The organism is Streptomyces sp. CBMA123 (assembly GCF_014596465.1).
In the GTDB taxonomy this organism is placed as follows: Bacteria; Actinomycetota; Actinomycetes; order Streptomycetales; family Streptomycetaceae; genus Kitasatospora.
The window spans coordinates 1-43,811 of sequence record NZ_MECK01000523.1; the positions used below are offsets into that span (position 1 = coordinate 1).

Below are 43,811 nucleotides of genomic sequence, written 5' to 3' on the forward strand. Positions count from 1 at the left end.
GCGCCTTCAGGAGCGAGCCCCTCGAGTGGCACGACCCCGACACCCGCCTCACCGCCCTGGTCGGGCACCGGCGGCGCCGCGGACAATGTGACCCATGAGCAGCAGCACCCCTCCCCCGCCCGGCCCCCCCCACCCCCACCCCCCCCACCCCCCCCCCCCCCCCCACGCCCCCCGGGGGCTGCTCGCGGGCGGGGGCGCGCTGGAGCGGCTGCACGCGCGGCTGCGCCGGATCGAGCAGGCCGCGGGGCGGGTGCGGGACGAGCGGGCCGCGCTCAAACGCGTCTATCTGGCGACCCTGGCCCTGGAGTCACCGGCCGGGGCCCGGCGGCCGTGGGCGGGGGACTGGCCGGCCGTCCGGGAGGAACTGCGCCGGGGCTCCGGGCACTGAGGCCGATGTCGAACGTCAAGTTCCGCTACTGATGCGGGAGTTGTTCCACTGACTCCGGGGGGCCGTTCGACCGTCGAGTCGATGGGTTCCGGCCACCGGGACACGGTTTCAGCCAGGGGACGGGGCTTCCGCATGCCCGTCCTCCCACCACTGATCTGACAGAACCAGGTGCTCATTGCATCAGATCTGCCCGTTTTTGACACAGTCTGTTCACGCTTCCGGTTCCCGCATTGCGTGATCCCGATAACGGCCAGAGCTTCCACGCCAGTTTGAGCCTCGGCAGGATTCATTCACAGCGAGGAGCGCACACACCGCCCGCCTCAGGAAGAGGAATTCGCCATGACGAATCTTGCCGCTCGCATTCACAAGATGCTGGGGATTCTCACCGTTCTGCTGGTCGCCGTCATCGGCCTCCAGACCCATGCCGCAGCCTACCCGTCCACGGTCGTCGCCGGGCCCTCCGCGATGCACGGCGACGACTCCGGCTGGGGTCCGTGACCGTACTGCGCCCGAAGTCGCCGAACCGTATGTCGACGTAGTCCGTTCACCGCGCGGCGACGAAATTCCCCCCTCCTCGTAATTCTCCCAACAGAGAGGAAACCGACGATGGCGAACCCGTTCGAGGACCCCGAGGCCGACTACCTCGTCCTGGTCAACGACGAGGGCCAGCACTCGCTGTGGCCGGTCTTCAGCCCGGTGCCCGACGGCTGGCAGCAGGTCTTCGGCGCGGCCGGACGCCAGGACTGCGTCGACTACGTCGAGCAGCACTGGCAGGACCTGCGGCCGAAGAGCCTGATCGCCCACCTGGCCGGCCGCTGACCGCGGCAGCACGCTCCACCGCGCCACACCGCACCACCGCACGCTCCACCGGTCACGCAGCAACGAGGGAGACAGTCACATGTCCGGGGACCAGCAGACGCACAGAACCGACCCACGGCCGGGACCGGCCGAGGTGCTGTGTCGACTGTTCGCGGAGGTGCTCGGCCAGGAGTCCGTCGACCCCGCGGCGGGCTTCTTCGAACTCGGCGGTGACCGGCCCGCCGCCGTCCGGCTGCTGGCCCGGGTGCGCGCCGAACTCGGCTTCCGGGTACCGCTGCCGCTGCTGCTGGACGCCCCCACCCCGGCCGGCCTGGCCACCCGGCTCGCCACCCCCGGTGACGACGCCCCGCGCCCCACCCTCAGCGCGCTGGTCGACGCCCAGGTGGCTCGCACTCCGCAGGCCCCCGCGCTGTACGCCCAGGACGCCACCCTCAGCTACGCCGAACTGGACGCCCGCGCCAACCGGCTGGCCCGGGTGCTCGCCGCCCGCGGCCTGGGCACCGAGGACGTCGTCGCGCTCGCCCTGCCGAAGTCCCCCGACGCCGTCGCCGCGATCCTCGCCGTGGCCAAGACCGGGGCCGCCTGGCTGCCCGCCGACCCGGCCTACCCGGCCGAACGGCTGCGCCACATGCTCACCGACTCCCGCGCCGCCCTGGTGCTCACCACCACCGGCACCGCCGAGCGGCTGCCCGACACCGGCGCCCCCCGGCTGCTGCTCGACTCCCCCGCGCACCTCGCCGACCTCGCCGAGCGGCCCGGCACCCCGTTCACCGCCGACGAGCGGGTCCGGCCGCTGAGCGCCGACCACACCGCGTACGTCATCTACACCTCCGGCTCCACCGGCCTGCCCAAGGGCGTGGCCGTCACCCACACCGGGCTGCCCAGCATGGTCGCCACCCAGGTCGCCGCCACCGGGGTCGGCCCCGGCAGCCGGGTGCTCCAGGCCGCCTCGCTCAGCTTCGACGTCTCCGTCTCCGACCTGGCCGTGGCGCTCACCACCGGCGCCGCGCTCGTCCTCCCCCGCGAGCAGAGCGAGCTGGTCGGCGACGCGCTGGCCGCGCTGATCGACCGGTACGGCGTCACCCACGCCGACGTCGCCACCGCGATGGCCGCCACCCTGCCGGACGTCCCGCTGCCGACCCTGCGCACCCTGATCGGCGGCGGCGAGGCCATCCCGCGCGAACTGGCCGCCCGGCTCGGCCGCGACCGGCTGATGCTCAACAGCTACGGGCCGACCGAGACCACCGTCATCGTCACCATGAGCGAGCCGCTCACCGGAGCCGAGCAGCCCCCGATCGGCCACCCCTGCCGGGACGTGCGGATCCACGTGCTGGACGAGCGGCTGCGCCCGGTGGAGCCGGGCACGGTCGGCGAACTGTACGTCTCCGGCCCGCACCTGGCCCGCGGCTACCTGGGCCGCCCCGGCCTGACCGCCGACCGCTTCGTGGCCTGCCCCTTCGGCGAGCCCGGGAGCCGGATGTACCGCACCGGCGACCTCGGCCGCCACCGCCCCGACGGCCAGCTGGACTTCCTCGGCCGGGCCGACGACCAGGTGAAGATCCGCGGCTTCCGCATCGAACCCGGCGAGATCGAGCAGACCCTCTCCGCCCACCCCGGGGTCCGCCAGGCCGTGGTGCTGGTCCGCGAGGACCGCCCGGGCGAGCGCCGGCTGGTCGGCTACACCGTCGGCGCCGCCGACCCGGACGAGCTGCGCGCCCACTGCGCCGAGCGGCTGCCCGAGCACATGGTGCCCACCGTCGTCGTCCTCGACCGGCTGCCGCTCACGCCCAACGGCAAGGTGGACAAGCGTGCCCTGCCCGCGCCGGCCTTCGGCGCCGCCGAGGCGGGCGGCCGGGCCCCCGCCGGGGAGCTGGAGCACACCCTGGCCCGGCTGTTCGCCGAGGTGCTCGGACTGCCCCGGGTCGGGGTCGGCGAGTCCTTCTTCGAGCTCGGCGGCGACTCCATCGTGGCCATCCAGCTCGTCTCCCGGGCCCGGCAGGCCGGGCTGCAGCTCACCCCCCGCGCGGTCTTCGAGGCCCCGAGCGTCGAGGCGCTGGCGCTGGTCGCCCGCCCGCTGGAGGGGCCGGTCGCCGTCGAGCCGCCCGGCGCCGGCCTCGGCGAGGTGCCGGCGACGCCGATCGTGCACTGGCTGTCCGAGCAGCGCGGCGCCGTGGCGAGCTTCTACCAGTCCACCCTGCTCACCCTCCCCGCCGGGACCGGGCCGGCGCAGCTGGTCACGGCCCTGCAGGCGGTGCTGGACCACCACGACGTCCTCCGGGCCCGCCTCGACGGCGCCGCTCGCCCCTGGACGCTGCACGTCCCCGCGCCCGGCGCCGTCCCCGCAGCCACCGTGCTGCGCGGCCTCCCGGGCCCGGCCACCGAGTCCACCCTGCGCGCCGCCACCGAAGCCGCCCGCGAACAGCTCTCGCCCGAGGACGGCCGGATGCTCCAGGCCGTCCGCTTCGACGCCGGCCCGGACCTACCCGCCCAGCTGCTGCTGGTGATCCACCACCTGGTGGTGGACGGCGTCACCTGGCGCATCGTCGAGGAGGACCTGCTCGCCGCGCTGGCCGCCGCCCGCGAGGGCCGCGAACCCGCGCTGCCGCCGGTGCCCACCTCCTTCCGCCGCTGGGCCCAGCGGCTCACCGCCGAGGCCCGCACCGACCGCCGGGCCGCCGAACTCCCGCTCTGGCAAGCCGCCCTGGCCACCCCCGACCCGCTGCTCGGCGAACGGGCCCTGGACCCGGCCAAGGACACCTACGCCACCGGCGGCACCCTGCGCGTGGTGCTGCCCGCCGACACCACCCGGGCGCTGCTGACCGGCGTCACCGCCGCGTACCACGCCCAGGTCAACGACGTGCTGCTGACCGCGCTGGCCCTCGCCCTGACCCACTGGCGCGGCTCCCCGGCCGGACCGGACGGCGCGGTGCTGCTGAACGTCGAGGGCCACGGCCGCGAGGAGGTGGTCGAGGGCGTCGACCTGCACCGCACCGCCGGCTGGTTCACCTCCGTCTACCCCGTCCGGCTCGCCCCCGGGGCGCTGTCCTGGGCCGAGGTCACCGCCGCCGGCCCCGCACTCGGCCGCGCCCTCGGCCGGGTGAAGGAGCAACTGCGCGCCGTCCCGGACAACGGCATCGGCTACGGCCTGCTGCGGTACCTCAACCCGGCCACCGCCCCGCTCCTGGCCGCATTCACCGACCCCCAGGTCGAGTTCAACTACCTGGGCCGCTTCCAGCCCGAGGGCGTCACCGCCGAGGACGTGCACGCCGGAGCCGAGGCGATGACCGAGGGCGCCGCCCCCGACCTCGCGCTCGGCCGGGTGCTGGGCCTGGACGCCACCACCGTCGACACCCCGCAGGGCCCGCTGCTGGTCGCCCAGTGGTCCTGGGCCGCCGAACTGCTCGACGAGGAGCGGATCCGGGCGCTCGCCGAGGCCTGGTTCACCGCCCTGCGCGCGCTCGCCGAGCACGCCGACCGGCCGGGCGCCGGCGGGCACACACCCTCCGACTTCCCGCTGGTCACCCTCGGCCAGGACGACGTCGACCGGCTCGCCGAACTCCACGCCCCCGCCGCCCTGGTGGACGTCTGGCCCACCTCCCCGCTCCAGCAGGGCATGGCCTTCCACGCCGCGTACGACACCGACGGCGCCGACGTCTACACCTCCGTCTGCACCTTCGACCTCACCGGCCCGGTCGACGCCGACCGGCTGCGCGCCGCCGCCGAGGCCCTGCTGCTGCGCCAGCCCAACCTCAAGGCCGGCTTCCACCAGCGCCCCGACGGGCCGCCCGTCCAGGCCGTGCCGGACCACGTCGAACTGCCCTTCACCGTGCGAGACCTGACGGTGCACGCCGACCCGGAGGCCGAGGCCGAGCGGATCGCCGCCGCCGAGTACGGCCGCCGCTTCGACCTCGCCCGGCCGCCGCTGCTGCGCTACACCCTGCTCACCCTCGCCCCCGGCCGGCACCGGCTGATCACCGCCGCCCACCACATCCTGCTGGACGGCTGGTCCACCCCGCTGTTCGCCGAGGAACTGTGGGCCCTGTACTTCCGGCAGCCGCTGCCCCCGGCCGCGCCCTACCGCGAGTACCTGCGCTGGATCACCCGGCGCGACGGCGCCGCCGCCCGCACCGCCTGGGCCCGCGCCCTCGCGGGCACCGACGAGCCCACCCTGCTCGCGCCCGCCCGCACCACCGCCACCCCGCGGTTGCCGCTGCGCCTGCACACCGGCCTCACCCCGGAGGCCACCGAGGCGCTGGGCCGCACCGCCCGCCGCTACGGCGTCACCCTCAACACCCTCGTCCAGGCCGCCTGGGGCGTGCTGCTGGCCCGGCTCACCGGGCGTACCGATGTGCTCTTCGGCACCACCGTGTCCGGTCGGCCGCACGACCTGCCGGGTGTGGAGCGGATGATGGGCTTGCTCATCAACACCGTGCCGGTGCGGGTCGCCCTCGACCCGGCCGAAAGCTGGGGGCAGCTGCTGCTGCGACTTCAGCACGAGCAGTCCGCACTGCTGGACCACCAGCACCTCAGCCTCACCGAGATCCAGCAACTCGCCGAGCTGGGAAGCCTGTTCGACACCGTCACGGTGTACAGCAACTACCCGGACCCGTCCGCCCTGGACGCGGCCGACCCGAGCGGCGCCACCCACGTCACCCTGGTCGAGGACGTCGACAGCGCCCACTACCCGCTGCTGCTCGCTCTCACTCCGGGCGACGGCCTCCAGCTGCGCCTGGACCACCAGCCGGACGCCTTCACCGCCGCCGAGGCACGCACCGTCCTGGACCGCTTCCTCGCGCTGCTGGACCGGATCGTCGCCGACCCGGCCGAACTCATCGGCACCGTCGACGTGTTGACCGAGGAGGAGCGGGCCCAACTGCTCTCCGGCCGGCACGGCCCGGTCACCGCGCTGCCGGCGGGGACGGTGCCCTCGCTGTTCGAGGCCCGGGCCGCCGCCACGCCGGACGCGATCGCGCTGGTGGCGGGCGATGACGCCCTGACGTACGCCGAACTCAACGCCCGCGCCAACGGGTTGGCACGGCGGCTGACCAAGGCCGGCGTCGGCGCCGAGACTCCGGTGGCGGTGCTCCTGGAGCGCTCCCCCGCACTGGTGGTCACCCTGCTGGGCATCCTCAAGGCCGGTGGCACGTACGTCCCGCTGGACGACGCCCAGCCCCAGGACCGCCTGCTCGCCGTCCTCGCGGACGCGGGCGCCACCCTCGCCGTCACCGACACCGACCACCCCGCCCTGGCCGGGCTCACCACCCTCGCGATCGGCGAGGAGACCGCCGACAACCCCGAACTCGACATCGACGCAGCCCAATTGGCGTACGTGATGCACACCTCCGGATCCACCGGGAGACCCAAGGGCATCGGCATCACCCACCGCGCCATCGTCGACCTCGCCCTCGGCGGCACCTTCACCACCGACAGTCACGCACGCGTCCTGGTCCACTCCCCCACCGCCTTCGACGCCTCCACCTACGAACTCTGGGCCCCCCTGCTCTCCGGCGGCAGCCTCGTCCTCGCCCCACCCGGCCGCCTCGGCGTCACCGAACTCACGGCCACCATCAACCAGGGTTCGGTGACCTCCCTCTGGATGACGGTCGGCCTGTTCAACGTGCTGGCCGCCGAGGCCCCGCAGACCTTCGCCGGACTGCACCAGGTATGGACCGGCGGAGACATCGTCTCGCCGGCCGCCATGCGACGCGTCCTGGAGGCCTGCCCCGGCCTGCGCGTGGTGAACGGCTACGGCCCCACCGAGACCACCACCTTCGCCACCCACCACCCCATGAGCGCCCCCGCCGAGGTGCCGGACACCGTCCCGATCGGACGGCCCCTGCCCAACACCCGGGCGTACGTCCTGGACGCCGGGCTGCGCCCGGTGCCCGTGGGCGTCGCCGGTGAGCTGTACCTCGCGGGCAACGGTCTGGCCCGGGGCTACACCGACCGCCCAGCCCTGACCGCCGAACGCTTCGTCGCCTGCCCGTACGGCGGCAAGGGCGAACGCATGTACCGCACCGGCGACCTCGCCCGCTGGACCACCATGGGCGAACTGGAGTTCGTCGGTCGAGCGGATGACCAGGTGAAGCTGCGCGGCTTCCGGATCGAACTCGGCGAGGTGGAGGGCGCGTTCGCCGCCCACCCGGCCGTCGGCCAGATCACCGCCCTGGTCCGCGAGGACCGGCCCGGCGACAAGCGCCTGGTCGCCTACGTCACGGGCGACGCCACCCCCGAGGAACTGCGCGCCTTCGCCGCCGACCGCCTGCCCGGCTACATGGTCCCGGCTGCCGTCGTCGTCCTGGACGCCCTGCCAGTCACCCCCAACGGCAAGGTCGACCGCCGCGCCCTGCCCGCCCCCGACTTCAGCGGCACCGAGGGCCGCGCCCCGCGCACCGGCACCGAGCGCGCCCTGAGCGAACTCTTCGCCGAGGTCCTCCAGGTGGCCGAACCGAGCATCGACGACAGCTTCTTCGACCTCGGCGGGCACTCGCTGCTCGCCACCAAGCTGGTCAGCCGGATCCGCACCGCCCTCGGCGCCGAGCTGCCGATCCGCACCCTCTTCGACCACCCGACCGTGGCCGCGCTGGCCGCCGCCCTGCCCGCCTCCGGCGCCGCCCGCCCGGCCCTGCGACCGGCCGACCGGCCCGCCCTCGTCCCGCTCTCCCCCGCCCAGCAACGCCTGTGGTTCATCGAGCAGTTCGAGGGCCCGAGCGCGCTCTACAACACGCCCGTCGCGCTCCGGCTGACCGGCGTGGTCGACCGCCCCGCCCTGGAGCGGGCGCTGCGGGACGTGGTGGCCCGGCACGAGGTGCTGCGCACCCTCGTCCCCACCACCGACGGCCAGCCCCGCCAACTGGTCACCGAGGCCCCCGAACTCCCGCTGCACACCCTGCCGGTGGCCACCGAGGCGGAGCTGCGGGCCGCGCTCGCCGAGGCCGGGGGGCGGGTCTTCGACCTCGCCCGCGACCTGCCCGTCCGCGCCACCCTGCTCTCGCTGCCGCACGACGAGCACGTGCTGCTGGTGCTGATGCACCACATCGCCAGCGACGGCTGGTCCGTCGCCCCGCTCTTCCGCGACCTCGCCACCGCCTACCGGGCCCGCACCACCGGCTCCGCCCCCGACTGGCAGCCGCTGCCCGTCCAGTACGCCGACTACACCCTCTGGCAGCACGAGGTCCTCGGTGACCAGGAACAGCCCAGCGCCCTGCTGACCGAGCAACTCGCGCACTGGCAGCAGACCCTGGCGGACGCCCCGGAGGAGCTGGCACTGCCCTACGACCGCCCGCGACCGGCGGCGCCCAGCCACCTGGGCGGCCTGACGGAGGCCGTCGTCGACGCCGAACTCCACGCCGTTCTTAGCGAGTTGGCCACCGCCCAGCAAGCCAGCCTGTTCATGGTGCTCCAGGCCGCCGTCGCCACCCTCTACACCCGCCTCGGCGCCGGCACCGACCTCCCGCTCGGCACCCCCACCGCCGGACGCACCGACGAAGCGCTCCAGGACCTGGTCGGCTTCTTCGTCAACACCCTCGTCCTGCGCACCGACACCACCGGCAACCCCAGCTTCCGCGAACTGCTCAACCGCGTCCGCCGCACCGACCTGGACGCCTTCGACCACCAGGACATCCCCTTCGAGCGCCTGGTCGAACAGCTCAACCCCACCCGCACCCCCGCCCGCCACCCGCTCTTCCAGACCCTCGTCGCCCTGGAGAGCCGCGCGGCGGTGCCCGCCGCCTTCGGCGACCTGGCCTGCGCGGAGCACCCCTTCGAACTGGACGTCGCCAAGTTCGACCTGTCCTTCCGCTTCACCGAGCAGGGCGCCCGGGCGGGCCTGACGGTCGCACTCGAATACGCGACCGACCTCTTCGACCACACCACCGCCACCACCCTCGCCGAACGGCTGCTGCGGGTGCTGCGCGCCGTCGCGGCCGACCCGGACACCCCGATCGGCGCCATCGACCTCCTCGACCCGGCCGAGCGCGAGCAACTGCTCACCGGCTGGAACGACACCGCCGTACCCGTCCCGGACGCCACCCTGCCCGAGCTGTTCGAGGCCCGAGCCGCCGCCACCCCGGAGGCGCCCGCCGTGGTCGCCGACACCGGGACCCTGAGCTACGCCGAACTCGACTCCCGGGCCGAGCACGTGGCCGCCCACCTGGCCGAGGCCGGCGTCGGCGCCGACACCCCGGTGGTCCTGCTGATGGACCGCTCCGCCGAGCTGGTGGTCGCCCTGCTGGCCGTCCTCAAGGCCGGCGGCAGCTACGTCCCGCTGGACGACCGGCACCCGGCCGAGCGGCTGCGGCAGATCACCGCCGAGACCGGGGCGGCGCTCGTCCTGGTCGACCAGGCCCACCGCGGCCACCCGCTGGCCACCGACGCCCCCTGCCCCGTCCTGCCGCTCACCCCGGACTCCTTCGACTTCGCCGGTCCGCGCCGACGCCGCGCCCACCGCCCGCCGCTGCACCCGGAACAGCTCGCGTACGTGATGTTCACCTCCGGCTCCACCGGCCTGCCCAAGGGCATCGCCATCACCCACCGGGACGTCGTCCAGCTCGCCTCCGACCCGTGCTGGCAGCACCCCGACGGGCTGCGGGTGCTCTTCCACGCCCCGCACGCCTTCGACGCCTCCACCTACGAACTGTGGGCGCCGCTGCTCTCCGGCGGCCGGATCGTCGTCGCCCCGCAGGGCGACCTGGACGCCGCCGCGATCGGCGCGCTGGTCCGGGCCCACCGGCTCACCCATGTGCACGCCACCGCCGGGCTGTTCCGCGTCATCGCGGAGGAGGAGCCCGGTGTCTTCGCCGGCGTGCGCGAGGTGCTGACCGGCGGGGACGTGGTCTCGGCGCCCGCCGTCCGGAAGGTGCTGGCGGCCGTCCCCGGGATCGGGGTCCGGGTGCTCTACGGCCCGACCGAGATCACCCTCTGCGCCACCCAACTACCCCTGCCCACGGCGGAGTCCGTGCCGGACGTGGTGCCGATCGGGCGCCCGATGGCCAACACCCGGGCGTACGTCCTGGACGACGGATTGCAGCCCGTCCCCGTGGGCGTCGCCGGTGAGCTGTACATCGCCGGGGCGGGCCTGGCCCGCGGCTACGCCGGCCGCCCCGCCCTGACCGCCGAACGCTTCGTCGCCTGCCCGTACGGCGGCAAGGGCGAACGCATGTACCGCACCGGCGACATCGTCCGCTGGAACCCGGACGGCGTACTGGAGTTCCTCGGCCGCGCCGACGACCAGGTCAAGATCCGCGGCTTCCGCATCGAACTCGGCGAAGTCGAAGCCGCCCTCACCGCCCACCAAGGCGTCGGCCAGGCCCTCGCCCTCGTCCGCGAGGACCAACCCGGCGACAAACGCCTCGTCGCCTACACCACCGGTGACGCCACCCCCGGCGAACTGCGCACCCACCTCACCGACCGCCTCCCCGCCTACATGCTCCCCGCCGCCATCGTCACCCTCGACACCCTGCCCGTCACCCCCAACGGCAAAGTCGACCGCCGCGCCCTCCCCGCCCCCGACTACACCGGCACCCCCCAAGGACGCGCCCCCCGCACGGCCCGGGAAGAGAGCCTGTGCGAGCTGTTCGCCCAGGTGCTCGGCCTGCCCACGGTCAGCATCGACGACGGCTTCTTCGACCTCGGCGGCCACTCCCTGCTCGCCACCAAACTGGTCAGCCGCATCCGCACCGCCCTCGGCGTCGAACTGTCGATCCGCACCCTGTGGGACCACCCCACGGTCGGGGAACTCTCCACCGCGCTGCCCGCGGCCCGCAAGGCCCGCCCCGCCCTCCGGCCGATGCGCCGGCCCGGCAGCCCTTCGTAGGTCACGCGCGCCACCGACCGTCCCCGGTGGCCCGACCGTCAAGTCCCCAAGTCTGCACGTCACCCGCCGGAGGCACACCGTGATCCCGTTGTCGTTCGCGCAGCAGCGGCTGTGGTTCATCGAACAGCTCGAGGGCCCGAGCGCGCTCTACAACACCCCGTTCGCCGTCCGGCTGGCCGGCGGGATCGACACCGCCGTGCTCTCCGTCGCCCTGCGGGACGTCCTCGCCCGGCACGAGGTGCTGCGCACCACCTTCCCGGCCACCGACGGCCGGCCGCAGCAGTCCATCGCCGAGCCGGACAGCCCCGCCGTCGAGTCCGTCACGGTGGCGGCGGAGGTGGTGGCCGACGAGGCCGAACTGTCGGTGCGGCTGGACGCGGCGGTGCGGCACGTCTTCGACCTCGCGAGCGAACTCCCCATCCAGTGCACGCTGTTCTCGCTCGCCGACGAGGAGCACGTGCTGCTCGTCCTGATGCACCACATCGCCAGCGATGCCTGGTCCGTCCCCCCGCTCTTCCGCGACCTGGACGACGCCTACCGGGCCCGTCTCGCCGGCGCCGCTCCGCAGTGGGAGCCGCTGCCCGTCCAGTACGCCGACTACACCCTCTGGCAGCGCGAGGTGCTCGGCGCCGAGGACGACCCGGAGAGCCTGCTCACCACCCAACTCGCCTACTGGCAGCGCACTCTGGCCGAGGCGCCGGAAGAGCTGGACCTCCCCCGCGATCGCCCGCGCCCGGCCGCACCGAGCCACCGCGGCGGCTCCGCCGTCCTCACCCTGGACGCCGAACTCCACGCGGCACTGGCCCGGTTGGCGGCCGAGCACCGCGCCAGCCTGCTCATGGTGCTGCAGGCCGCCGTCGCCACCCTCTACACCCGGCTCGGCGCCGGCACCGACCTGCCACTGGGCACCGCGGTGGCCGGACGCACCGACGAAGCCCTCGACGACCTGGTCGGCTTCTTCGTCAACACCGTCGTGCTGCGCACCGACACCTCGGGCGACCCGAGCTTCCGCGAGCTGCTGGAGCGCGTCCGACGGCTCGACCTGGACGCCTTCGACCACCAGGACGTCCCCTTCGAGCGCCTGGTCGAACAGCTCAACCCGGCCCGGCTCCCGGCCCGGCACCCGCTGTTCCAGACCATGGTGACCCTGGACAGCGACGGGGACCTGCCCTCCGACTTCGCCGGGCTCACCTGCCGGGAGTACGTCCTCGACCAGCACCTGGCCAAGTTCGACCTCTCCTTCGCCTTCGTCGAGCAGCACGACGCCGGCGGCGCCGCCAACGGCCTGACCGGGGCCGTCGAGTACGCCGCGGACCTCTTCGACCACGCCACCGCCACCACCCTGGGCGAGCGCCTGGTCCGGGTGCTGCGGGCGGCCGCCGCCGAGCCGGACGCGCCCATCGGCGCGATCGAGGTCCTCGGCCCGGCGGAGCGGGAGCAGTTGCTGACCGGCCGGCACGGCACGGTCACCGCGCTGCCGGCGGGGACGGTGCCCTCGCTGTTCGAAGCCCGGGCCGCCGCCACGCCGGACGCGATCGCGCTGGTGGCGGGCGATGACAGCCTGACGTACGCCGAACTCAACGCCCGCGCCAACGGGTTGGCGCGGCGGCTGACCGAGGCCGGCGTCGGCGCCGAGACTCCGGTGGCGGTGCTCCTGGAGCGCTCCCCCGCACTGGTGGTCACCCTGCTGGGCATCCTCAAGGCCGGTGGCACGTACGTCCCGCTGGACAGTGCCCAGCCCCAGGACCGCCTGCTCGCCGTCCTCGCGGACGCGGGCGCCACCCTCGCCGTCACCGACACCGACCACCCCGCCCTGGCCGGGCTCACCACCCTCACGATCGGCGAGGAGACCGCCGACAACCTTGAACTACCGCTCAGCGGTGACCAGTTGGCGTATGTGATGCACACCTCCGGCTCCACCGGCATCCCCAAGGGCATCGGCGTCACCCACCGCGCCATCGTCGACCTCGCCCTCGGCGGCACCTTCTCGGACGGCGGCCACGCACGCGTCCTGGTCCACTCCCCCACCGCCTTCGACGCCTCCACCTACGAACTCTGGGCCCCCCTGCTCTCCGGCGGCAGCCTCGTCCTCGCCCCACCCGGCCGCCTCGGCGTCACCGAACTCACGGCCACCATCGACCGGGGCCGGGTGACGGCCGCCTGGATGACGGTCGGCCTGTTCAACGTGCTGGCCGCCGAGGCCCCGCAGACCTTCGCCGGACTGCACCAGGTGTGGACCGGCGGAGACATCGTCTCCTCGGCCGCCGTGCGACGCGTCCTGGAGGCCTGCCCCGGCCTGCGCGTGGTGAACGGCTACGGCCCCACCGAGACCACCACCTTCGCCACCCACCACCCCATGGCCACCCTCGCCGACGTGGCCGGCGCCATCCCCATCGGACGGCCCCTGCCCAACACCCGGGCCTACGTCCTGGACGACGCCCTCCGGCCCGTCCCGGTGGGCGTCCCGGGCGAGCTGTACCTCGCGGGCAACGGCCTGGCCCGCGGCTACGCCGGCCGCCCGGCCCTGACCGCCGAGCGCTTCGTCGCCTGCCCGTACGGCGAACCCGGCGACCGGATGTACCGCACCGGCGACCTCGCCCGCTGGACCACCACGGGCGAACTGGAGTTCGTCGGTCGAACGGACGACCAGGTCAAGATCCGTGGCTTCCGGATCGAACTCGCCGAGGTGGAGGCGGCGTTCGCCGCCCACCCGGCTGTCCGCCAGGTCGTCGCGACCGTCCGCCAGGACCAGCCCGGCGACAAGCGCCTGGTCGCCTACGTCACCGGCACCGCCACCCCCGAGGAACTGCGCGCCTTCGCCGCCGACCGCCTCCCCGGCTACATGCTCCCGGCCGCGATCGTCACCCTCGGCACCCTGCCCGTCACCCCCAACGGCAAGGTCGACCGCCGCGCCCTCCCCGCCCCCGACTACTCCGCCACGACCACCGGCCGGGCGCCCCGCAACGCCACCGAGCAGACCCTGTGCGCACTGTTCGCCGAGGTCCTCCAGGTGGCCGAACCGAGCATCGACGACAACTTCTTCGACCTCGGCGGCCACTCCCTGCTCGCCACCCGGCTCACCAGCCGCATCCGCACCGCCCTCGGCACCGAACTCCCCATCCGCACCCTCTTCGACACCCCGACCATCGCCGGGCTGGCCCAGCACCTCGGCGAAGGCGCCGACCCGGTGCGCGCCCGACTGCTGCCCCGGGAGCGCCCCGAGCGGGTGCCCCTCTCGTACGCCCAGCAACGCCTGTGGTTCATCGACCAGTTCGAGGGCCCCAGCGCCCTCTACAACACCCCCTTCGCACTCCGGCTGACCGGAACGGTCGACACCACCGCCCTGGCCGCGGCACTGAAGGACGTGGCCGCCCGGCACGAGGTGCTGCGCACCCTCTTCCCCACCGCCGACGGCCAACCCCACCAGCTGGTCGCCGACGGCGTCGAGCCCAGCCTGACGGTCACCCGAGCGGCCGACGAGACCGAGCTGACCGCCCTGCTGGACCGGGCCATCGGCCACACCTTCGACCTGGCCACCGAACTCCCCTTCCAGGCGGGGCTGTTCTCGCTGCCGCAGGACCAGCACGTGCTGCTGGTCCTGCTGCACCACATCGCCAGCGACGGCTGGTCCGTGGCCCCACTCTTCCGCGACCTGGGCGAGGCCTACCGGGCCCGCACCGCCGGCTCTGCCCCCGACTGGCAGCCACTGCCGGTGCAGTACGCCGACTACACCCTCTGGCAGCGCGAGGTCCTCGGCGCCGAGGACGACCGGGACAGCCTGATCGGGCAGCAACTCACCTTCTGGCAGCAGTCCTTGGTTGACGCTCCTGAAGAGCTGCCGCTGCCCTACGACCGGCCGCGACCGGCCACCCCCAGCCATCGGGGCGAACTGGTCGAGTTCACCGTGGACGCCGAACTGCACCAGCGGCTCGCTGAGTTGGCCACCGCCCAGCAGGCCAGCCTGTTCATGGTGCTCCAGGCCGCCGTCGCCACCCTCTACACCCGCCTCGGCGCCGGCACCGACCTCCCGCTCGGCACCCCCACCGCCGGACGCACCGACGAGGCGCTGAACGACCTGGTCGGCTTCTTCGTCAACACCCTCGTCCTGCGCACCGACACCACCGGCAACCCCAGCTTCCGCGAACTGCTCAACCGCGTCCGCCGCACCGACCTGGACGCCTTCGACCACCAGGACATCCCCTTCGAGCGCCTGGTCGAACAGCTCAACCCCACCCGCACCCCCGCCCGCCACCCGCTCTTCCAGACCCTGATCGCCCTGGAGAACCAGGAGAAGGCGCTGCGGACCTTCGGCGAACTGGGCTGCAGCGAGCTGGACTTCGACCTCCATGTGGCCAAGTTCGACCTCTCCTTCGGCTTCTCCGAGCCGAACCGGCCGAGCGGGCCGAACAGGCAGAGCGGGCAGGACGGGCAGGGCGGGCCGAACGACCAGGGCGAACCGGGCGGACTCTCCGGCGCGATCGAGTACGCGGCGGACCTCTTCGACCACGCCACCGTCGCCACCCTCGCCGAACGCCTGCTGCGCGTCCTGGACGCCGCCGCCACCGACCCCGACGCCCCCATCGGCGCCATCGAGATCCTCAGCCCGGCCGAGCGGGAGCGGTTGCTGACCGGCTGGAACGGCCCGGTCACCGCGCTGCCGACGGCGGCAGTGCCGCAGCTGTTCGAGGCCCGAGCCGCCGCCACACCGGACGCGATCGCGCTGGTGGCGGGCGATGACACCCTGACCTACGCCGAACTCAACGCCCGCGCCAACGGATTGGCGCTGCGGCTGACCGAAGCGGGTTGCGGCGCCGAGACTCCGGTGGCGGTGCTCCTGGAACGCTCCCCCGCACTGGTGGTCACCCTGCTGGCGGTGCTCAAGGCCGGCGGCACGTACGTCCCGCTGGACAGTGCCCAGCCCCAGGACCGCCTGCTCGCCGTCCTCGCGGACGCGGGCGCCACCCTCGCCGTCACCGACACCGACCACCCCGCCCTGGCCGGGCTCACCACCCTCGCGATCGGCGAGGAGACCGCCGACAACCTCGAACTACCGCTCAGCGGTGACCAGTTGGCGTATGTGATGCACACCTCCGGCTCCACCGGCATCCCCAAGGGCATCGGTATCACCCACCGCGCCATCGTCGACCTCGCCCTCGGCGGCACCTTCTCGGACGGCGGCCACGCACGCGTCCTGGTCCACTCCCCCACCGCCTTCGACGCCTCCACCTACGAACTCTGGGCCCCCCTGCTCTCCGGCGGCAGCCTCGTCCTCGCCCCGCCCGGCCGCCTCGGCGTCACCGACCTCGCGGCCACCATCAACCAGGGCGGAGTCACCGCGGCCTGGCTCACCGCCGGTCTGTTCAACGTCATGGCCACCGAGGACCCGGGGCTCTTCGCCGGCCTCCGCGAGGTGTGGACCGGCGGAGACGTGGTCTCCCCCGCCGCCGTCCGCCGGGTGATGACCGCCTGCCCCGGCCTCACCGTGGTCGACGGCTACGGCCCCACCGAGACCACCACCTTCGCCACCCACCACCCCATGGCCACTGTCGCCGAGGTGCCCACCACCGTCCCGATCGGACGCCCCCTGCCCAACACCCGGGCGTACGTCCTGGACGACGGATTGCAGCCCGTCCCCGTGGGCGTCGCCGGTGAGCTGTACATCGCCGGGGCGGGCCTGGCCCGCGGCTACGCCGACCGCCCCGCCCTGACCGCCGAACGCTTCGTCGCCTGCCCGTACGGCGGCAAGGGCGAACGCATGTACCGCACCGGCGACATCGTCCGCTGGAACCCGGACGGCGTACTGGAGTTCCTCGGCCGCGCCGACGACCAGGTCAAGATCCGCGGCTTCCGCATCGAACTCGGCGAAGTCGAAGCCGCCCTCACCGCCCACCAAAGCGTCGGCCAGGCCCTCGCCCTCGTCCGCGAGGACCAACCCGGCGACAAACGCCTCGTCGCCTACACCACCGGTGACGCCACCCCCGGCGAACTGCGCACCCACCTCACCGACCGCCTCCCCGCCTACATGCTCCCCGCCGCCATCGTCACCCTCGACACCCTGCCCGTCACCCCCAACGGCAAAGTCGACCGCCGCGCCCTCCCCGCCCCCGACTACACCGGCACCCCCCAAGGACGCGCCCCCCGCACCGCCGCCGAGCGGACGCTCTGCGCACTGTTCGCCGAAACCCTCGGTGTGCCCGCCCTCAGCATCGACGACAGCTTCTTCGACCTCGGCGGCCACTCGCTGCTCGCCACCAAACTGGTCAGCCGCATCCGCACCGCCCTCGGCGTCGAACTGTCGATCCGCACCCTCTTCGACAGCCCGACGGTGGCCGCCCTGGCCGAGGCCCTGCCCGTCTCCGGCGCGGCCCGCCCGGCGCTGCGGCCGGCCGACCGGCCGGAGCGCGTCCCGCTCTCCCCTGCGCAGCAACGCCTGTGGTTCATCGACCAGTTCGAGGGCCCGAGCGCCCTCTACAACACCCCGTTCGTCGCCCGCCTCGCCGGCGCGGTCGACACCGCCGCGCTGGCCGAGGCGCTGGCCGACGTGGTCGCCCGGCACGAGGTGCTGCGCACCACCTTCCCGGCCGCCGACGGCCGGCCCCACCAGCTGATCGTCACCGACACCGTGCCCGTTCCGCGTACCCGCCGGGTGGCCGACGAGGAGGAGTTGCGCGTCGCCCTGGCCGAGGCCGCCAGCGAGGTGTTCCACCTCGCCGAGGACCTGCCGATCCGGGTCTCGCTGTTCTCCCTGGACGGCGAACGGCACGTCCTGCTGCTCCTGCTGCACCACATCGCCAGTGACGGCTGGTCCGTCACCCCCCTGCTGGGCGACCTCGCCACCGCCTACCGGGCCCGCCTCGCCGGCACCGCTCCGCAGTGGGAGCCGCTGCCCGTCCAGTACGCCGACTACACCCTCTGGCAGCGCGAACTCCTCGGCGACCAGGAGCAGCCCAGCGCCCTGCTGACCGAACAACTCGCCTACTGGCAGCAGGTGTTGGCCGACGCCCCGGAGGAGCTGGCCCTCCCGTACGACCGCCAGCGCCCGGCCACCCCGAGCCGCCACGCCGGAACGGTCGAGTACCGCTTGGACGCCGAACTGCACCAGCGGCTCGGCGAGTTGGCCGCCGCCCAGCAGGCCAGCCTGTTCATGGTGCTCCAGGCCGCCGTCGCCACCCTCTACACCCGCCTCGGCGCCGGCACCGACCTCCCGCTCGGCACCCCCACCGCCGGGCGCACCGACGAGGCGCTGAACGACCTGGTCGGCTTCTTCGTCAACACCCTGGTCCTGCGCACCGACACCACCGGCAACCCCAGCTTCCGCGAACTCCTGGACCGCGTCCGCCGCACCGACCTGGACGCCTTCGACCACCAGGACATCCCCTTCGAGCGCCTGGTCGAACAGCTCAACCCCACCCGCACCCCCGCCCGCCACCCGCTCTTCCAGACCGTCCTGACCGTGAACAGCGGCCCGTCCCCCGTGCTCACCCTGGGCGGGGCGAGCGGGGTGCTGGAGGGCGCGGGCGCATCCCAGGCGCACTTCGACCTGAACTTCAACTTCACCGAGCAGCACGGCGACGACGGCACCGCGCTCGGCGTGGTGGCGGCCGTCGAGTACGCGGCGGACCTCTTCGACCACGCCACCGCCGCCACCCTGACCGAGCGTCTGCTGCGCGTCCTGGACGCCGCCGCCACCGACCCCGACGCCCCCATCGGCACCATCGAGATCCTCAGCCCGGCCGAGCGGCACCGGCTGCTCACCGGCTGGAACGACACCGCCGTCCCGGTCGCCGACACCACGCTGTCCGAGCTGTTCGAGGCCCAGGCCGCCGCCACCCCCGACGCGCTCGCCGTGGTGTCCGACTCCGAGGAGCTGAGCTACGCCGAACTCGACGCCCGGGCCGGCGCCCTGGCGGCCGTCCTGCTGGCCCGCGGGCTGGCGGTGGAGGAGCCGGTCGCGATCCTGATGGACCGCTCGGCCGAGCTGGTGACGGCGATCCTGGCGGTCACCAAGGCCGGCGGCACCTACGTCCCGCTGGACGCCCGCTACCCGCTGGACCGGATGCGGCACATCCTCGCCGACACCCGGGCGCGGCTCGTGCTGGTCGATCCGGCCCACCGCGACCACCCCGCAGTCGACGACGTCGGCCTCACCGCCGTAGACGTCACCGCTACCCCCGGCACCCGGATCACCGACACCCGAACCCCCGGCACCCAGCCCCCCACCGGCCGGCGCTCCCACCCCGGCCAGCTGCTCTACGTGATGTACACCTCGGGCTCGACCGGCGTCCCCAAGGGCGTCGCCGTGACCCACCGCAACGTGGTCGACCTGCTCGCCAACCGGCACTTCCACCAGGGCCACCACGAGAGCGTCCTGCTGCACTCGCCCACCGCCTTCGACGCCTCCACCACCGAGGTGTGGGCGCCGCTGGTGACCGGCGGGCGGATCGTCCTGGCCGCCCCCGGACAGCTCGACCTGCCCGCGCTGGCGGCGACCATCACCCGGCACGCCGTCACCCTGGTGCAGGCACCCTCGGGCCTGCTGCGACTGCTGGCCGAGGAGACCCCGGAGACCTTCCGCGCGGTGCGCCAGGTCTGGACCGGCGGTGACGTGGTGCCCCCGGACGCGGTGCGCCGGCTGCTCCAGGTGTGCCCGGAGACCGAGGTGGTCGCGGTGTACGCGCCGACGGAGACCACGGCCATCAAGACCACCTTCACCATGACGCCGGACGCGGACGTCCCGGCCGTGGTGCCGATCGGCCGCCCGCTGGCCAACACCCGGCTGTACGTCCTGGACGACACCCTGCGGCCCGTCCCGGCGGGGGTGCCCGGTGAGCTGTACATCGCGGGCGGCGGCCTGGCCCGGGGCTACGTCAGCCGCCCGGCGCTGACCGCCGAGCGCTTCGTCGCCTGCCCGTACGGCGGCAAGGGCGAACGCATGTACCGCACCGGCGACATCGTCCGCTGGAGCCCGGACGGCGTGCTGGAGTTCCTCGGCCGCGTCGACGACCAGGTCAAGATCCGCGGCTTCCGGATCGAGCCCGCCGAGGTGGAGGCGGCGCTGGCCGCCCACTCGGCGGTGGGCCACGCGGTGGCGATGGTCCGCGAGGACCAGCCCGGGGACAAGCGCCTGGTCGCCTACGTCACCGGCACCGCGACCCCCGGCGAGCTGCGCTCCTTCCTCACCGACCGCCTCCCCGCCTACATGCTCCCGGCGGCCGTCGTCACCCTCGACACCCTGCCCGTGACCGCCAACGGCAAGGTCGACCGCCGCGCCCTGCCCGTCCCCGACCACACCGGCGCGCCGGAGGGCCGGGCGCCCCGGACGGGGCGGGAGCGGGCCCTGTGCCGGCTGTTCGCCGAGACCCTCGGGCTGTCCTCCCTCGGCATCGACGACAACTTCTTCGACCTCGGCGGCCACTCGCTGCTCGCCACCAGACTGATCAGCCGCCTTCGCACTGCCCTGGGCACCGAACTGCCCATCCGTACCCTCTTCGACCACCCGACCGTCGCCGGGCTGGCCCAGCACCTCGGCGAGGGCGCCGGTCCGGTGCGGGCCCGGCTGCTGCCCCGGGAGCGGCCGGAGCTGGTCCCGCTCTCCCACGCCCAGCAACGCCTGTGGTTCATCGACCAGTTCGAGGGCCCGAGCGCCCTCTACAACACCCCCCTGGCGATCCGGCTGACCGGCGCGGTCGACACCGCCGCCCTGGCCGAGGCGCTGAACGACGTGGTGGCCCGGCACGAGGTGCTGCGCACCACCTTCCCCACCACCGACGGCCGGCCCCACCAGCTGATCGCCGAGAGCGCCCGACCCACCCTGCGGGAAAGGGCGGTGGCCGACGAGCAGGCCCTGCGGGCGGCCCTGGCGGAGGCGAGCCGGGAGTCCTTCGACCTGGCCGTCGACCTGCCGTTCCGGTCCTGGCTGTTCTCGCTGCCGACCGACGAGCACGTGCTGCTGGTGCTGATGCACCACATCGTCAGCGACGGCTGGTCCGTCGGCCCGCTGCTGCGCGACCTGGACGCCGCCTACCTGGCCCGCAGCACCGGCGCCGGCACCGCCCCCGACTGGCGGCCGCTGCCCGTCCAGTACGCCGACTACGCGCTCTGGCAACGCGAGCTGCTCGGCGCCGAGGACGATCCGGCCGGCCCCCAGCACGCCCAACTCGCCTACTGGAAGCAGGCCCTGGCCGGTCTCTCGGAGGAGCTGACGCTCCCCTACGACCGCAAGCGGCCGATGGCGCCGACCCGCCGCGGGGACACCGTGGAGTTCCGGATCCCGGCCGAACTCCACGCCGCCGTCGTCGAGTTGGCGCTGGCAAGCCGGTCCAGTGTGTTCATGGTGGTGCAGGCCGCGCTGGCGGCCACCCTGAGCCGGCTGGGCGCGGGCGCCGACATCCCGCTCGGCACCCCGATCGCCGGCCGCACCGACGAGGCCCTGGACGAGCTGATCGGCTTCTTCGTCAACACCCTGGTGCTGCGCGCCGACCTTTCCGGCGACCCGAGCTTCCAGGAGCTGCTGGAGCGGGTGCGGCTGGCCAACCTGGACGCCTTCGAGCACCAGGACGTGCCCTTCGAGCGGCTGGTCGAGGTGCTCAACCCGGCCCGCTCGACGGCCCGGCACCCGCTGTTCCAGGTGATGCTGACCTTCGGCGCCGGCTCGGACGCCGAGGCCGCTCCCTCCTTCGCCGGGCTGCCCGCCCGGCTGGAGCCCTCGGCGGCCGAACTCGCCAAGTTCGACCTGGCCTTCGGCTTCAGCGAGCAGCTGGCCGCGGACGGTTCCCCGGCCGGGATCGGCGTGGTGGTCGAGTTCGCCGAGGAGCTGTTCGACCCGGCGACGGTGACGGTCGTCGGCGAGCGCTTCGCGCGGCTGCTGGCCGCCGTGGTGGCCGACCCGGCCCGCCCGGTCGGCGAGGCGGAGATCCTCACCCCGGCCGAGCGGACGCTGATCCTGGACCACTGGAGCGCACCCGGGGAGCAGCCGGCGGCCCTCGAACCGCGCACCCTCCCGGAGCTGTTCGCGGCCCAGGCGGCCCGGACCCCGCAGGCCGTGGCGGTGGTCCACCGGGACGAGCGGATCGACTACGCCGAGCTGGACGCCCGGGCGAACCGGCTGGCCCAGGTCCTCACCGGCCGGGGTGTCGGCCCCGAGCGCCTGGTCGCGCTGGCGCTGCCGCGCTCGGTGGAGCTGGTGGTCGCCGTGCTCGCGGTGCTCAAGGCGGGCGGTGCCTACGTGCCGATCGACCCGGACTACCCGGCCGACCGGATCGCCTACACCCTGCGCGACTCGGCGCCCGCCCTGCTGCTCACCACCACCGCGGCCGCCGCCCGACTGCCGGACCCAGAGCTGCCGTTGCTGCTGCTCGACGCCCCGGAGACGGTCGCCGAACTGCGGCAGGCGCCCACCGAGGCCCCCGCCCCGGCCCTCGGCCCCGACCACCCGGCGTACGTCATCTACACCTCGGGCTCGACCGGCCGCCCGAAGGGCGTGGTGATCCCGCACGGCAACGTCGCCCGGCTGTTCTCCGCCACCGACCACTGGTTCGCCCCGGGCCCGCAGGACGTCTGGACGCTGTTCCACTCCTACGCCTTCGACTTCTCGGTCTGGGAGCTGTGGGGCGCGCTGCTGCACGGCGGCAGCCTGGTCGTGGTGCCCTTCGAGACCAGCCGCTCGCCCCGGGAGTTCCTGGAGCTGCTGGTGCGCGAGCGGGTCACCTTCCTCAACCAGACCCCGTCCGCCTTCTACCAGTTGATGCAGGCCGACCAGGAGGAGCCGGAGCTCGGTGACCGGCTCGCCCTGCGCCGGGTGGTGTTCGGCGGCGAGGCGCTCGACCTGGCCCGGCTGGCGCCCTGGTACCGGCGGCACGCCGAGGACGCTCCGGTACTGGTCAACATGTACGGCATCACCGAGACCACCGTGCACGTCTCCTACCGCCCGCTGGACGCCGCCACGGCCGCCGGGCAGTCCCGTTCGCTGATCGGCGCGGGCATCCCGGACCTGCGGCTCTACCTGCTGGACGCCCGGCTGCGCCCGGTGCCCGCCGGGGTGCCCGGCGAACTGTACGTCGCCGGCGCCGGCTCGGCCCGCGGCTACCTGGGCCGCCCGGCGCTGACCGCCGAACGCTTCGTCGCCGACCCGTACGGCGCCCCCGGCACCAGGATGTACCGCACCGGCGACCTGGCCCGCTGGACGGCCGACGGCGAACTGGAGTACCTGGGCCGGATCGACGCCCAGGTGAAGATCCGCGGCTTCCGGATCGAGCTGGGCGAGATCGGCTCGGTGCTCAGCCGCCGGCCCGAGGTGGCCTCGGCCGCCGTGGTGGTCCGCGAGGACGCCCCGGGCGAGAAGCGCCTGGTCGGCTACCTGGTGCCGGCCCCGGCCGCCGCACCGCCGGACCTGGACGCCCTGCGCACCCACTTGGCCGCCGAACTGCCGGACTACATGCTGCCGGCCGCCCTGGTGCCGCTGGAGCGCCTGCCGCTGACGCCCAACGGCAAGCTCGACGAGCGGGCGCTGCCCGCCCCCGAGCCGGGCCGGGCCGGCGGCGGCCGGGGCCCGCGCACCCCGCTGGAGGAGGTGCTCTGCGGGCTGTTCGCCGATGTGCTCGGTCTGGAGCGGGTCGGCATCGACGACAACTTCTTCGAGCTGGGCGGCCACTCGCTGCTGGCCGGCCGCCTGGTCGCCGGGATGCGCGAGCTGACCGGCAGCGCCGAACTCGGCGTCCGGGCGCTGTTCCAGGCGCCGACCGTCGCCGGGCTGGCCGAGCTGCTGGCCGGGTCCCGGGACGGCGCCGCCGCCGAGGAGACCTTCCCGGTGCTGCTGCCGATCCGCACCCGGGGCTCGCGCCCGCCGCTGTTCTGCGTGCACCCGGCGGCCGGGATCAGCTGGGTGTACACCGGCCTGCTGCGCCACCTGGACGCCGAGCAGCCGATCTACGGCCTCCAGGCGCCCGGACTCGCCGACCTCTCCCGCCACCCGGCCGACCTGGCGGAGATGGCCCACCGCTACCTGGCCGAGCTGCGCTCGGTGCGCCCCCAGGGCCCGTACGCCCTGCTGGGCTGGTCCTTCGGCGGCCCGGTGGCCCACGCGATGGCGGCGCTGCTGCGCGGCCAGGGCGAGCAGGTCGAACTGCTCGCCGTCCTGGACGGCTACCCGGAGCTGGACGAGTACGCCCGGTACGCCGGGGATTCGGCCGACCGCGACCCGGCGCTGCTCGCCGCGATCCTCGAGTCCCTGGGCCAGCAGGCCGGCGAGATCACCGCCTGGCCGGCCGACGAGGCGGGCTACGCCGAGCTGGTCCGGCACGGCGACGGCCCGCTGGCCGGGCTGAGCGGCGCCGGGGTGGCCCGGGTGGTCGAGGTCTTCCTCGCCAACCTCGCCCTGGCCGGCGACGCCCCGCTGCCCGGCTACGACGGCGACGCGCTGGTCTTCGTCGCCGCCAAGGACCGCCCGGCCGACGCCCCCGACCCGGAGAGCTGGCGGGCCCACGTGGGCGGCCGGCTGGAGATCCACGAGGTGCCCAGCACCCATGGCGCGATGACCGGGGCGGAGGCCCTCGCGGTCATCGGGCCGGTGCTCGCCGACCGCCTGCGCCGCCCGGCGCAGGAGCCCACGCCCCACCCCTGAGCCGCCCCGCCGTCCCCCCGCACGACCGCACGACCGCACGACACGCACGACACGCACGACCGCGACACCCCCGCACCACCACGCCAAGCGGCCGCGACCCGGCCCACCACGAGGAATGGACACACCGATGCAGACTGCCGTCATCCCCGACACCTGGCGCGGCGTCACCCCCGCGCCGATCTCGTCGACCGACGCCTACAACGGCTTCATCGCCGCCAACGTGATCTTCGCGCTGGACCGGATCGGCGTGCTGGAGCAGATCGGCCGCGGCGAGGCGCTGTCGGCCGCCACGATCACCGCCGAGCGCGGCGACACCGCCCGCACCGAGGCCGTGCTGCGCGCCGCCACCGACTACGGCTACCTCAAGGCCGACGGGGCCGGCTACCTGCCCACCGAGGCGGGCCTCGAGATCGCCGCCGCCCGCGGCTACTTCACCTGGGCCGTCGGCGGCTACCACGACGTGTTCGGCCGCGCCGGGCACCTGAGCACCGGCTCGCACCACTACAACACGGACGTCTTCCGCGACGAGGCGATGGTCGCCCTCGGCTCCGCCCAGTGCGACCAGTCGATGTTCGCCGCCCAGCTGACCGACGTGCTCTCCGGCATCGACTTCCGCACCATCGCCGACCTGGGCAGCGGCACCTCCGCCCGGGTGCGCCGGGTGGTCTCCCAGCGCGAGGGCAGCCGCGGCCTGGGCATCGACATCAGCCGCCCGGCCACCGACATCGCCCGCGCCGACATCGCCGCCGCCGGGATGCGGGACCGGGTGACCGCCGTCCGGGCCGACGTGCTGGGCCTGCTGGGCACCCAGATCGACAACGACGCCGAGGCCGCCGAGGTGGCCGAGGTCGACACCGTGATGAGCTTCTTCCTGCTGCACGACCTGCTGGCCGACCCGAGCACCCGCTCCTCGATCTTCACCCGGATGCGCGAGGCCTTCCCGAAGGCCCGCACCTTCGTGCTCGGGGACACCATGCTGCGCGGCCCGGGCGAGTCCCAGAGCGCGATGCCGGTCTTCTCGGTCGGCTTCGAGCTGGCGCACGCGATGATGGGCGTCCCGCTGCACACCAAGGAGACCTACGAGCAGCTGTTCACCGACGCCGGGCTGCGGATCGACCGCGTCGAGGCGCTGGCCACCCCGCACTCCTGGCTCTACGTCCTGCAGGCCGACTGATGGCCGCCGCGTCCACGGCCAGACACCTGCTGGCCCAGAACGAGCACCCGTACCCGCCGCTGCCGTCGGTCCTGGCCGCCCTGGCCGGGGCGGTCGCCGACCTGAACCGCTACCCGGACTTCCGCCCGGAGCGGTTCGCCGGGATCATCGCCGACTGGCAGGGCGTGCCGGCCGCGCAGGTCGTGGTCGGCCACGGCTCGGCCGGCGTGGCGCTGGACCTCTTCCACGCCGTCGTCCGCCCCGGCGACAACGTGGTGCACTCGGACCCCTGCTTCGACGCGTACCCGCTGTTCTGCCGGATCGCCGGGGCCGAGGCCAGGGCCGTCCCGCTCGGCCCGGACGCCCGGCACGACCTGGCCGCGATGGCCGGCCGGCTGGACGAGCACACCCGGATCATCGTGCTGTGCAACCCGCACAACCCGACCGGCACGGTCTACTCCTGGGCCGAACTGACCGAGTTCTTCCGCCGGGTGCCGGCCACCGCGCTGATCCTGCTGGACGAGGCGTACGTCGACTTCGCCGGCGGCTGGGCGGCCCCCGAGGTCGAGGCCCGGATCGCCGAGTGGCCGAACCTGGTGGTGCTGCGCACCCTCTCCAAGTCGCACGGCCTGGCCGCGCTGCGGATCGGCTACGCCGTCGCGGCGGAGTCGGTGGCGCAGCGGGTGCGGGACGTCCAGGTGCCGTACGCGGTGAACCGGCTCCAGGAGGCGGGCCTGCTGGCCGCCGTCGCGGCCCAGGACGAGGTGGACCGGCGGATCGCCGAGATCGCCGGCGAGCGCGAGCGGCTGCGGGCCGAACTGCTCGCCCTGGGCCGGGCGGTGCCGCCGAGCCTGACCAACTTCCTCTGGGTGACGGCCCCTTCGCCCGAGGAGCAGCTCCCGGTCAGGGCCGAGCTGGAGCGGCTCGGGGTGGCCGTCCGCTTCTACCCGGGCCAGGGCATCCGGATCGCCGTCGGCGAGAAGGACGCCAACGACGCGGTGATCGAAGGTTTCACCCTGGTCGACCCGCCCGCCACCGAACCCCGTTAGCCCGCACCATCCACGACACCGCAGCAACGAAGGACAGGACATGCACCCACTTCTGGCGCGGCCGGAGTTCCGGCTCTACATCGCGGGACAGACGCTGTCCGTCCTCGGGGACAGCGCCCTCTTCATCGCCCTCGGCATCTGGGCCAAGGTGCTGACGGGGAGCAGTTCGGCGGCCGGTCTGGTGATGTTCTGCTACGCCGTCCCGATGCTGCTGCTGCCGCTCGGCGGCCTGGTCGCCGACCGGGTCCGCCGACGACCGCTGCTGGTCACGGTCAACCTCGTGCTGGCGGTGGCGGTTTCGCCGCTGCTGCTGGTCGCCGGCCGGGGCCAGCTGTGGATCATCTACGGCACCGCGGTGCTCTACGGGCTGGCCGGGGCGATCCTCACCCCGGCCCAGAGTGCCATGCTGCGGACGATATTGACGGAGCGTCAGGACTTCGGGGCGGCCGTGGGCTTCACCCAGACCATGCGCGCGGGCACCACCCTGGTCGCGCCGCTGGTCGGCTCCGGCCTGTACGGGTGGCTCGGCGGCCGGGCCGTCGCCCTGGTCGACATCGCCATCCTGCTCGCGGCGGCGCTGGCCTTCCTGGCGCTGCGGGTGCCCGAGGCCAGGCCGGAGCCCTCCGGCCGGCACTGGCGCACCGAGGTGCTGGCGGGCTTCCAGCACCTGCGCACCACCGCCTCGCTGCTGCCGCTGCTGATCGCGACCACCGCCACCGCGACCGTGCTCAGCTTCCTCCAGCCGGTGCTGTTCTCGCTCATCCAGCACGGGCTGCACCGCTCGCCGCAGTTCCTCGGCGTGCTGGAGACGGTGGAGGCGGTCGGGGCGCTGGGCGGCTCGGTGCTGGGCGGCATCCTGATCGGCAAGCTCGGCCCCCGCAGGACCGTCATGCTCGGCTCGGCGACCTTCGGCGTCGGCGCCCTGCTGCTGCTGGCGCCCTCGGTCTGGGTGGTGTCGGCCGGTCTGCTGATCGCGGGGGCCGGCATGCCGGCCGGCGTGGTCGGCCTGGCCACCGCCGCCCAGTCGCTCACCCCGCCGCACCTGATGGGCCGCACCCAGGCCGCCGTCAACCTCTCGCTCACCGCCCCGCAGGCGATCGCCATCGGCGTCGGCGCCGGCCTGGTGGCCGCGCTGGACTTCCGGACGGTGCTCGCCGCGATGGTGGTCGGCGCGCTGCTGTCGGGCCTCTACCTGCTCGGCAAGCCCGACGCCGCCGTCGAGGACGAGGACGACGAGGAGGAGCCGGCCGAGCAGCCCGCCGGGGCACTCACCGCGGACCGGGCCGGGGAGCCGGCTCAGGACGCCGAGCCCGCCCCGCGCCTGCAGTCCACCTGACCGACCGCCACCACCCACACACCCCGCTCCCCGCTCCACGCTCCACCCACCACGCCACCGGCCCGCCCCGGCGGCGGCCCTGCCGCACCGCACCGCCGCCGGGGTGGGCCTCCGCGCACTCCTCACCAGAGAGCCCCTCAGATGCCCGACCGTTCCTCTCCCGACACCGCGACCGCCACGACCGCCACGGACGCCACGGACGCCACTGCCGACGCCCCGCTCCCGCTCGCCCTGGACCACGTCGAGTTCTACGTCACCGACCTCGCTGCCGACGTCACCCGGCTGACCGCCGAGTACGGCTTCGACCTGCTCGTCCCGCCCACCGAGCGCGGCGAGAGCGCCGAGCGCTGCGTCTCCGCCCTGCTCGGCCAGGCCGCGATCCGGCTGCTGCTCACCCAGCCGCTGGCCGCCGGCCACCCCGCCACCGACTACCTGGCCCGGCACCAGGACGGCGTGGCCGCGCTGGCCCTGCGGGTGCCGGACGCCACCGCCGCCTACCGGGCGCTGACCGGCCGGGGCGCCGACGGGCTGCGCCCGCCGCAGGCCGCGGACGGCTGCGTCACCGCCGTGGTCGGCGCCTTCGGCGACGTGGTGCACACCCTGATCGAGCGGGGCCCGGGCGTCCCCGCCGACCGGATACCGGGCCTGCCCGAAGCCGTCCCGGCCGGCGGTGACGGCACGGTGGGCCTGCGCTCCGTCGACCACTTCGCGGTCTGCGTCCCCTCCGGCGAACTGCGCGACACCGTCCGGCACTACTGCGAGGTCTTCGGCTTCCGGATGGTCTTCGAGGAGCGGATCGAGGTCGGCGCGCTCGGCATGGACTCGATGGTCGTGCAGAGCCCCGACCACAGCGTCACCCTCACCCTGATCGAGCCGCTCACCCCGGACGCCGGCGGCCAGATCGCCTCCTTCCTGGCCGACCACGGCGGCGCCGGGGTGCAGCACGTGGCCTTCTCCTCCGAGGACGCCGTCCGCTCCGTCTCCACCATGGCCGCCCGCGGCGTGCCCTTCCTGCGCACCCCGGGCGCCTACTTCGACGCCCTGCCCGCCCGGCTCACCCCGCTGCGGCACTCATTCGACGAGCTGCGCGACCTGAACCTGCTGGTCGACCAGGACCACGACGGCCAGCTGTTCCAGATCTTCACCCGCTCCCAACACCCGCGCGGCACCTTCTTCTTCGAGGTGATCGAGCGCATCCGGGCCCGCAACTTCGGCAGCAACAACATCCGCGCCCTCTACGAGGCCGTCGAACTCCAGCGCAGCGCCAGCGAAGTGGCCGGATGAGCATCGCGACCCCGACGGACCGTCAACTCCCGCTCTGCGTCGCCGACTACGCCAGCCCCGCCCGGGCCGCCCTGGCCCCCGAGGTCTGGGACTGGCTGGCCGGCGGCGCGGAGCGGGAGCGCACCCTCGCCGCCAACCGGGCGGCCTTCGAGCGGCTGGCCGTGGTGCCCCGGGTGCTGGCCGACGTCTCCGCCTGCGACACCGCCACCACCCTGGTGCGCAGCCGGTCGGCGCTGCCGGTCGCGGTGGCGCCGATCGCCTACCACCGCCTGTTCCACCCCGAGGGCGAACTCGCCTCGGCCCGGGCGGCGGCCGCGGCGGGGGTGCCGTTCACCGTCGGCACGCTCAGCAGCGTCGGGTTCGACGAGCTGGCGGCCACCGGCGCCACCCTCTGGTTCCAGCTGTACTGGCTGCGCGACCGGGCGCGGCTGCTCGACCTGGTCGCGGCGGCCGAGGCGGCGGGCAGCGAGTGCCTGGTGGTCACCGCCGACGTGCCGTACATGGGCCGCCGGCTGCGCGACGCCCGCAACGCCTTCGCCCTGCCCGGCGACGTCCGCGCCGCCCTGCTGGAGGACGGCGCCGCCGGGCGGGCGCACCGGGCCACCGCCGACGTCTCGGCGGTGGCCGCGCACACCGCCGAACTGCTCTCCCCCGCCGTCACCTGGGCCGACCTCGGCTGGCTGGGCCGGCACACCCGACTGCCGCTGGTGGTCAAGGGGGTGCTCGACCCGGCGGACGCCCTGCGGGCCGCCGATCTGGGCGCCGCCGCCGTGGTGGTCTCCAACCACGGCGGCCGCCAGCTCGACCGGGCGGTTCCCTCGCTGACGGCGCTGCCCGCCGTCGCCGACGCGCTGGCCGGCCGGGACTGCCAGGTGCTGCTGGACAGCGGGGTGCGCGGCGGCTCGGACGTGCTCGCCGCGCTGGCCCTCGGGGCGTCCGGGGTTCTGCTCGGGCGCCCGGCGATCTGGGGCCTGGCCGCCGACGGCGAAGCGGGCTGCACCCGGGTGCTGGAGCTGCTGTCCGCCGAGCTGCGGCACGCCCTCGGCCTGGCCGGCTGCGCCGACCTCGCCGCCGCCACCACCCTGCGCACCACCCCCCTGCCCTGCCCCGCCTGGAGTGCCCCGTGAGCGTTGTCGCCCCACCGCACGAGCTGCGGCTGACCGATCTCCACCCCTCCCTCGCCGACCCGGCGATGACCTCGATGAACCTGCTCAACGAGATCTCCATCCGCTACCCGGAGGCGGTCTCCTTCGCGGCCGGCCGCCCGGCCGAGCAGTTCTTCGAGCTGGACGCCGTCCACCGCCACCTGGACCGCTACGTCGCGCACCTGCGCGCCGAACGCGGCCTGTCCGAGGAGGCGGCCCGCCGCCAGGTGCTCCAGTACGGGCGGACCAAGGGGATCATCCACGAGCTGATCGCCGCCCACCTCGCGGTGGACGAGGGCGTCGAGGTGCCCGCCGAGTCGATCGTGGTGACGGTCGGCTGCCAGGAGGCGATGTTCCTGGTGCTGCGGGCGCTGCGCCGCGGTCCCGAGGACGTGGTGCTGGCCGTCTCGCCCACCTACGTCGGGCTGACCGGCGCCGCCCTGCTGGCGGACCTGCCGGTGCGGCCGGTGGCCGACGGCCCGGACGGCGTGGACCTCGCCGACCTGCGGCGGGAGCTGGCCGCCGCCCGGGCCGAGGGGCTGCGCCCCCGGGCGCTCTACCTGGTGCCGGACGTCGCCAACCCGAGCGGCGCCAGCCTGCCGCCGGCGCTGCGCCGGGAGCTGCTGGCGCTGGCCGCCGCGGAGGACTTCCTGATCCTGGAGGACAACCCGTACTGCGTCTTCGCGGGCGAGGACCGACTGCCCTCGCTCAAGGCGCTGGACACCGGGCGGCGGGTGGTCCACCTCGGGTCCTTCGCCAAGACGGCCCTGCCGGGCGCCCGGGTCGGGTACGTGGTGGCGGACCAGCTGGTGGCGGACGGCGCGGGCGGCACCGTCCTGCTGGCCGACCTGCTCGGCATGATCAAGAGCATGACCACGGTGAACACCTCGCCGATCGCCCAGGCCGTGGTCGGCGGGGCACTGCTCGAACACGGCTTCAGCCTGCGGGCCGCCAACACCGAGGTCGCCGCGCTCTACCGGCGCAACCTGGCCCTGGTGCTGGACGGCCTGGCCCGGCGCTTCCCGCCCGGCGGCGGGGTGAGCTGGAACGAGCCGCGCGGCGGGTTCTTCCTGGTGCTCACGGTGCCCTGTGTGGTGGACGACGCGCTGCTGGAGCTCTCCGCCTCGCGGTACGGGGTGATCTGGACCCCGATGTGCCACTTCTACCCGGGCGCGGGCGGGGAGCGGCAACTGCGGCTGTCGGTCAGCCAGGTCGACCCGGCCACCCTCGACCGGGGGCTGGACGGCCTGGCCGCCCTGATCGCCGCCCGGTCCTGAGCCGGCGCGGGACGGGGGCGCCGGCCACCGGCGCCCCCGTCCCGGCCCTCCCGGCCCTACGGGATCGCCACCGCCGCGCCGGAGACCCGCACCCGGGTGTCCTCCGCGCGCAGCTCCACCCGCAGCACCCCCGGGCGGCCGAGGTCCTCGCCCTGGTGCAGCGTCAGCACCGCCGGCGCGGTCACCGCGCCCAGCTCGCGCAGGTAGGCGCCGAAGGCGGCCGCGGCCGCGCCGGTGGCCGGGTCCTCGACCACGCCGCCGACCGGGAACGGGTCGCGGACGTGGAAGACGTCCGGTGCCTCGCGCCAGACCAGTTGCAGGGTGACCAGGTCGCGGGCGCGCATGTAGGCGGCCAGCCCGTCGAAGTCGTAGTCCAGCCGGGCCAGTCGCGAGCGGGTGCCGGCCGCGAGGACCAGGTGCCGGGCCCCGGCGTAGCCGATCCGCGGCGGCAGGGCCGGGTCCAGGTCGGCGGCCGACCAGCCGAGCAGGGCGAGCGCCTCCTGGACGTCCGCCTCCGGCACCTCCTCGACCTTCGGCTCGACGCTGGTCAGCGTCGCCCGCAGGCCGTCCGCGCCGTGCTCCACCTCGACCGGGACGTCCCCGGCGGCGGTGCCGAACAGGTACCGCCCGGGGCCGGTCCGCCCGGCCACCGCGACGGCGGCGGCCACCGTGGCGTGCCCGCAGAACGGCACCTCGACGAGCGGGCTGAAGTACCGCACCCGGTAGGCGTCTTGGGAGTCACCGGGGGTCAGGAAGGCGGTCTCGGAGTAGCCGATCTCGGCGGCGATGGCGAGCATCCGCTCGCCGGTCAGTCCGGTGGCGTCCAGCACCACGCCCGCCGGGTTGCCGCCCTCGGGGCGGGTCGAGAAGGCCGCGTAGCGGAGGATCTCAGGAGCATCGTCGGTCATGACCGGACGAACGTGCGCCGGGTGATCACTGTTCCCGCTCACCGCAGCACCGCCTCCAGGAAGTCCGAGCCCAGCCGGGCGCTGCCGGACAGGTCCAGCTGGTAGAGCATGTACCGCCCGCGCCCCGATCGGCACCGGCCGGGGCGGCCCGTCCGCGCTGCTGGGCCTGCTGACCGCGGCCGGCGGCCGGCGGTACGCGGCGGTCGGGGCGCTGGCGGTGCTGCGGCTGGGCCCGGCGCGGTAGCGTTCCGCCGGGCGATGGGATGATCATCCGCATGGCCCTGACCCCGTACCAGCAAGAGCTCCGCGACCGGCTCCTCGCCGCCGAGGTGGTTCCCGCGCCGGATCCGTGGCGGCAGGTCGGCCGGGGGACCGTCCCGGTCGGCGGACTGCTCGGCATCGGCTTCGCCGTCCACCCCGGTACCGGGCACGACCTCGTGCTGACCGTCTCCAGCAGCGGGCACGGCCTGTTCGACGCAGTCACCGGCGAGAAGCTGGAGCGCGAGTACGACCCGGAGGACGACCCGGACGGCCCCGACCTCTCCTGCCCCGGCATCGGCCCGGTGGCCGACGTCCGGATCCCGGTGGCCGGGCTGTGGGGCGGTGGCCCGCACACCGGGACGGACGACGGCTGGCGGGCCGACGTCGTGGCGCCCGAGTGGCCGAACCACCGCGTGCTGCTCGCCCACGGCGCGGAGCCCGCCCGCGGCGGGCGGCACGGTGAGACCTGGTGGCACGTCTTCCACTCCTCCTGGTCGACCTTCCGCGCCGCCGGTTTCTCCCCCACCGGCCGCACCCTCGCCGTGGCCACCAGCAGCGACCTCACCCTCTGGACCCGCCACTGACGCCGCTGGCAACGCCGGTGGCCGGAGGCGCCGTCCTCGGCTCCTCCGGCCACGTCATCGGTTCAGGCGCTCACGCGCGGCGGCGGTCCGTCAGACGCGGCTCCCGGGCAGGCCGGGCAGCGGGATGCGGTCGGCCTGGGTGTCCCACTCGTGGGACGGCGGGTCGCAGGGCTCCGGCGGGCAGGGTTCCGGCGGGCACGGCTCCGGGTGGCCCTTCCTGCTGTCCTTGACCGTGATCTCCACGCACGGGCAGTCCTTGGTCAGTTCGACGGTGCTCACCGCGTCCTCCGGCAGCTGGTAGCCGGGGGGTGCGATGACCTCCTGCCAGTAGTAGGTGCCCAGCGGCAGGTTGTCCGCCGAGCAGACACCCGTGGCGGAGGTGACGCAGGGCGAGCCGACGGCCGTGTCCGGGTTGGCCCCGGTCGTCTGCAGTCCGGGCACCCCGTTGGTCTCGCGCCACAGCTGGAACACCGCACCGGCCAGCGGCCGGCCGGTCTCGGCGTCCACCTTGGTGACGGTCGTGCTGCCGGTCTGCCCGGCTGTCTTCGTGTCCTGCACGGTGACCGGGACGTTCTGCCCGTTGGTGTCCAGTACCACCGTCGTCACCGGCGGCGACGGCAGGTCGTAGCCGGGCGGGGCCGCGGTCTCCTGCCAGTAGTACGTCCCCAGCGCGAGGTTGTCGGCGGAGCAGACACCCGTGTCGGACGTGACGCAGGGCGAGCCGACGGCCGTGTCCGGGTTGGCCCCGGTCGTCTGCAGTCCGGGCACCCCGTTGGTCTCGCGCCACAGCTGGAAGACCGCCCCGGCCAGCGGCCGGCCCGTGTCCGCGTCCACCTTCGTCACCGAGGTCGAGCCGATCGGCGTGACCGTCTTCGTGTCCTGCACGGTGACGGGGACGTTCTGCCCGTTGGTGTCCAGCACCACCGTCGTCACCGGCGGCGACGGCAGGTCGTAGCCGGCCGGAGCCGCGGTCTCCTGCCAGTAGTACGTGCCCAGCGGCAGGCCGTCGGCCGAGCACACCCCCGAGGCGGGCGTGGTGCAGGGCGAACCGACCGCCGTGTCCGGGTTCGCACCCGTGCTCTGCAGCCCGGCCACACCGTTGGTCTCCCGCCACAGCTGGAACACCGCACCGGCCAGCGGCTGCCCGGTGCCGGAGTCCACCTTCGTCACCGAGGTGGCGCCGGTCGGCGCGACGGTCCGGGTGTCCTGGACGGTCACCGCGACGGTCTGCCCGTTGGTGTCCAGCACCACGGTGGTGACGTTCAGGTCGGGCAGCTCGTAGCCGTTGGGCGCGGAGACCTCCTGCCAGTAGTACGTCCCCAGCGGCAGGCCGTCGGCCGAGCACACCCCCGAGGCGGGCGTGGTGCAGGGCGAACCGACCGCTGTGTCCGGGTTCGCGCCCGAGGTCTGCAGCCCGGCCACACCGTTGGTCTCCCGCCACAGCTGGAACACCGCACCGGCCAGCGGCTGCCCGGTGCCGGAGTCCACCTTGGTGACGGTCGTGCCGGCGGTGGGAGCCGCCGTCGCGGTGTCGGCGACGGTGACCGCGACGTTCTGCCCGTTGGTGTTCAGCACCACCTCGGTGACATTGAGCCCCGGCAGGTCGTACCCGGGCGGGGCGGCGGTCTCCTGCCAGTAGTAGGTGCCCAGCGGCAGGCCGGTCGCGGAGCAGACGCCCGAGGCCGGGGTCGTGCACGGCGAGCCGACCGCGGTGTCCGGGTTGGCACCCGTGGTCTGCAGGCCGGGCACGCCGTTGGTCTCCCGCCACAGCTGGAACACCGCGCCGGCCAGCGGCTGCGAGCCGGCCGCATCGACCTTGGTCACGCTGGTCGACGCGGTCTCCACCACCGGGGACTTGGTGTCGGCGACGGTCACCGGGACGTTCTGCCCGTTGGTGTCCAGCACCACCGTCGTCACCGGCGGCGACGGCAGGTCGTAGCCGGGCGGGGCCGCGGTCTCCTGCCAGTAGTAGGTGCCCAGCGGGAGGTCACCCGCCGAGCAGACGCCGTCCGCCCCGGTGGTGCAGGGGGCGCCGACCTTGGTGTCCGGGGTGGTGCCCGTGGTCTGCAGCCCGGCGACGCCGTTGGTCTCCCGCCACAGCTGGAAGGTGGCGCCGGCCAGCGGCTGGGAGCCGGCCGAGTCGACCTTGGTCACGCTGGTGGACGCGGTCGGGGCCGGCGGGTTGCCGCAGTCGGGCAGGTCGCCGTTGAAGGGGTAGGCGTGGAACTCGGTGCCGGTCATGCCGGAACCGGAGTTGTGCAGCAGCGAACCGGTGGTGAAGAACCGTCCGTTCAGGCCGGGCAGGCTCATCGTGCTGGTGCTGGCCGGGTTGCCGACCAGCACGCTGCCCTGGAACTGCCCGGAGCCGGTGAGGGTGACGGTCGTCGCGGCCGGGAAGTTCCACAGCAGGCGCGAACGCAGCTGGTTCCACGGGTCGTTGTCGTCGAAGCTGCCGCTGTAGGTGTTGATGGTGCGGGCGCCGCCGACCAGGTTGACCAGCACCGTCGCGTTCGCGGGGATGTTCGCGAACGCGATGCCCTGGGTGGAACCGCCGTTGCCGACGAGGTCGAAGTCGACGTTGAAGACCTGCAGTGCGGAGGTGCCGTCACCGGTGAACAGGGTCTGGTAGCCCTGGTTGACGGCCGTCCCGGTGGCCGGGCGGGGCGTGCCGACCCCGGCGTAGCACTCGCTCGCCGTCTGCAACTGGCCGCGCAGCGGTGTGTAGGCGGCCACCGCCTGGGTGTCCTGGGTCTTCGTCCCGTTGATGGTGCCGGTGGCGGTACCCGCGTAGCGGACGACGCCGCCTTCCGCCAGCAGCGTCTGGCCCGGGGCGATCGTGACGTTGCCGCCGGTGGTGAGGAAGTCCGCGCCGTCCGGCGGGGGCACCCGGGAGCCGACGCCGACGATGCCGATGTTGTAGACGGAGCTGACGCCGGCGGCCTTGTTCTGGGAGAAGTTGCCGAGGGTCACCACGTGTCCCTCGGCCTCGGCGGCCGAGCCGCTGACGTTGAAGTCGCCGCCGACGAAGATGTTCACCCCGGCGTCGCGGCCCGCGAAGGGGCCGTTGTTGACCGGGGGGAACGTCGCCGGGCAGTCCGCGCCCAGGCAGGGCCCGAGACCGCCCGGAAGACCGGCCGCCGAGGCCGCCGTCGGCGCGATGAGTGACATTGCGAAGGGTACGAGCGTCAAGGCGAGCGCGGAACTCATCGCCTTGCCTAGTCGGTGTCTCCAGGTGACGGCTGGCACCGCTCTCTGGCTGGGCTTCACCTCGGTCCTCTCCTGACGTGAACACGATGGGGCCCTGGAAGTCTTCTGGGGCGCAGCCCCGGGCGTCCGCGACGCGCACGGGGTGTCGCCCTGGCAGGGGCGGAGTGCACCCGATCGGCAGCACCCGCCGGGCCGTCCGGCCTTCCGGATGCGGGCACCGGCGCGGGCACGGATCCTGGCGACGAGGCGTGCCCGGCCCGAGGAAGGACTGCCATCAGCATGAGTGAACGACGTGAACGAATCATCGAAAGGTGCGTGTTGCGCGAAGCGCTCGCCGAGCGAAGCGAGGTGGGCGCATGAGTGCCCTTGATTTCGAGATCATCGACGCCCCCGACAGCTCGCTCAACAAGACCGCCGTCCTGGTCACCGGCCCGAACGACGCCCTGCTGGTGGACGCCGGGTTCACCCGCTCCGACGGGCGCCGCCTGGTCGAGCGGGTACGGGCCGGCGGCAAGCGGCTGACCACCGTCTTCATCAGCCACGGCGACCCGGACTTCTACTTCGGCTCCCAGGAGGTGCAGGACGCCTTCCCCCAGGCGCGGTTCCTGGCCACCGCCTCGACCGTCGAGCACATCCAGGAGACCTTCGAGGCCAAGCTGAGCGCCTGGTCGCACCTGGGCCCCGAGCTGCCGACCCGGCTGGTCCGGCCCGAGGTGCTGCCGGGGGACGAGATCGTCTTCGAGGGCCACCGCTTCGAGCTGCGCGGCGCCGACTTCCACCTGCCGGACCGCCACTACCTGTGGCAGCACCACCACCGCGCGGTGCTCGGCGGGGTGCTGCTCTTCGAGGGCCTGCACGTGTGGACGGCCGACACCCCGACCGCCGCCCAACGGGCCGCCTGGATCGACCTGTTGGACGGCATGGAGGCGCTGCACCCGACCTGGGTGGCGGCCGGCCACCGGGTCGCCGACGCGCCCACCGACCTCAACGCCATCGACCACACCCGCGCCTACCTGCGCGCCTTCGAGACCGAACTGGGCCGCACCGCCGACGCGGCCGCCGCCAAAGAGGCCCTGGAGCGGCGCTTCCCGGACCTGGGGCTGCGGATCGCGGTCGACATCGGCACCAAGGTCGCCAAGGGCGAGATGGCCTGGGGGTGAGCGCGCGATGATCGAGATCCCCAGGGACGTCGTCACCTTCGCCGAGTCCGCCGCCCCCGCCGACGTGGTGCGCCGCCAGTACCTGGCCTCCGCCCGGGGCGACCTGGCCGCGCTGCGCAGCACCCTGGCCGAGGACGTCGAGTGGACCGAGATGGCGGGCTTCCCGCTGGCCGGCACCTACCGCACCCCGAAGGAGGTCACCGCCCACGTCATGGAGCGCCTCGCCGCCGAGTGGGACGACTGGACGGCGCACGACGACACCTATGTGGTGGACGGCGAGAACGTGGTGGTCCTGGCCCGCTACACGGCCGTCCACAAGGCCACCGGAAGACCGCTCGCGGTCCGGGTCGCCCACCACTTCGTGGTGCGCGGCGGCCGGATCGTCCGCTTCGAACAGTTCACCGACACCGCGCTGGTCAGGGACGCGATGACCGGGTGAACCGGATGGCCGGGGTGAACCGGGCGACCGAGCCGACCGCACCGACCGCACCGACCGCACCGACCGCACCGACCGCACCGACCGCACCGTTCACTCGAACGGGCGAGCATGGCGCGGCGCGCCCGGCGCGGTCTCGACACACCACCCGGACGGCGGCAGGCTGGCCCCGGTCCGCAACGGATCTTCCACGGCGAACGAGGAGTTGGGCATGACGGGCAGCGAGCGGCCGATCGTGATCGTCGGGGCCTCCCTGGGCGGTGCCAAGGCGGCCGAAGCACTGCGCGACGCCGGGTACCGGGGCGGCATCGTACTGATCGGCGAGGAGCACGAGCGCCCGTACGAACGTCCGCCGCTGTCCAAGGGGTACCTGCTCGGCAAGGAGGCCCGGGAGAAGATCTACGTCCACCCGCCGCAGTGGTACGCCGAGCACGACGTCACCCTGCGCCTCGGCACCGCGGTGGCCGCCGTCGACCCGGCCGCCCGCACCGTGACCCTCACCGATGACGGTGAAGTGGCCTACGACAAGCTGCTGTTGACCACCGGCTCGGTGCCGCGCCGGCTTCCCGTGCCCGGCGCGGACCAGGACGGCGTGCTCTACCTGCGCCGGGTCGAGGACAGCGACCGGATCAAGGCCGCGCTGCGCCCGGGCGCCCGGATCGCGGTGATCGGCGCCGGCTGGATCGGCCTGGAGGTGGCGGCCGCCGCCCGTACGGCGGGCGCCGAGGTCACCGTCCTGGAGTCACTGGAGCTGCCACTGCTGCGGGTGCTCGGCCGGGAGGTCGCCCAGGTCTTCGCCGACCTGCACCGCGACCACGGCGTGGAGCTGCGCTTCGGCGTACAGGTCGCCGAACTGACCGGCGACGGCGGCACGGTGAGCGGGGTGCGGCTCGGCGACGGCACCGGGCTGGCCGCCGACGCGGTGGTGGTCGGCATCGGCATCTCCCCCGCCACCGCCCTGGCCGAGGCCGCCGGGCTGGAGGTCGACAACGGCATCAAGACCGACTGGCACCTGCGCACCTCGGACCCCCACGTCTACGCGGCCGGCGACGCCGCCAACGCCTACCACCCGCTGTTCGACCGGCACATCCGGGTCGAGCACTGGGCCAACGCCCTCAACCAGCCGCAGACCGCCGCCCGCGCCATGCTCGGGCAGCCGGACGCGGTGTACGACCGTGTTCCGTACTTCTTCTCGGACCAGTACGACCTCGGTCTGGAGTACGTCGGCTACGTCGAACCCGGCGGCTACGACCGGGTGGTGTTCCGCGGCGACCCGGCCACCCGCGAGTTCATCGCCTTCTGGCTGTCCGGCGGCCGGGTGCTGGCCGGGATGAACGTCAACGTCTGGGACGTCACCGACCCGATCCGCGAACTCATCGTCTCCAAGCGGGTGGTGGACGCCGATCGCTTGGCCGACCCGGGCGTTCCGCTCGGGGAAGTGTGAGCGAGAACGAACACCCGCCGCCGCGCGACCTGAGATCGCACGCCGATGGCAACGCAAAGCCCCCGGAGTAACACCGCCGAGCGTCCCCGAGGGCTCTGCTGTATCCCTCCAGCCACGGTGATCCATGCCCGGTGCGGCGTGGCCGACAAACGGTGGACGTGGTCGTCCGGTTGCGGGAGATCGGGGCCGGCCAGCCCCCGGCCTACGGGGTGGCGGCCTTCAACCGGCTCTACCTCACCGCACGGAGGGCGCCCGGGACCGGCTCGGCGACTACTTCGCCGACCCGCTGGCGGTGGCCGGGCTGGACGTGGCGTTCGCCGGACAGTACCTGCTGGCCGTGATCTCCCCTGGGTTCGGTCGTTGTCTAGTCCGGTCATGTACACACTGCGTACGCTCGTAGTCGACTGCTAGCCATCACGAGGGCCCCGGGGGAGACGATGGCTCAAGAGGCAAGCGCCGGCCAGCTCATCGGCGGGAAGTACCGGCTGGTCTCCAGCCTGGGGTCAGGCGGCTTCGGACGGGTTTGGAAGGCCCACGACGAGCACCTTGACGTAGACATAGCGATCAAGGAGATCTGGCTCCCGCCTGCGCAGTTCGAGGAGGAGTACAACGAGCGCCTCAAGCGCGCCGCGCGTGAGGCACGAAGTGCCGCGAAGCTCCGCGATCACCCCAACATCGTGACCGTTCACGAAGTCGTCGTGGAGGCCGGCCGCCCGTGGATCGTGATGCAACTGGTCAACGGCTGCTCGTTGGACGAGTACGTCAGGCAGCATGGCCCGTTGCCTCGCGACCTGGCACTCAAGGTTGCCAGGGCACTCCTGGAGGCCCTCGACGCCGCTCACCGGGCCGGTATCCTCCACCGCGACGTCAAGCCGGCCAACGTCATGATGGCTTCCGACGGAAGGATCCTTCTGACCGACTTCGGGATCGCCCGTCACAAGGACGACACGGTGCTGACTGCGTCGGGAACCGTCATCGGATCCCCGGAGTACATGGCGCCCGAGCGAATCCGGGGACGGGCCGACATGCCGGTCAGTGACCTCTTCTCCCTCGGAGCCACGCTCTTCCAAGCCATTGAGGGAATCTCCCCGTTCAGGAGGGAGACGTCGATGGCATTCCATGTCCGCGGTGTTGATGGATGAGCCTCCACCGCTCGTGAAGGCCCGCGACCCGCTTAAAACGGTCGTCCGTCTGCTGCTTGAGAAGAAGCCCGAAAACCGGCTCGGCATTTCAACAGCCTCGGTCCTCCTGACAGGACCGACTCGCCCGCAGAACCCCGGTGGACCGCAGACGGAGCACAACGTCTTGCCGCCAACGAAGGATCACCAAGCTCTCTTGAGAGCAGCCATAGAGCTTGATCGGCAGCAACAGGTTGAGAGATTGCTGCTCAATAGACCATCACCTGTCAGGCCGGCGCCCGCTGTCAACACGCGGAGAACACCGGAAAAGGAGCAGAGCAAATCCGAAGACCAAGATGGTGCAAGCACTGCAACCAGGCGATCGGGCGGTCTTCCGGAGAAGGAGGTTCTAAAGATAGTGGCCGCAGGGCTAGGATTCATAGTTCTGTTCGGAGGGTTCTCGTGGGGCCTTTCAAAAGTGACGAATAATTCGGCCTGCGGCTGGATGAAGAGCGCACTTGCCAAGTATGAGCCGAATGGCTACACCACATATCAAAATCGACAACAGCTCATCAACCAGACGAGAGACGCCCTGGATCTCCCAGGGCTTGACCACGACATAAACTCCAACCTTGATGAATATCTAGACAGTCTGTTGAGAAATTGGTCTGCCCAAGACGCTGGGGATGGTCAGGCGGGTCGAGCAAGGGCGGCGGTTTTGCGCGCATGCGGAGACAAGGGGGACTAAGCGCCCCAGGAAGACACCATGTGGGAGGTGTATATCGCCCCCCAGCCCGCAGTGCATGGCTGAGGACACTTCCCGTCAAAGAGTGGCCGGCAACATCACCAGGGGCACGGCCGGCTCGCCCTCCGGGTTCTCTGCCTGGGCCTGGCCCGCTCGAAGAGGACGATGATCCCTGCCATGAGGTCAGACTGAGCACATCGCGTTTCGGCCGCCCGTGAGTTCATCGCCTTCTGGTTGTCCGGCGGCCGGGTGTCGGCCGGGATGAACGTCAACACCCGCCTCTCTCCTCCGCACCCGCACCCCTCCGCTCCCCGCCCATACCCCGCGCCTGCCTCCCCGCCCACACCCCCACTCCTCGCCCGCACCCCGCTGCCCCGCCGACCGTGCGGGATACTGGGAGTTCGGGGAGTCTCGGGGCTGGTATTCGGGCTGGGAGGCGCGCGGTGGGCGGGACGGCCGGGTTCGCCGTGGTGGTGTTCGGTGTGCTGGGCGGTGTGGCCGCCTACCTCGCCGGGGTGGTCGGGCTGCGCGAGCTGCGGAGGCTGCGCCGGGTCGGGGTGCCCGTCCGGGCGCTGGTGCGGGCCCGCGTTCGGGCGCCGGAGGACCGTGCGCTGCCGCCGCGCCCGCTGCTGCAGTTCGAGACCGAGGACGGCCGGGTGGTCGAGGTGTTCTCCCCCGTCCCGTCCACCGCGCGCCATCCGCTGCCGGACGGCGGCTACGTCCCCGTGCGCTACGACCCGGCGGATCCCCGGCAGGTGCTGGTGGACGGGCGGGAGCGGGTGCGGCTGGAGTACGGCTTCGTGGCACTGGGGCTGCTGATGGTGCTGGCCTCGATCACGCTGGGCGCCGTCGCCCTCTGAGCTGCGGACTCCCCGGCGCCGTGGATCTCGGCGGGCTGGACGTAGTCGGTCACGATCTCGGCGGGTACCTCACCCGCGGACACCGTGCTGAGGGTGAAGGCATCGGCCCCGCCGAGCAGGGAGCCCTGTTCGGTGATGCTCTCGATCAGCTCGGCGTTCTTCACTTCGCACACATGCATGGTCAGCTCTCCCGCGTGATGAGCGGTGCGAGGTCTCGCAGCGCAGCGGCGGGGCGGCGCCGGTCGACGTGATCGCCGCCCCTGCCGAACCGGTCGAACCCGCCGGACTCGCCACCGGTGAATGATGATTGACACAGTCAGCTGCGTGGCCCGCGCCGCATCGCCCACAGGGTCGGGCCGTTCGCCGGCAGCCGCACCTCCTCCTCCACCTCGAACCCGAAGTGCCGGTACAGCCCGAGGTTCTCCTGCTTCGAGGACTCCAGGTACACCGGCAGCCCGGCCGCGTCCGCCCTGGCCAGTCCCGAGCGCAGCAGGGCGGCGCCCTGCCCCCGGCCCTGGGCGGCCGGGTCCGCGCCGATCACCGCGAGGTACCAGTGCGCCTCCTGCGGCGCGTTGGCGGCGGCGGCCTCGGCGCAGTGCCGGAACCACCCGGTCCGGTCCCCGAGCAGCCCGCTCAGCTCCCGGATCGTCCCCTCGTCCGGCACGGCCTTCTCCTGCGCCTCCGGCCCCACCCAGAGGGCGGCCGCGTGCTCGGTGCGCTCGCACACCCCGTGCGGCAGGTACTGCCGGGTGAGCAGGGTGCTGAAGTAGCCGTCCAGCGCGGCCGGGCGGGTGGCGTCGTCGGGGAAGAACCAGCACATCATCGGGTCGTCGCCGAAGGCCCGGGCGAACACCCCGGCTATCGCCCCGACATCGTCACCCGTCGCCGCCCTGGGCGTGTCCGCATTCGTGATCCGCATACGGACATTCTGCGTGCCCTTATCCCCGCCGCCCGGGTCGGCCGACCAACTCGGCTTGTTCCGGCCGCTGCTGACCGTTCGGCAGGGGGCGGTGGAGCGGCCGCTGCGGGCGGCGGCCCGCTGTCCGAACGGCGGCCACTCCACCGCGGGGCGCCGGGGCGCCCCGCTCCCACCTGTCCTCCACCGGGTGCCGCGGGCTCCGGAGTTCCGGCCGGGGCCCGGCGGTTCGGCGCGGCCCGCCCCAGGGTGGGGGCGGGCCGTCCATGGGCGGTCCGGCCGTACGGCG

Annotated in this window: 21 protein-coding genes; 18 read left to right on the forward strand and 3 right to left on the reverse strand. The window is 73.7% G+C overall.

Annotated elements, in window-relative coordinates:
• Positions 1 to 94 precede the first annotated feature (94 nt).
• The 11 genes from BG452_RS35790 (at position 95) to BG452_RS35840 (ending at position 31,883) form a co-directional block, all read left to right on the forward strand.
• The gene (locus BG452_RS35790; protein WP_188308504.1) at positions 95 to 388 is read left to right on the forward strand and encodes a hypothetical protein; all 294 of its coding nucleotides are present in this window, start codon (positions 95 to 97) and stop codon (positions 386 to 388) included.
• A gap of 339 nt (positions 389 to 727) precedes the next feature.
• The gene (locus tag BG452_RS35795; RefSeq protein WP_188308505.1) at positions 728 to 886 is read left to right on the forward strand and encodes a hypothetical protein; all 159 of its coding nucleotides are present in this window, start codon (positions 728 to 730) and stop codon (positions 884 to 886) included.
• A gap of 108 nt (positions 887 to 994) precedes the next feature.
• On the forward strand, positions 995 to 1,207 hold the full coding sequence (locus BG452_RS35800) for an MbtH family protein (RefSeq protein WP_188308506.1): 213 nt from the start codon (positions 995 to 997) through the stop codon (positions 1,205 to 1,207).
• A 79-nt stretch (positions 1,208 to 1,286) separates the two neighbouring features.
• The gene (locus BG452_RS35805; RefSeq protein ID WP_188308507.1) at positions 1,287 to 11,021 is read left to right on the forward strand and encodes a non-ribosomal peptide synthetase; all 9,735 of its coding nucleotides are present in this window, start codon (positions 1,287 to 1,289) and stop codon (positions 11,019 to 11,021) included.
• Positions 11,022 to 11,109: 88 nt separating this feature from the next.
• On the forward strand, positions 11,110 to 24,639 hold the full coding sequence (locus BG452_RS35810) for an amino acid adenylation domain-containing protein (protein WP_188308508.1): 13,530 nt from the start codon (positions 11,110 to 11,112) through the stop codon (positions 24,637 to 24,639).
• Between the two features lie 127 nt (positions 24,640 to 24,766).
• Complete coding sequence (locus BG452_RS35815; RefSeq protein WP_188308509.1) at positions 24,767 to 25,813, forward strand: SAM-dependent methyltransferase; 1,047 nt, start codon at positions 24,767 to 24,769, stop codon at positions 25,811 to 25,813.
• A complete protein-coding gene (locus BG452_RS35820) occupies positions 25,813 to 26,841 on the forward strand; it encodes a pyridoxal phosphate-dependent aminotransferase (protein WP_188308510.1) in 1,029 nt (342 codons plus the stop codon). Before BG452_RS35815 ends, BG452_RS35820 begins: the two co-directional genes overlap by 1 nt.
• A gap of 40 nt (positions 26,842 to 26,881) precedes the next feature.
• The gene (locus BG452_RS35825; RefSeq protein WP_188308511.1) at positions 26,882 to 28,177 is read left to right on the forward strand and encodes an MFS transporter; all 1,296 of its coding nucleotides are present in this window, start codon (positions 26,882 to 26,884) and stop codon (positions 28,175 to 28,177) included.
• 141 nt (positions 28,178 to 28,318) lie between these two features.
• Complete coding sequence (gene hppD / locus BG452_RS35830; protein WP_188308512.1) at positions 28,319 to 29,461, forward strand: 4-hydroxyphenylpyruvate dioxygenase; 1,143 nt, start codon at positions 28,319 to 28,321, stop codon at positions 29,459 to 29,461.
• Positions 29,458 to 30,588, forward strand: coding sequence for an alpha-hydroxy acid oxidase (locus BG452_RS35835; RefSeq protein ID WP_188308513.1), 1,131 nt, complete (start codon positions 29,458 to 29,460; stop codon positions 30,586 to 30,588). The genes hppD and BG452_RS35835 overlap by 4 nt, the downstream gene beginning before the upstream one ends.
• Before the next feature lie 65 nt (positions 30,589 to 30,653).
• The gene (locus BG452_RS35840; RefSeq protein WP_188308523.1) at positions 30,654 to 31,883 is read left to right on the forward strand and encodes a PLP-dependent aminotransferase family protein; all 1,230 of its coding nucleotides are present in this window, start codon (positions 30,654 to 30,656) and stop codon (positions 31,881 to 31,883) included.
• A gap of 56 nt (positions 31,884 to 31,939) precedes the next feature.
• Here BG452_RS35840 and BG452_RS35845 read toward each other — a convergent pair whose 3' ends face one another.
• Positions 31,940 to 32,791, reverse strand: coding sequence for a PhzF family phenazine biosynthesis protein (locus BG452_RS35845; protein WP_188308514.1), 852 nt, complete (start codon positions 32,789 to 32,791; stop codon positions 31,940 to 31,942).
• A 275-nt stretch (positions 32,792 to 33,066) separates the two neighbouring features.
• On the opposite strand from BG452_RS35845, the gene BG452_RS35850 reads away from it, so the two are divergent.
• Positions 33,067 to 33,636 carry a hypothetical protein gene (locus BG452_RS35850; RefSeq protein WP_188308515.1) on the forward strand — a complete coding sequence of 190 codons (570 nt, stop codon included), beginning with the start codon at positions 33,067 to 33,069 and terminating at the stop codon, positions 33,634 to 33,636.
• Positions 33,637 to 33,726: 90 nt separating this feature from the next.
• Here BG452_RS35850 and BG452_RS35855 read toward each other — a convergent pair whose 3' ends face one another.
• Positions 33,727 to 36,804, reverse strand: coding sequence for a SpaA isopeptide-forming pilin-related protein (locus BG452_RS35855; RefSeq protein WP_223243221.1), 3,078 nt, complete (start codon positions 36,802 to 36,804; stop codon positions 33,727 to 33,729).
• A gap of 395 nt (positions 36,805 to 37,199) precedes the next feature.
• Between BG452_RS35855 and BG452_RS35860 the strand changes: the two genes are divergently transcribed.
• The 6 genes from BG452_RS35860 (at position 37,200) to BG452_RS47385 (ending at position 42,606) form a co-directional block, all read left to right on the forward strand.
• On the forward strand, positions 37,200 to 38,003 hold the full coding sequence (locus BG452_RS35860; protein WP_188308517.1) for an MBL fold metallo-hydrolase: 804 nt from the start codon (positions 37,200 to 37,202) through the stop codon (positions 38,001 to 38,003).
• A gap of 7 nt (positions 38,004 to 38,010) precedes the next feature.
• A complete protein-coding gene (locus BG452_RS35865; protein ID WP_188308518.1) occupies positions 38,011 to 38,442 on the forward strand; it encodes a nuclear transport factor 2 family protein in 432 nt (143 codons plus the stop codon).
• A 208-nt stretch (positions 38,443 to 38,650) separates the two neighbouring features.
• On the forward strand, positions 38,651 to 39,883 hold the full coding sequence (locus BG452_RS35870) for an NAD(P)/FAD-dependent oxidoreductase (protein WP_188308519.1): 1,233 nt from the start codon (positions 38,651 to 38,653) through the stop codon (positions 39,881 to 39,883).
• 437 nt (positions 39,884 to 40,320) lie between these two features.
• Complete coding sequence (locus tag BG452_RS35875) at positions 40,321 to 41,025, forward strand: serine/threonine-protein kinase (protein WP_188308520.1); 705 nt, start codon at positions 40,321 to 40,323, stop codon at positions 41,023 to 41,025.
• Complete coding sequence (locus BG452_RS35880; protein WP_188308521.1) at positions 41,003 to 41,749, forward strand: hypothetical protein; 747 nt, start codon at positions 41,003 to 41,005, stop codon at positions 41,747 to 41,749. The genes BG452_RS35875 and BG452_RS35880 overlap by 23 nt, the downstream gene beginning before the upstream one ends.
• Before the next feature lie 440 nt (positions 41,750 to 42,189).
• On the forward strand, positions 42,190 to 42,606 hold the full coding sequence (locus tag BG452_RS47385; protein WP_317621387.1) for a DUF3592 domain-containing protein: 417 nt from the start codon (positions 42,190 to 42,192) through the stop codon (positions 42,604 to 42,606).
• 316 nt (positions 42,607 to 42,922) lie between these two features.
• Here BG452_RS47385 and BG452_RS35890 read toward each other — a convergent pair whose 3' ends face one another.
• Complete coding sequence (locus tag BG452_RS35890) at positions 42,923 to 43,525, reverse strand: GNAT family N-acetyltransferase (protein WP_188308522.1); 603 nt, start codon at positions 43,523 to 43,525, stop codon at positions 42,923 to 42,925.
• Positions 43,526 to 43,811 lie beyond the last annotated feature (286 nt).

Coding starts and splice junctions, on each gene's coding strand:
- BG452_RS35790 (WP_188308504.1), top strand. CDS start 95: ATGAGCAGCAGCACCCCTCCCCCGCCCGGCCCCCCCCACCCCCACCCC.
- BG452_RS35795 (WP_188308505.1), top strand. CDS start 728: ATGACGAATCTTGCCGCTCGCATTCACAAGATGCTGGGGATTCTCACC.
- BG452_RS35800 (WP_188308506.1), top strand. CDS start 995: ATGGCGAACCCGTTCGAGGACCCCGAGGCCGACTACCTCGTCCTGGTC.
- BG452_RS35805 (WP_188308507.1), top strand. CDS start 1,287: ATGTCCGGGGACCAGCAGACGCACAGAACCGACCCACGGCCGGGACCG.
- BG452_RS35815 (WP_188308509.1), top strand. CDS start 24,767: ATGCAGACTGCCGTCATCCCCGACACCTGGCGCGGCGTCACCCCCGCG.
- BG452_RS35820 (WP_188308510.1), top strand. CDS start 25,813: ATGGCCGCCGCGTCCACGGCCAGACACCTGCTGGCCCAGAACGAGCAC.
- BG452_RS35825 (WP_188308511.1), top strand. CDS start 26,882: ATGCACCCACTTCTGGCGCGGCCGGAGTTCCGGCTCTACATCGCGGGA.
- hppD (WP_188308512.1), top strand. CDS start 28,319: ATGCCCGACCGTTCCTCTCCCGACACCGCGACCGCCACGACCGCCACG.
- BG452_RS35835 (WP_188308513.1), top strand. CDS start 29,458: ATGAGCATCGCGACCCCGACGGACCGTCAACTCCCGCTCTGCGTCGCC.
- BG452_RS35840 (WP_188308523.1), top strand. CDS start 30,654: ATGACCTCGATGAACCTGCTCAACGAGATCTCCATCCGCTACCCGGAG.
- BG452_RS35845 (WP_188308514.1), bottom strand. CDS start 32,791: ATGACCGACGATGCTCCTGAGATCCTCCGCTACGCGGCCTTCTCGACC.
- BG452_RS35850 (WP_188308515.1), top strand. CDS start 33,067: ATGGCCCTGACCCCGTACCAGCAAGAGCTCCGCGACCGGCTCCTCGCC.
- BG452_RS35855 (WP_223243221.1), bottom strand. CDS start 36,804: ATGTCACTCATCGCGCCGACGGCGGCCTCGGCGGCCGGTCTTCCGGGC.
- BG452_RS35860 (WP_188308517.1), top strand. CDS start 37,200: ATGAGTGCCCTTGATTTCGAGATCATCGACGCCCCCGACAGCTCGCTC.
- BG452_RS35865 (WP_188308518.1), top strand. CDS start 38,011: ATGATCGAGATCCCCAGGGACGTCGTCACCTTCGCCGAGTCCGCCGCC.
- BG452_RS35870 (WP_188308519.1), top strand. CDS start 38,651: ATGACGGGCAGCGAGCGGCCGATCGTGATCGTCGGGGCCTCCCTGGGC.
- BG452_RS35875 (WP_188308520.1), top strand. CDS start 40,321: ATGGCTCAAGAGGCAAGCGCCGGCCAGCTCATCGGCGGGAAGTACCGG.
- BG452_RS35880 (WP_188308521.1), top strand. CDS start 41,003: ATGTCCGCGGTGTTGATGGATGAGCCTCCACCGCTCGTGAAGGCCCGC.
- BG452_RS35890 (WP_188308522.1), bottom strand. CDS start 43,525: ATGCGGATCACGAATGCGGACACGCCCAGGGCGGCGACGGGTGACGAT.